At 61.0% G+C, this 57671-nt stretch carries 41 protein-coding genes, 1 tRNA gene and 3 pseudogenes (2 of these 45 running past the window's edge); 21 read left to right on the top strand and 24 right to left on the bottom strand.

All coding sequences use genetic code 11. The annotated features are described in order from the left end of the window. A protein-coding gene (locus ACIQY3_RS17350; protein ID WP_403021561.1) for a response regulator transcription factor crosses the window boundary here: on the bottom strand, window positions 1–145 show its 5' portion. The gene continues 491 nt to the left of window position 1, outside the view; 145 of the gene's 636 nt are visible here — the first part of the coding sequence; it begins with the start codon at window positions 143–145; the stop codon falls past the left edge of the window. A gap of 4 nt (window positions 146–149) precedes the next feature. Then, the gene (locus tag ACIQY3_RS17345; protein ID WP_403021559.1) at window positions 150–1598 is read right to left on the bottom strand and encodes a sensor histidine kinase; all 1449 of its coding nucleotides are present in this window, start codon (window positions 1596–1598) and stop codon (window positions 150–152) included. 228 nt (window positions 1599–1826) lie between these two features. On the opposite strand from ACIQY3_RS17345, the pseudogene ACIQY3_RS17340 reads away from it, so the two are divergent. From ACIQY3_RS17340 to phaR, 6 genes and pseudogenes are all read left to right on the top strand, one after another. Then, a pseudogene (locus ACIQY3_RS17340) lies at window positions 1827–3449 on the top strand (acyl-CoA synthetase). Window positions 3450–3576: 127 nt separating this feature from the next. Next, window positions 3577–3903, top strand: a complete 327-nt coding sequence (locus tag ACIQY3_RS17335) for a DUF485 domain-containing protein (RefSeq protein WP_403021557.1) — start codon at window positions 3577–3579, stop codon at window positions 3901–3903. After that, window positions 3903–5573, top strand: a complete 1671-nt coding sequence (locus ACIQY3_RS17330) for a cation acetate symporter (RefSeq protein WP_403021554.1) — start codon at window positions 3903–3905, stop codon at window positions 5571–5573. Before ACIQY3_RS17335 ends, ACIQY3_RS17330 begins: the two co-directional genes overlap by 1 nt. Window positions 5574–5633: 60 nt before the next feature. Continuing rightward, window positions 5634–7406: an acyl-CoA dehydrogenase C-terminal domain-containing protein gene (locus ACIQY3_RS17325; protein ID WP_403021551.1), complete on the top strand. Its 1773-nt coding sequence runs from the start codon at window positions 5634–5636 to the stop codon at window positions 7404–7406. A gap of 131 nt (window positions 7407–7537) precedes the next feature. Continuing rightward, window positions 7538–8806, top strand: coding sequence for an OprD family porin (locus tag ACIQY3_RS17320; protein WP_403021549.1), 1269 nt, complete (start codon window positions 7538–7540; stop codon window positions 8804–8806). A gap of 209 nt (window positions 8807–9015) precedes the next feature. Beyond that, the gene (gene phaR, locus ACIQY3_RS17315) at window positions 9016–9537 is read left to right on the top strand and encodes a polyhydroxyalkanoate synthesis repressor PhaR (RefSeq protein ID WP_403021546.1); all 522 of its coding nucleotides are present in this window, start codon (window positions 9016–9018) and stop codon (window positions 9535–9537) included. Between the two features lie 35 nt (window positions 9538–9572). On the opposite strand, the gene phaP is transcribed toward phaR, so the two are convergent. Then, window positions 9573–10142 (bottom strand): TIGR01841 family phasin, encoded by a 570-nt coding sequence (gene phaP, locus ACIQY3_RS17310; protein WP_403021544.1) that lies wholly within the window; start codon window positions 10140–10142, stop codon window positions 9573–9575. Window positions 10143–10386: 244 nt separating this feature from the next. Here phaP and ACIQY3_RS17305 point away from each other — a divergent pair, with 244 nt between their 5' ends. Beyond that, window positions 10387–12750 (top strand): DUF3141 domain-containing protein, encoded by a 2364-nt coding sequence (locus ACIQY3_RS17305; RefSeq protein ID WP_403021541.1) that lies wholly within the window; start codon window positions 10387–10389, stop codon window positions 12748–12750. Between the two features lie 220 nt (window positions 12751–12970). Here the strand turns inward: ACIQY3_RS17305 and ACIQY3_RS17300 are convergent, their stop codons facing one another. Beyond that, the gene (locus tag ACIQY3_RS17300) at window positions 12971–14008 is read right to left on the bottom strand and encodes an AraC family transcriptional regulator (RefSeq protein WP_403021538.1); all 1038 of its coding nucleotides are present in this window, start codon (window positions 14006–14008) and stop codon (window positions 12971–12973) included. 241 nt (window positions 14009–14249) lie between these two features. On the opposite strand from ACIQY3_RS17300, the gene phbB reads away from it, so the two are divergent. The 5 genes from phbB (at window position 14250) to ACIQY3_RS17275 (ending at window position 20182) form a co-directional block, all read left to right on the top strand. After that, a complete protein-coding gene (gene phbB / locus ACIQY3_RS17295; protein WP_403021536.1) occupies window positions 14250–14996 on the top strand; it encodes an acetoacetyl-CoA reductase in 747 nt (248 codons plus the stop codon). 57 nt (window positions 14997–15053) lie between these two features. Next, window positions 15054–16232, top strand: a complete 1179-nt coding sequence (locus ACIQY3_RS17290) for an acetyl-CoA C-acetyltransferase (RefSeq protein WP_403021533.1) — start codon at window positions 15054–15056, stop codon at window positions 16230–16232. Between the two features lie 94 nt (window positions 16233–16326). Further along, a complete protein-coding gene (gene phaC / locus ACIQY3_RS17285) occupies window positions 16327–18030 on the top strand; it encodes a class I poly(R)-hydroxyalkanoic acid synthase (RefSeq protein WP_403021530.1) in 1704 nt (567 codons plus the stop codon). A gap of 123 nt (window positions 18031–18153) precedes the next feature. Continuing rightward, window positions 18154–18807 carry a hydrolase gene (locus tag ACIQY3_RS17280; protein WP_213939542.1) on the top strand — a complete coding sequence of 218 codons (654 nt, stop codon included), beginning with the start codon at window positions 18154–18156 and terminating at the stop codon, window positions 18805–18807. A gap of 61 nt (window positions 18808–18868) precedes the next feature. After that, on the top strand, window positions 18869–20182 hold the full coding sequence (locus ACIQY3_RS17275; protein ID WP_403021527.1) for an OprD family porin: 1314 nt from the start codon (window positions 18869–18871) through the stop codon (window positions 20180–20182). A 483-nt stretch (window positions 20183–20665) separates the two neighbouring features. Here the strand turns inward: ACIQY3_RS17275 and ACIQY3_RS17270 are convergent, their stop codons facing one another. Next, a complete protein-coding gene (locus tag ACIQY3_RS17270; protein ID WP_403021524.1) occupies window positions 20666–21310 on the bottom strand; it encodes a hydrolase in 645 nt (214 codons plus the stop codon). Window positions 21311–21454: 144 nt separating this feature from the next. On the opposite strand from ACIQY3_RS17270, the gene ACIQY3_RS17265 reads away from it, so the two are divergent. Further along, a complete protein-coding gene (locus ACIQY3_RS17265) occupies window positions 21455–22342 on the top strand; it encodes a LysR substrate-binding domain-containing protein (protein WP_403021521.1) in 888 nt (295 codons plus the stop codon). A gap of 3 nt (window positions 22343–22345) precedes the next feature. Here ACIQY3_RS17265 and ACIQY3_RS17260 read toward each other — a convergent pair. The 7 genes from ACIQY3_RS17260 to fdnG form a co-directional block, all read right to left on the bottom strand. Then, window positions 22346–22441 (bottom strand) — tRNA-Sec (locus ACIQY3_RS17260). Next, window positions 22442–24346 (bottom strand): selenocysteine-specific translation elongation factor, encoded by a 1905-nt coding sequence (gene selB, locus ACIQY3_RS17255; protein WP_403021518.1) that lies wholly within the window; start codon window positions 24344–24346, stop codon window positions 22442–22444. Beyond that, window positions 24343–25749 (bottom strand): L-seryl-tRNA(Sec) selenium transferase, encoded by a 1407-nt coding sequence (selA, locus tag ACIQY3_RS17250; protein ID WP_403021516.1) that lies wholly within the window; start codon window positions 25747–25749, stop codon window positions 24343–24345. Before selA ends, selB begins: the two co-directional genes overlap by 4 nt. Before the next feature lie 51 nt (window positions 25750–25800). Further along, a complete protein-coding gene (gene fdhE / locus ACIQY3_RS17245; RefSeq protein ID WP_403021514.1) occupies window positions 25801–26727 on the bottom strand; it encodes a formate dehydrogenase accessory protein FdhE in 927 nt (308 codons plus the stop codon). Window positions 26728–26732: 5 nt separating this feature from the next. After that, a complete protein-coding gene (locus ACIQY3_RS17240) occupies window positions 26733–27386 on the bottom strand; it encodes a formate dehydrogenase subunit gamma (protein WP_403021511.1) in 654 nt (217 codons plus the stop codon). Continuing rightward, entirely contained in the window at window positions 27383–28318 is a 936-nt protein-coding gene (gene fdxH, locus ACIQY3_RS17235) for a formate dehydrogenase subunit beta (RefSeq protein WP_403021508.1), read from the bottom strand. The genes ACIQY3_RS17240 and fdxH overlap by 4 nt, the downstream gene beginning before the upstream one ends. Further along, window positions 28319–31384: a formate dehydrogenase-N subunit alpha gene (gene fdnG / locus ACIQY3_RS17230; protein WP_403021506.1), complete on the bottom strand. Its 3066-nt coding sequence runs from the start codon at window positions 31382–31384 to the stop codon at window positions 28319–28321. Window positions 31385–31672: 288 nt separating this feature from the next. On the opposite strand from fdnG, the gene ACIQY3_RS17225 reads away from it, so the two are divergent. The 6 genes and pseudogenes from ACIQY3_RS17225 to ACIQY3_RS17200 all read left to right on the top strand — a co-directional run bounded on the left by ACIQY3_RS17225 (window position 31673) and on the right by ACIQY3_RS17200 (window position 36782). Further along, on the top strand, window positions 31673–32821 hold the full coding sequence (locus tag ACIQY3_RS17225) for a MalY/PatB family protein (RefSeq protein ID WP_403021504.1): 1149 nt from the start codon (window positions 31673–31675) through the stop codon (window positions 32819–32821). Window positions 32822–33065: 244 nt separating this feature from the next. Continuing rightward, the gene (locus ACIQY3_RS17220; protein ID WP_403021501.1) at window positions 33066–33923 is read left to right on the top strand and encodes an SDR family oxidoreductase; all 858 of its coding nucleotides are present in this window, start codon (window positions 33066–33068) and stop codon (window positions 33921–33923) included. A 78-nt stretch (window positions 33924–34001) separates the two neighbouring features. After that, window positions 34002–34175: pseudogene (locus ACIQY3_RS17215) on the top strand (Yip1 family protein); the annotation flags it as partial. A 94-nt stretch (window positions 34176–34269) separates the two neighbouring features. Then, window positions 34270–35616: a cation:proton antiporter gene (locus tag ACIQY3_RS17210; protein ID WP_403021498.1), complete on the top strand. Its 1347-nt coding sequence runs from the start codon at window positions 34270–34272 to the stop codon at window positions 35614–35616. Between the two features lie 129 nt (window positions 35617–35745). Further along, on the top strand, window positions 35746–36045 hold the full coding sequence (locus ACIQY3_RS17205) for a hypothetical protein (RefSeq protein WP_403021496.1): 300 nt from the start codon (window positions 35746–35748) through the stop codon (window positions 36043–36045). A 260-nt stretch (window positions 36046–36305) separates the two neighbouring features. Beyond that, on the top strand, window positions 36306–36782 hold the full coding sequence (locus ACIQY3_RS17200) for a hemerythrin domain-containing protein (RefSeq protein WP_054614760.1): 477 nt from the start codon (window positions 36306–36308) through the stop codon (window positions 36780–36782). Window positions 36783–36889: 107 nt separating this feature from the next. Here the strand turns inward: ACIQY3_RS17200 and ACIQY3_RS17195 are convergent, their stop codons facing one another. Both ACIQY3_RS17195 and ACIQY3_RS17190 read right to left on the bottom strand, forming a co-directional pair. Next, the gene (locus ACIQY3_RS17195; RefSeq protein ID WP_163910447.1) at window positions 36890–37426 is read right to left on the bottom strand and encodes a hypothetical protein; all 537 of its coding nucleotides are present in this window, start codon (window positions 37424–37426) and stop codon (window positions 36890–36892) included. Window positions 37427–37499: 73 nt separating this feature from the next. Beyond that, a complete protein-coding gene (locus ACIQY3_RS17190) occupies window positions 37500–39422 on the bottom strand; it encodes a PAS domain S-box protein (protein ID WP_403021492.1) in 1923 nt (640 codons plus the stop codon). A 157-nt stretch (window positions 39423–39579) separates the two neighbouring features. Between ACIQY3_RS17190 and ACIQY3_RS17185 the strand changes: the two genes are divergently transcribed. Further along, window positions 39580–40332, top strand: a complete 753-nt coding sequence (locus ACIQY3_RS17185; RefSeq protein WP_403021489.1) for a type 1 glutamine amidotransferase domain-containing protein — start codon at window positions 39580–39582, stop codon at window positions 40330–40332. Here the strand turns inward: ACIQY3_RS17185 and ACIQY3_RS17180 are convergent. The 3 genes and pseudogenes from ACIQY3_RS17180 to ACIQY3_RS17170 form a co-directional block, all read right to left on the bottom strand. Further along, window positions 40313–40892 (bottom strand): annotated as a pseudogene (locus ACIQY3_RS17180) (zeta toxin family protein). The gene ACIQY3_RS17185 and the pseudogene ACIQY3_RS17180 overlap by 20 nt on opposite strands. Before the next feature lie 172 nt (window positions 40893–41064). After that, a complete protein-coding gene (locus ACIQY3_RS17175) occupies window positions 41065–43341 on the bottom strand; it encodes an ATP-dependent DNA helicase (RefSeq protein WP_403021487.1) in 2277 nt (758 codons plus the stop codon). Next, window positions 43338–45005: a VRR-NUC domain-containing protein gene (locus tag ACIQY3_RS17170; protein WP_403021484.1), complete on the bottom strand. Its 1668-nt coding sequence runs from the start codon at window positions 45003–45005 to the stop codon at window positions 43338–43340. The genes ACIQY3_RS17175 and ACIQY3_RS17170 overlap by 4 nt, the downstream gene beginning before the upstream one ends. A gap of 197 nt (window positions 45006–45202) precedes the next feature. Here ACIQY3_RS17170 and ACIQY3_RS17165 point away from each other — a divergent pair, with 197 nt between their 5' ends. Further along, complete coding sequence (locus ACIQY3_RS17165) at window positions 45203–45427, top strand: YgdI/YgdR family lipoprotein (RefSeq protein ID WP_054046026.1); 225 nt, start codon at window positions 45203–45205, stop codon at window positions 45425–45427. A 134-nt stretch (window positions 45428–45561) separates the two neighbouring features. Here the strand turns inward: ACIQY3_RS17165 and ACIQY3_RS17160 are convergent, their stop codons facing one another. From ACIQY3_RS17160 to ACIQY3_RS17130, 7 genes are all read right to left on the bottom strand, one after another. After that, the gene (locus tag ACIQY3_RS17160; RefSeq protein ID WP_403021480.1) at window positions 45562–45927 is read right to left on the bottom strand and encodes a hypothetical protein; all 366 of its coding nucleotides are present in this window, start codon (window positions 45925–45927) and stop codon (window positions 45562–45564) included. Window positions 45928–46190: 263 nt separating this feature from the next. Next, window positions 46191–48044: a polyurethanase gene (locus ACIQY3_RS17155; protein WP_403021477.1), complete on the bottom strand. Its 1854-nt coding sequence runs from the start codon at window positions 48042–48044 to the stop codon at window positions 46191–46193. Between the two features lie 106 nt (window positions 48045–48150). Further along, window positions 48151–49845, bottom strand: coding sequence for a polyurethanase (locus ACIQY3_RS17150; protein ID WP_403021475.1), 1695 nt, complete (start codon window positions 49843–49845; stop codon window positions 48151–48153). Between the two features lie 23 nt (window positions 49846–49868). Then, window positions 49869–52940: an autotransporter domain-containing protein gene (locus ACIQY3_RS17145; protein WP_403021472.1), complete on the bottom strand. Its 3072-nt coding sequence runs from the start codon at window positions 52938–52940 to the stop codon at window positions 49869–49871. Window positions 52941–53142: 202 nt separating this feature from the next. After that, complete coding sequence (locus tag ACIQY3_RS17140) at window positions 53143–56100, bottom strand: autotransporter domain-containing protein (protein WP_403021469.1); 2958 nt, start codon at window positions 56098–56100, stop codon at window positions 53143–53145. A 203-nt stretch (window positions 56101–56303) separates the two neighbouring features. Further along, window positions 56304–57668, bottom strand: a complete 1365-nt coding sequence (locus ACIQY3_RS17135; protein WP_403021467.1) for a TolC family outer membrane protein — start codon at window positions 57666–57668, stop codon at window positions 56304–56306. A 2-nt stretch (window positions 57669–57670) separates the two neighbouring features. Continuing rightward, window position 57671: a 1-nt sliver of an HlyD family type I secretion periplasmic adaptor subunit gene (locus tag ACIQY3_RS17130; protein WP_403021465.1), read on the bottom strand. 1349 nt of this gene lie beyond the right edge of the window; a 1-nt sliver of its 1350-nt coding sequence is all that appears in the window; the start codon falls outside the window, past its right edge; the stop codon is cut by the window's right edge — 1 of its three bases falls inside, at window position 57671.

Here is a 57671-nt window from a genome sequence, read left to right as displayed (position 1 = left end):
TTGCATCGCAGGCATCAAGAAACTCGACGCCACTGGTGAACGGCAAGGCTTTCAAACCGACCGACTCCAGCAGCCACACCGTCGAATCGAGCATGCCCTGATCATCGTCGACCACATACACCACGTGTTCCATCACTGCTGCCATTGGGTTATTCCTGTTGTTGTTTTGTTGGGCCGGCCAGCGGCAATCGGCAATACACCAGCAGCCCGACCGGTTGCCGACGGGCCTGCAATTCGCCACCGAAACCTTCGATGATGCTGCGACTCATGGACAAGCCAAGGCCCAGGCCATCGGGCTTGCTGGTATAGAACGGGGTGAAGATTTGCTCGAGTTGCGATTCGCTGACGCCCGGCCCCTGATCGTGCACGCTGATTTCCACCGTTGCGCCACCGACCTGCCCCGCCGCCATCACGATCAGTGACGGTCGGCCCGGATGTTGTTCCCGGTTGGCGTCGATGGCGTTGCGCAACAGATTGAGCAGCACTTGTTCCAGCTGTACCCGGTCGGCATAAACGGGCGGCAGATTATCCGGCAGCCGATCGTCGATTGTCACGTGGCACTGAGTCGCCTCCCAGGCACACAAGCGCACGGCGCCACGGGCGACATCGGCGACGTTCAGGGCCTGCATGCGCCGCTGGCCCTTGCGCAGAAAACCACGCAGGCGGCGGATGACTTCCGAAGCGTGAGTGGCGTGCAACGTGATGCGTTCCAGGCCCTGGGCCACCCGTTCGGCGGCTTGCGGATTGGTGCCCAGCGCCTGCAAATAGCGTTGGCTGGCGTTGGCATAATTGACCACCGCGGCCAATGGCTGGTTGATTTCGTGGGCGATGCCTGAGGCCAGTTCCCCCAGCGTTACCAGGCGCGCGGTGTGTGCCAGTTCATCTTCCAGGCGCCGCCGGTTTTCTTCGGATTGCACGCGGGCGGTGATGTCCCGGGAGACGCAGACCACTTCCACCACGGCCCCGGTGTAGGTTTCACGAATCGCCCGACTGGCGGTTTCGAACCACAGGTAATGCCCGTCGCGATGGCGGATGCGGTAGGTCATCGTGTGATAACCGTCCTGCTCCAAGGCGTCGCGGGCGGTTTGCACCAGGTTGGCCAAGTCCTGGCCGTGGAACAGGCCCTGGGCCATTTGCCCGCGCAACTGTTCGGGCCAATAACCGAGCAAGGTCCAGGACGCTGGCGACGCATCGAGAAAGCGCCCGTCCGGGGTATGCCGGGAAATCAGGTCGGTGGTGTTCTCGATGATCAGCCGATACAGGCGCCGCGCCGTGGCCGCTTCGCGCTCCGCCAATACTTGCGTGGTCGCCACATGGCAACGGCCGAGCACGCGGCTGTTCTGCGGGTCCGGGATAAACGTCCAGATCAGAATCTGCGCCTGGAACTCGGCCTCGACCCCTTCGATGGCGCGCTGCTGCTCCAGGCAGGCGCGCACCAGGTCCCGATGATTCCTCGGCAAAAAGCCCAGTACGTAGCTGTGCGGATGCTGCGCCAGCAAGGCCAGCAGCGCCGCATTCAACTCCAGCGGCTGACCTTGGGTGTCGAGCAGCACACTGGGCTGTGGGTCGAAGCTCAACAAGGGTGAGTCAGGCGTCATCACGGGTCCGCTGCGTGGGGGAAACCAAGGATATACCGGCCGTGAGCTTTGGCGGCACTCATTTAGTGCTCGAAGAATAAACTATAGTACATCTACTATACAACGTAGGTTGTACTTCCATATCTTAGGTGGGTTGTTATATAAAGCACACCGGACATAAAAGTTGACCTCAGCGGCTACGCTGAAAGGTCAGCCATAGAGCTAACAATCAGCCACCGAGTACCCGTCATGTCGATCTTCGAACAAGGGCTTAGCCCTACGGCTGTCAATCACATTGCCTTGTCGCCGCTCAGTTTCCTCGAGCGCACCGCCCACGTTTACCCCGACTATCCCGCCGTCATCCACGGTTCGATCCGCCGCACCTGGGCGCAAACCTACAGCCGCTGCCGACGCCTGGCTTCGGCCCTGGCCGGTCGTGGCATCGGCAAGGACGACACCGTTGCGGTGATGCTGCCCAACATCCCGGAGATGCTGGAAGTGCACTTCGGCGTGCCGATGATTGGTGCGGTGCTCAACCCGCTCAATGTGCGCCTGGACGCCGAAGCCATCGCGTTCATGCTGCAACATGGCGAAGCCAAGGTGCTGATCACCGACCGCGAGTTCCACAGCGTGATTCACGCGGCGATTGGCATGCTCGACCACCCGCCGCTGGTGATCGACGTCAACGACCCGGAATATGGCGAAGGTCAGGCCGTCAGCGACCTGGACTATGAAGCGCTGCTGGCCGAAGGCGATCCGACGTTCGCCTAGCAATGGCCGGACAACGAATGGCAAGCCATCTCGCTTAACTACACCTCCGGCACCACCGGCAATCCGAAAGGCGTGGTCTATCACCATCGCGGCGCCTACCTGAACGCACTGGGCAACCAGATGACCTGGGCCATGGGCAACCATCCGGTGTACCTCTGGACCCTGCCGATGTTCCATTGCAACGGTTGGTGCTACCCGTGGACCATCACCGCATTGGCCGGCGTGCATGTATTCCTGCGCCGGGTCGACCCGCAGAAAATCCTCACGCTGATCCGCGAGCACCAAGTGACGCACCTGTGTGGCGCGCCAATTGTGCTTAACGCGCTGGTCAACATGCCGGACTCGGCGAAGGCCGCCATCGATCACCCGGTGAATGCCATGGTCGCCGGTGCCGCGCCGCCAGCCAAGGTGATCGGCGCCGTGGAAGAAATGGGCATCAAAGTCACCCACGTCTATGGCCTGACCGAAACCTACGGCCCGGTGACGCTCTGTGCCTGGCACGCCGAGTGGGATGAATTGCCGCTCGATGAGCGCGCGCAGATCAAATCCCGCCAGGGCGTGCGTTACCCGACACTCGAAGGCGTGATGGTCGGCGACTCGACCACGCTGAAACCAACCCCGCGAGACGGCAAGACCATCGGCGAGATCTTCATGCGTGGCAACACCGTGATGAAGGGCTACCTGAAAAATCCGACTGCCACCGCCGAAGCCTTTGAAGGCGGCTGGTTTCACACCGGTGACCTGGCGGTGTGTCATCCCGACGGCTACGTCGAGATCAAGGATCGGCTCAAGGACATCATCATTTCCGGCGGCGAGAACATTTCCACCATCGAACTCGAAGGCGTGCTCTACCGCCATCCCGCCGTGATGGAAGCCGCCGTAGTCGCCCGGCCCGACGAAAAATGGGGTGAAACGCCCTGCGCCTTTATCACCTTGAAGGCCGATCACCCGGACGTGCGCGAGGCGGACATCATCAGTTTCTGCCGCGAACACCTGGCCGGGTTCAAAGTGCCGCGCACGGTGATCTTCACCCTGTTGCCGAAGACCTCCACGGGCAAGATCCAGAAGTACGTGTTGCGCGACCGGGCCCAGGCCCTCTAACCCTCACCGACGTTTAACGCTTCCAAGCGGCAGGTCCCGGACCTGCCGTTTCGGGCTCGTGCGCGCCCAATTCGGCTGCACGGCCCTGCCCCCACACACCGACAACAAAAACAATGTGGAGCTACCGATGATCGACATCCATTCAACCGACACCCAGCGCTGCGAACGGATTCGCACCAATCCGAAATTCCTTCAACTGGTCAACAGCCGCTCGCGCCTGGCCTGGTCGTTGAGTGCCACGGTGCTCGGCACCTATTACCTGTTCATGCTGGTGGTGGCGTTTGCCCCTAAATGGTTGCACGCACCGCTGGGCGAGAACCGGATGTTGACCCTGGGTATGCCGGTGGGCGCGGCGATCATCATTTTTTCCTGGCTGCTGACGGGCTGGTACGTCTACCGCGCCAATACCCGTTTCGACGCACTCGGCGCCGCGATTCTTGAGGAGAGCAAGTGATGACTCTTTTCAGAAAATTGTTCCTTGCGGGTGCAGGGTTGCTGTCGTCCTGCGTCGTACTCGCCGCGCCGCTGACGGGCGCGGCGGAGAAACAACCGCTCAACCTGAATGCGATCAGCATGTTCTTCGTGTTCGTGCTCGGCACGCTCTGCATCACCTGGTGGGCCGCGCGGCAAACCAAATCCACCTCGGATTTCTACACGGCGGGCGGCGGCATCACCGGGTTCCAGAACGGCCTGGCGATTGCCGGTGACTACATGTCCGCCGCCACGCTGCTGGGATTGTCGAGCCTGGTGTTTGCCAAGGGTTACGACGGATTCATCTACACCATCGGCTTCTTTGTCGGCTGGCCGATCATCACGTTCCTGATGGCCGAGCGCTTGCGCAACCTGGGGCGCTACACCTTCGCCGACATCGTCTCCTATCGGCTGGACCAGAACAAAGTGCGGATCTTCGCCGCGTTCGGTTCGCTGACGGTGGTGTGCTGCTACCTGATCGTGCAGATGGTCGGCGCCGGTCAGTTGATCAAATTACTGTTCGGCCTCGACTACCCCGTGGCCGTGGTGATCGTCGGCGCTTTGATGCTGGTGTACGTGATCTTCGGCGGCATGATCGCCACCACCTGGGTGCAGATCATCAAGGCTGTATTGCTGTTGGCCGGCGGTACGACCTTGGCAGTCATGGCCATGTCGCAATTCGGTTTCAGCTACGAAACCCTCGCCGCCAAAGCGGTTGAGGCCCACGCGAGTGGCTGGAACATCATGGGCCCCGGCGCAATGCTCGCCGACCCGATCAACACCGCGTCCATGTCCCTCGGGCTGGTATTCGGGATCGCCGGCCTGCCGCACATCCTGATGCGTTTCTTCACCGTGCCCAATGCCAAGGAAGCGCGTAAGTCGGTGTTCTATGCCACCGGTTTTATCGGGTTCTTCTTCCTCGTGGTCTGCACCCTGGGCTTCGCGGCGATGGTCATCATCGGCACCGACCCGCAGTACTACGTCAACGGTGAAGTCGGCGGCGCCTTGATCGGCGGCGGCAACATGGTCGCCATGCATTTGGCCAAAGCCGTGGGCGGCAACCTGTTCTTCGGTTTCCTTGCTGCGGTGGCGTTCGCCACCATTCTGGCAGTGGTCTCCGGGCTGGCCCTGGCCGGTGCGTCGGCGATCTCCCATGACCTCTACGCCACGGTATTCAAGCAAGGCAAGGCCCGCGAGAAGGAGGAAATGCGCGTCACGCGCATGGCCACCGTAGGCCTGGGCATCATCGCGATTCTGCTGGGCATTCTGTTCGAGAAGATGAACGTCGCGTTCCTGGTGGGCCTGACCTTCGGCATCGCCGCGTCGACCAATTTCCCGGTGCTGATCATGGCCATGTACTGGAAAGGCCTGACCACCAAAGGCGCGATCCTCGGCGGTTTCGCCGGACTGATCTGCGCGCTGGTGCTGGTGATTCTATCGCCGGCCGTGTGGGTCAACGTGCTCGGCCATGCCCACGCAATCTTCCCGTACGACCACCCTGCGCTGTTCTCCATGCCGCTGGCGTTTCTGGTGATTGTCGTCGTGTCCCGGCTCGACCGCAGCGTGCGCGCCGACAAGGAACGCGATGCCTATGCCGACCAGTTCGTTCGCGCCCAGACCGGCCTCGGCGCCGCCAGCGCTTCCAGTCACTGATTGAGCAAGCACGGCCCGCCGTTGCGGCGCTGTGCCCACCGTCCCAAAGAGGTTCACGTTATGCCCGAATTCAACGCTCCCCTGCGCGACATGCGCTTCGTGCTGCATGAAGTGTTCGACGCCCCGGCCCTGTGGGCGCGTCTGCCGGCCCTGGCCGATAGCGTCGATGCGGACACCGCCGACGCCATTCTTGAGGAAGCGGCCAAAGTCACCTCGCACCTGATTGCGCCACTCAATCGCAGTGGCGATGAAGAAGGCGCGCACTGGGTCTACGGCCAGGTCACAACGCCGATCGGTTTCAAACAGGCTTACACCACTTACATTGAAGGCGGCTGGGTCGGTTTGTCCGGCAACGCCGAGTTCGGCGGCATGGGCATGCCGAAGATGCTCGCGGTGCAGTTCGAAGAAATGCTCTACGGCGCCAACTCCAGCTTTGCGCTGTATTCGGCGTTGAGCTCCGGCGCGTGCCTGGCCCTGGATGCCCACGCCAGCGAAGAACTGAAACGCATCTACCTGCCGCCGATGTATGAAGGCCGCTGGGCCGGTTCCATGTGCCTGACCGAAGCCCACGCCGGCACCGACCTGGGGCTGATCCGCACCCGCGCCGAGCCTCAAGCCGATGGCAGCTTCAGCATCAGTGGCAGCAAGATCTTCATCACCGGTGGCGACCAGGACCTGACCGACAACATCATCCACCTGGTGCTGGCCAAACTGCCGGACGCGCCGGCCGGTCCCCGTGGCATTTCGCTGTTTGTGGTGCCCAAAGTGCTGGTCAATGCCGACGGTTCCCTCGGCCATGCCAACGCGGTGAGTTGCGGCTCGATCGAACACAAGATGGGCATCAAGGCCTCGGCCACTTGTGTGATGAATTTCGACGGCGCCAGCGGTTGGCTGGTGGGTGAAGCCAACAAAGGGTTGGCGGCGATGTTCACCATGATGAATTACGAACGCCTGTCCATCGGCATTCAGGGCATCGGCTGCGCAGAGGCGTCGTATCAGAGCGCGGTGAACTATGCGCGGGAACGGGTGCAGAGCCGTTCCCCGACCTGCGCCATGGCCCCGAACCAGATCGCCGACCCGATCATCGTTCACCCCGACGTGCGCCGCATGTTGCTCAGCATGAAAGCCATGACAGAGGGAGGCCGCGCGTTCGCCAGTTACGTCGGCCAGCAACTGGACCTGGCGAAGTTTTCCGATGACGCCCGGGAACGGGACAACGCGCAAACCCTGGTGGCGCTGCTGACCCCGGTGGCCAAGGCGTTTTTCACCGACACCGGCCTGGAAAGCTGCATCCATGGCCAGCAAGTGTTCGGCGGTCATGGCTACATCCGCGAATGGGGCCAGGAACAATTGGTGCGTGACGTGCGCATCGCGCAGATCTACGAAGGCACCAACGGCATTCAGGCGCTGGACCTGCTCGGGCGCAAAGTGCTGGCCGACAGCGGCGTTGCGCTGCGCCAGTTCACCGGCGAAATCCGCCACTTCGCCCATCAGCCCGACGCGCCCTACTCCGTTCAACTGTTCGACGCCGTGCAGCGCCTGGAAAACCTCAGCGACTGGCTGCAAGACCAGGCCGCGACCAACCGCAATGAAGTCGGCGCCGCGTCGGTGGAATACCTGCACCTGTTCGGCTACGTGGCCTACGCCTGGCTCTGGGCGCGCATGGCCCAGGTGGCGAAGAAAAAGCGCAGTGACGACCCGGCGTTTTATGGCGCGAAGATCGCCACCGCGGATTTCTATATCGAACGCCTGCTGCCACGCATCCTCAGCCTGGAGCAATCCATTCGCGCCGGCAGTGGCTCGTTGTATGGCCTGAGCGCCGAACAGTTCTAACGATTGAACCGCACGCGGCGCCCCCGCTCCTCTCTTCGGGCGTTCGCGTTTTTTACTGAATAAGCCCTCGCCTGTCGGGCGAGGGTGTGTGAATCGCTGTTCCAAAAAAATAAAAACAAAGGGGCTTCACCATGGACCGTCACACCCGCACGCTCGCTACCCGACTGTTATTGGCCGGTGGCGTCATCGGCCTCTCGGCCCCCGCTTCGGCGGACTTTATCAAGGACAGCAAGGCCAGCCTTGAGCTGCGCAACTTCTACTTCAATCGCGATTTTCGCCAGGACAACGCCGCGCAATCCAAACAAGAGGAATGGGCCCAGGGTTTTCTGCTGCGTTACGAATCCGGCTTCACTGACGGGTTGATCGGCTTCGGTGTCGATGCCATTGGTTTGGTCGGGGTCAAACTCGACTCCAGCCCGGATCGCGCCGGCTCCGGCTTGCTGCAACGCCATCGCACTACCAGCAAAGGCGCCCAGGATGAATATGGCGAGCTGGGCTTAACCGCCAAGGTCCGCGCCTCCAAAACCACGCTAAAGCTGGGCACTTTGCTGCCGAAATTGCCAACGGTGCTGGCCAACGATTCGCGGCTGTTGCCGCAGACGTTCGAGGGCGGTCAGTTGACCTCGCTGGAAGTGGAAGGCCTGACCATGGACGGTGGACGCCTGAAACAGGTCAACCAACGCGATTCCTCCGACTACGAAGACATGAGCATCACCAAGACCGGCGCCAAAGGCATCATCACGCCCCAGGCCACCAGCGATCAGTTCGACTTCGCCAGCCTCAACTACAAATGGACCGGCAACCTCGCCACGGGCTACAGCTATGGCCATCTCGACAATGCGTACAGCCAGCACCTGGTCAACCTGACCTACGTGTTGCCGGTGACCACCGGCCAGTCGTTCAAGAGTGATTTGCGCTTCGCCCGCTCCACCCACGATGGCGGCAGCAACGTCGATAACAAGGCGCTCGGCGCGATGTTCACCTACACCCTCGGCGGGCATGCGCTGGGTCTGGGTTATCAGGGCATGAGCGGTGACACCGGTTTCGCCTACATCAACGGCACCGATGCGTTCCTGGTGAACTTCGTGCAGATCGGCGACTTCGCCAGCAAGGACGAAAAGTCCTGGCAGGCGCGCTACGACTACAACTTCGCGGCCATCGGCGTGCCGGGGCTGACCTTCATGACCCGTTACCTCTCGGGCGACAACATTGACCTGGGCGGCAATCGCCCTGAGGGAAAGGAGTGGGAGCGCGATACCGATATCGGTTATGTCGTGCAGAGTGGCCCGCTGAAGAACGTTGGCGTGAAATGGCGCAATGCGACCGTGCGCTCGACTAACTTTGGCAGTGATCTGGATGAGAATCGGTTGATCGTCAGTTACAGCCTGCCGATCTGGTAAGCACCACATGATCGTTCCCACGCTCTGCGTGGGAACTATCGAAATCTTCGGTGTGCTGGCGGGCCTCTTCGCGAGCAAGCCCGCTCCCACAGGGGCTTGTGGGCGCTGCAGATCCAGTGTGGGAGCGGGCTTGCTCGCGAAGGCGGCCGCAAGGGCAACAAAGAAGGTTAAGATGCCTGCAAATCAGGCTCGCCCACGAGATGCCCCGCATGACAGATAACAGTCGGAACACACCCCGCCTGATCAAGAAATACCCCAATCGCCGCCTGTACGACACCCACACCAGCAGTCACTTGACCCTGGCCGACATTCGTCAATTGGTGGTCGATAAAGTCCCGTTCCAGGTGGTCGATGCCAAAAGTGGCGAGGACTTGACCCGCAGCATTCTGCTGCAAGTCATCCTGGAAGCCGAAAGCGGCGGCGAGCCGATCTTCAGCAGCGAAATGCTGATGGGCATCATCCAGTTCTACGGCCCGTACCAAGGCGTACTCGGCAGTTATCTGGATAAAAGCATCCAGACCGTGATCGACATCCAGTCCCAGACCGGCGCCCAGTCGACCGAGGCCTGGAGCACGTTCATGCACCAACAGGCGCCGGTGATGCAGGACTTGATGCGTCAATACGTTGATCAGTCCAAGGCCCTGTACCTCAATACCCAGAACATGTTCGGCCTGTTCGGCGCCAAGCCTGCCGCCGATAACGAGCCGAAAAAAAATGGCGATGGGGAATAACCCCATCGCCATCGGTGCCGCTGGCCTGATTTGACTTACTTGTTAGCGCTGGTCGCCTTGGCGGCCGCTTCTGGAGCGGCTTTGCCGGCGGCGGCCGTCGCTGCGTCGAAGCCGCTCTGCGCCACATCAGACGCCTGTTTCACGGCTTTCTGGGCGCTTTCGAACACGGTGCCGGCATTCGCCAAACCCGACTTGAACGCGGCAACCACAGGCTCGGAACCCGCCGGGGCGTTTTTGCTGATCGACTCAACGAACTCATTCACCTGCTGGGTGCCCGCCTCGACCTGACGCTCGGTCAGTTTGGCGATGTCCGATTGCGTGCCGACGATCAGTGCTTGTACCTGACGATTGAATTCGGCCAGGCGTTCGGTTTGCGCGCTCGGCTGGGTGAACGACGCCTGCAAATCGGCGAAGCCTTGTGGATCACGTACCGCCAACAGCTTACGAACACCTTCGAAGTGCTCTTCGGTGGAGTCGCGCAGTGCCTTGAACTGCAACTGGCTCAGCTGTTCAACACTGGCGAAGACTTTGCCGCTGATTTGCTGCAAAAGATCGAGGTTGGCTTTCTGAGTGGCTTGCAGTTTTTCCGAGTTGAAAAAAGACATGCTGAAATCTCCTGGTACTGGAAGGCCCATTCAGGCCTGAGGACGCGACAGCAATCCGGGCAGTCGTCGCGTTAGCCTTGATATTGCAGTGCACAAAACTGTTTGGCAACGGATATTTTGTGCACCGCAAAATAAACGGTACGCCTCGCGTGGTTATTCCCTATAGACTTGTGAAAATCCGATGATCGGCCTAGCCATTGCTAGTCTGGCTGACGGCTCCCCCGCACAGTGTCAGGAAATCACCATGGGCCAGGACGAAAATATTGCAGCGCAAGAAGAAGCGCTTTATTCAGCAGCCGGTTTGTTCGAACACCTGAATCACCTGCAACGCCTTAATGCTCGCAACGTGCTCGACGCCGTGCAGCAGCGCCAGGCCAAAACCTTCGCGCCGCTGAGCCTCGGTCAGCTCAAACAACCCACGGCGGCTGACTGGCAGGCCTACTTCACCGACCTCGGCCAACGCAGCCTGTTGTTCTGGGACACCTTGCGCCAACGCGGCGACAACACCCTGGCCCACGAACGGGCAGGCTTTCCGCTGCTGCTCAAGTTCGAGCATGAAACCCTGGTCAACGGCGCCGACCTGCCGCGCCCGGTCAACTACTCACTGTTGCGCATCCTCAGCCACGAGCCATCTATCGACGGGCAACCGCCGGTGATCATCATCGACCCGCGCGGCGGTCACGGTTCGGGCATCGGCGGTTTCAAGCAGGATTCGCTGATCGGTGAAAGCTTGCGTGCCGGCCATCCCACCTACTTCATCGCCTTCAGTCACTCGCCTGCCGCTGGACAAACCCTGGCGGACATCGTCGAGGCCCAGGCGCACTTCATCGAAACGGTCAGCGCCCGACATCCAGCCAGCGCCAAACCGGTGGTAATCGGCAACTGCCAGGCTGGTTGGGCGCTGATGGGACTGGCCGCGACAAGGCCCGAATTGCCTGGGCTAATCATCGTCAATGGCGCGCCGTTGTCTTACTGGGCCGGGGTCAACGGGCGCAATCCGATGCGCTACAGCGGCGGTTTGCTGGGTGGCGGCTGGATGGCGCGCCTGGGCAGTGACTTGGGTAACGACCGTTTCGACGGCACCTGGCTGGTGAGCAATTTCGAGAACGTCGACCCGGCCAATACCTACTGGGGCAAGTACTATCACCTGTTCAGCGAGGTCGACACGGAAGCCGCGCGGTTCCTCGATTTCGAACGCTGGTGGGGCAGCCCGACGCTGCTCAACAGCGAAGAAATCGAGATGATTGTCGATGACCTGTTTATCGGCAATCAGCTGTCCGGTGGCCTGGGGCGCAAGAGCAGCGGGCTCGACCTCAAGCGCATTGAAGTGCCGGTGGTGGTGTTCTGTTCCTATGGCGACAACATCACCTCGCCGCAACAGGCGCTGGACTGGATCGCGGATGTGTACCCCAGCGACCTGGCCTTGCAAAACGCCGGGCGCACCATTGTCTACCTGCGGCATGCCAGCATCGGTCACCTGGGGATTTTCGTCTCCGGCGAAGTCGCCCGGCGTGAACACCGCGAACTGCTGGGCGCGGTCGACAGCATCAACGCCCTGCCCGCCGGGCTCTATGAAATGCTGATCGACGATCTGCCCGATGCGCACTACGCCGTGCGTTTCGAACCCCGACGCATCGCCGACATTCATGGCGAAGCGCAGCCGCCCCGGGACGATGATCGCGAGTTCGCCCTGGTCGAGCGCGCCTCGGACATCAACAACAACCTGTACGACAGTTTTGTCCGTCCGTGGCTGCGCCCGTTGATCAACGAGCCGAGCGCCGAGCTGATGCGCAAGGCCCATCCGTTCCATCAACAGCAAGTACTCTGGAGCAGTTTGAATCCGGCGCTGTGGTGGCTGGCCGGCAGCGCGGCGCAGGTGCGCAATGATCGTCGCCCCGCCGCCACGGACAATCCTTTGCTGGCCTGGCAGGCGTTGTTTTCCAATCAGATCCAGGACGCGTTGAACGGTTACCGCGATCTGCGGGATGCCACTCAGGAACTGTGTTTCTACGGCGTGTATGGCGCGCTCAACAGCCTCACCGGCAACGTCGCCGGTCGCGATCTCCAAGCCCACGCCGAAAACCACGACAAAGTCCTGCTCGAGCGCCTGCAAACCGCCCTGCCCCTGGGCGGCCTGATGGAAGCCTTGGTCCGCATCCTGTTCCTGCTGGGCCGTGACAGCGATGCGACGGGCAAAGCCAACCTGGAAAAACTGCTTGAGCAACTGCAGGTGCTGCTGCAAGACCACAGTGCCGAACCGCTGGACCTGCGCGAAACCCTGCAAACCCAGAAAATGCTGGTGCTCACTCACCCACAAGAAAGCCTGCGCAGCTTGCCGCTGCTGCTGCCTGAAACCGAGGAACGCCAGCAGGTCTTGGCTGCCGTTGCCAATCTGTTGCCGGAGTTGCTGAACGAAACCGCAACCGGCCATGCCTTCTGGTGCGAACTGCATACCTTGCTTGAAGTGCCGCTGCCGGGGTTCAACCTGACTCAACCACCCGGTGAAACGAATGTGGCCGAAGAACCAACGCCCGTCGCCGAGGCTGTAACCTCAACACGCCCGACCGCCAAGCCGCGCAAAGGCGTAAAGAAATTGCCAAGAAAATGAATACACATCGCGGCGTCTTCCAGATCCACCCCTCACCCCAGCCCTCTCCCCATTGGGGAGAGGGGGAAAGGGAGCCGATCTTCATGCTGTTCAAACCTGAGTTCGACTCGATATTTCAGGTCGATGTAGCTCCAAGAACAACTCGGTCGGTCCCCTCTACCCCTTGGGGAGAGGGTTAGGGTGAGGGGTGGCTATAATTGACACCCCAAAAAACTCACACTCAAACCGGGGCGGTTTCCTCGATCTCCAGGGACTCATCCGCCCGGTACTGCCCCGGCGTCATGCCAAACCAGCGGGTGCACGCCTTGTTGAAGCTGCTGTGGTCATGAAAACCAAGGAGATAGGCGACATGCTTCATGTTGAAGTGAGAATGGCGCAGGTAAAAATCCGCCAGTTGCCGGCGCACGGCGTTCTGCACGTCCTTGAACTGCGTGCCGTCCTTTTCGAGGGAGCGTTGCAGCGTGCGCTTGCTGATGTTCAGCGCGGCAGCGATCGACTCCATGTCGTATTGCCCCTTGCCCTGGCTCAATCGCTCGCTGATCAACGCGCGAATCCGGCCGACGATCGAGAAGCCGAACAGCAGGTCCAGTTGCGCTTCGGCAAAACTGTCGTGCAGCACCGCCAGTGTTTCGTTGGCCATGCTCAACGGTCGCAGCACTTCCTGGCCGTCGAACAGAATGCTGTCGTAGGCCGCGTCAAATTGCAGGTTGTTGCCAAACAGGCGCCGATGTTCAGACGTGTCCGCCGGTTCCGGATAACTGAACTCCACGTTCAGCGGTTGCGGCGAGTTGCCGCCCGCCAGCCAACGGCAAAACCCCATCAACGACGCCAGTGCCGCATCGACGTATTGCCTGGGCTTGACCGAGCCGGCCTGCTGGTGATCGAGGGCGGCCAATCGATAGTTCTGCTGCTCGGCCATGAAAAACAGGCTGAACCCGGTGCCGATCAACGGGCTGAAACGCACCAGCCGTTCGAGGGCGCGCTTCAGGTTGAGGCTGGACATCATGGTGTAGCCGACAATCTGAAAACTGCCTGGATGGAAGTTGCCATAGGCTTTGAGGCCAATGTCCGGATCACCGCTGGCCTGAGCGGCCAGTGTCCACAATCGATAGATCGCCCTGCGCTCGCAAAACGCGCCTGGCAGGTTCGCGAGCGTGATGTCCAGTCCAGCCTCCCGACACAGACTGGCGACATCCAGTCCTTGAGCCGAGAGCGTATTCACCAGCACGCTGGCATAGCCTGAACTCATTCTGTACATGGCGTCCTCATTGACCTGTGGAACCGGACATCCTGTCCGGAGCCATTACCGATCTGCGTTGAATCAAAGAATAACGGGCCGCTCAATGTCGAGTGTTGATCCCAGTATAGGTATTCCTCGCTTTTAGCCACGTTTGGCACCGTTGGACACCACACCGTCACCTCACAACACTTCCGCAGGCCCCGGCAATACCGAACAATCCTCCCATCTTGCAGCGCAAAAGAAAAAAGGGAAGAAGTCTATGAAGTCGCTTGGTCGTATTGCATTGGTAACCGGTGGTATGGGCGGGATTGGTACGGCGATCAGTCAGCGTCTTTACAAGGAAGGCTTCAAGGTAGTGGTGGGTTGCAGCGCCAATTCCAGCCGCAAGGAAGAATGGGCTGCCAAACAGTCGGCAGCAGGGTTTGAGTTCGATTTTGTCTACGGTGACATCACCGACTGGGAGTCGACCCGCACCGCCTTCGAGTGGGTCAAGGAGACGTACGGCCCGGTCGATGTGCTGGTCAACAACGCCGGCATTACCCGGGATGCCTCGTTCCGCAAACTCACCCCCGAAGACTGGAACGCTGTGATCGGCACCAACCTCACCGGCATGTTCAACACCACCAAACAGGTGATTGAAGGCATGTTGGGCAAAGGCTGGGGACGCGTGATCAACATCTCGTCGATCAACGGTCAGCGCGGCCAGTTCGGCCAGACCAACTACAGCGCGGCCAAGGCCGGCATCCACGGCTTCACCATGGCGTTGGCGCGGGAAGTGTCGGGCAAGGGCGTGACCGTCAACACCGTGTCGCCGGGCTACATCCAGACCAGCATGACCGCCGCCATTCGCCCGGACATCCTCGACAGCATGATCGCCGCCACGCCGGTCGGTCGCCTCGGCCAACCCGAGGAAATCGCCTCTATCGTCGCCTGGCTGGCATCCGATGAATCGGCCTACAGCACCGGTGCCGACTTCTCGGTCAACGGCGGCATGAACATGCAGTAACCCGTGCGGGGCATGGAGGCCCTGCTGCCGTTCGACACATTCTTGATGAGGTCACGCATGAACGAAGTCGTAATCGTTGCCGCTACTCGTACCGCCATCGGCAGCTTCCAGGGTGCCCTGTCCGCGATTCCGGCCACCGAACTGGGCGCGGCGCTGATTCGCCGTTTGCTCGAACAGACCGGGATCAACGGCGAACAGATCGATGAAGTGATCCTCGGCCAGGTGCTCAGCGCCGGGTCGGGGCAAAACCCGGCACGCCAGACCGCAATCAAGGCCGGCCTGCCCTTCACCACGCCCGCCATGACGTTGAACAAGGTCTGTGGTTCCGGGCTCAAGGCTGTGCAACTGGCGGTCCAGGCGATCCGTTGTGGCGACGCCGAACTGGTGATTGCCGGCGGCCAGGAAAACATGAGCCTGGCGCCTTACGTCCTGCCCAAGGCCCGCACCGGTTTGCGCCTGGGCCATGCGCAATTGCAGGACAGCGTGATTCAGGACGGTTTGTGGGATGCCTTCAACGACTACCACATGGGCATCACCGCGGAGAATCTGGCGCAGAAGTACAGCCTCACTCGCGAGCAGCAAGATACCTTCGCCGCCGCCTCGCAACAGAAAGCCGCCGCGGCCATTGAAGCCGGTCACTTCAAGCGGGAAATCACCCCGATCCTGATTCCCCAACGCAAGGGTGAGCCGCTGGCCTTCGACACCGATGAACAGCCACGCCCGGACAGCAGCCTCGCGTCCCTGGGCAAACTCAAACCGGCGTTCCAGAAAGACGGCAGCGTCACCGCCGGCAACTCATCGACCCTCAACGATGGCGCCGCCGTGCTGTTGCTGGCCAGCGCCGCCAAGGCCGAGGCGCTGGGATTACCCGTCCTGGCGCGGATCAAGGCTTACGCCAGTGCCGGCGTGGACCCGTCGATCATGGGCATTGGCCCGGTGCCGGCCACCCGTCTGGTGCTGGAAAAGGCCGGCTGGAGCCTTGATGACCTGGACCTGATCGAAGCCAATGAAGCCTTCGCCGCGCAGTCACTGGCGGTTGGTAAAGAGTTGGGCTGGGACACCAGCAAAGTCAACGTCAACGGCGGTGCGATTGCCCTCGGCCATCCGATCGGTGCATCGGGTGCGCGGATTCTGGTGTCGCTGCTGTTTGAGCTGATCCGTCGCGATGGCCACAAAGGCCTGGCCACGTTGTGCATTGGTGGCGGTCAAGGCGTGAGCCTGGTCATCGAGCGCTAGTCACACCGAACTGCTTGCCTTAGCTGCTGACGCGGCACCGTACGCGGTGTCGCGCTTTTTTCTGCCCGGTTGACCTTTGTGGGCAAGGAGTTCCATGGATAACAACGCGCACACGTTCAACACCTACTGGTCTGGCCAGGTTCCGTTCATTGCTTCCTTTGCAGTGCAACAATTACGCCTGTGGGTCAGCACCAATCCGTGGTTCACAGGGCATGAATACAACGACTGGTTCGACCTGCCCCGTGGCACCCTCGACAGCCTGCAGTCCGACTATCAGCTGCAATGGGGCGACCTCGGCCAGCGCCTGATGACCGGCCAGCCGTTCAAGTTTGAGGATCGACGTTTCGCCAGCGGCGCCTGGAGCCAGCCGCTGTTTGGATCGCTGGCGGCGTTTTACCTGCTCAACGCCGGTTTCCTGCTGAAGCTGCTGGACAAGTTGCCGATCAAGGACAAGAAACCGCGCCAGCGCTTGTTGTACCTTGTGGAGCAAGCCATTGCCGCCGGGGCGCCGAGCAACTTCCTCGCCAGCAACCCGGATGCCTTGCAACGGGTGGTCGACACCCAGGGCGCCAGCCTGCTCACGGGGTTGCTGCACCTGGCCAGCGACCTGCAAGAAGGCAAGATGCGCCAGTGCGACAGCAATGCGTTCAAGGTCGGCGTGGATTTGGCCACCACCCCCGGCGAAGTGGTATTCGAGAACGAACTGTTCCAGCTGATCCAGTACTATCCGCAAACCGAAACCCAGTACCGGCGCCCGGTGTTCGTGGTGCCGCCGTCGATCAACAAGTACTACATCCTCGATTTGCGCCCTGACAACTCAATGATCGGTCACCTGTTGAAGCAAGGGCATCCGGTGTTCCTGATGTCCTGGCGCAACTTCGACCAGGCACACGCCGGCACAACCTGGGATGACCTGATCGAAACCGGCATCATCAAAGGTCTGCAAGTGACCCGGGAGATCAGCGGCGAGCAGCGACCCAACTGCGTCGGCTTTTGCATCGGCGGCACACTGTTGAGTACGGCGCTGGCGGTGTTGGCCGCGCGCGGCGACAAGGACATCGCCAGCGTCAGCCTGCTGACCACGTTCCTCGATTACCTCGATACCGGCCCCATCGACATCTTCGTCGACGAACAACTGGTGGCCTACCGCGAGCGCACCATCGGCGGACAGGACGGTCCGATCGGCCTGTTCAAGGGCGAGGACATGGGCAACACCTTCTCCCTGCTGCGGCCCAATGACTTGTGGTGGAACTACAACGTCGACAAATACCTCAAGGGCCTGAAGCCGACTGCCCTGGACCTGTTGTTCTGGAACAACGACAGCACCAACCTGCCCGGTCCGATGTATTGCTGGTATTTGCGTCACACCTACCTGCAAAACGACCTGAAATCCGGAGAGCTGGATTGCTGCGGCGTCAAACTGGACCTGCGGGCCATCGAGGCGCCGGCGTACATCCTCGCCACCCACGACGACCACATCGTGCCGTGGAGAAGCGCCTATGCCAGCACCGAACTGCTCGGCGGCACCAAGCGCTTCGTGCTCGGCGCCTCGGGGCACATCGCCGGGGTGATCAACCCGCCGGCCAATCAGAAACGTCATTACTGGACCAACAACCGCGTGACCAAAAAACCGGACACCTGGTTCATGAATGCCCAGCAACATCCCGGTAGCTGGTGGAACGACTGGTTTGTCTGGCTGGCCGAACACGCCGGCGAGCGCCAGCCTTCGGCGCTGCATACTGGCAACACCCAGTACCCGGCGCTGGAATCGGCACCGGGGCGTTATGTGATGCAATGACCCGCCGCCCTGCGCGATGGATGGCCGTCGCGCAGGGCGCGCACAACTCAGCACACCGACTCAAGATCCCCGCCCGAATCTGCGCAACCATGAGCCTTCACTCACTCCCGTAAGGACCTCGTGATGGCCATTGCAAAAGCAGTTCCCGGCAAAACCCTGCTGACCCCTACCGATCACACCCTGATCATGATCGATCACCAGTCGCAGATGTCCTTCGCGACCAAATCCATCGATGCCGTGACCCTACGCAACAACGCGGCGCTGGTGGCCAAGGCTGCGCGTGGCTTCAAGGTTTCGACCATCCTCACTACCGTGGCCGAGAAGAGTTTTTCCGGGCCGATCTTCGACGAAATCAAGTCGGTGTTCCCGGAACACAACGTGATCGACCGCACCAGCATGAACACCTGGGAAGACGAGCGCATCGCGGTTGAAGTCAACAAGTTCGGCAAGCAGAAAATCGTCCTCGCCGGCCTGTGGACGTCCGTGTGCATCGTTGGTCCGGCGCTGTCGGCGATTGACCAGGGTTTCGAGGTGTATTTCATCGCCGATGCGTGTGGCGATGTGTCGATTGAAGCCCATGACATGGCGATTCAACGCATGATCCAGCTCGGCGCCCGGCCGATGACTTCGTTGCAATACCTGCTGGAATTGCAACGTGACTGGGCTCGCAGCGAGACCTACGAAGAAACCGTGAAAACCTCCATCGCCAATGGCGGCTCGTATGGCTTGGGGCTGATCTACGCCAAAACCATGTTCGGCGCGTCCGAAGGCCATTAAGCAACACCGGCGACTGCGTGGGGTTTACCTGCGCAGTCGCTGCCCTCGTGGTGATCGATCCATGAAGTTTTCTTCGTTAAATCGCAGCCTGTGCTTGTCGATACTGTTCACCGGCACCGCCCTCGCGGATGAACCGGCACCCAGCGGGTTTCTGAATGGCGCAACGCTGGGGGTGCTGAGCTGCAACTTCTACCTCAACAGCGACTATCGAACGCCCTCGCCCTCTGGAAAAAGCTACAAAGCTGAATGGGCTCAAGGGTTTATCAGCACATTTGAATCCGGTTTCACCGAAGGCGTTCTGGGTTTTGGCCTGGACGCCCATGGGTTTTTCGGGCTCAAGCTGGATGGCGGCAAAGGGCATTCGGGCACCGGGTTGTTGCCGGTCGATAGTGACGGTCGCAGCGACAGCAATTATTCCAGTGGCGGTGGCGCGATCAAGATTAAGGCGTCCCGCACGACCCTGGCGTTAGGTGAAATGACCGTGGAAACCCCGGTGTTTGATACGTCAGACAAACGCCTGCAACCGGAGTACGCCACGGGTTTTCTCATGAACAGCCGGGAAATCGACGGCATGAACCTGGTGGCTGGGCACTTTACTGCGTTCAAGAATCAGGACAGTTCATCGGGCAAAGGCGATTTCTTTGGTTACGGTGCCAACACCGAGGCTGGCGGGATTTCCTTTCTGGGGGCTGACCTGTTCACTAACAGCCCGGTGGGCGGCGCGTTGTATGCCTCCGAACTGAGCGACACCTGGCATCAGTACTACGGCAACCTGCACCTGAAGCAATCGAATCTGTTCCTCGACGCGAATCTGTATCACACGCAAGACACCGGCCGTGCGCTGGCGGGTGCGATCGACAACACCGCCTACAGCTTGTCGGGCAAATACAGCCTTGGTGCCCATGGTTTTACCCTGGCCTATCAACAAATCAACGGTGACACGCCGTTCGATTTCGTCGGTGGCGACTCCATATACCTGGCCAACTCGATCAAGTACGCCGACTTCAACGGCGCCCATGAACGTTCCTGGCAAGCGCGCTATGACCTCGACCTGGGGGCGTTCGGCGTTCCGGGGCTGAAGTTCATGACCCGCTATGTGACCGGTCGCGACATCGACGGCACCCATGCGCCCAAGGGTGGCGCCTACAACCCGGTCGACGGAGAAAGCGGCGAGTACGTGCCGCAACAAGGGGACGGCGGAAAGCATTGGGAACGCGACATCGACTTGCACTACGTCGTGCAATCCGGGTCGGCCAAAGGCTTGTCCCTGCAACTGTCCCACGTCTCCCATCGAGGCAACACCGCACAGGCCGGCGACGACATCGACCGGGTCTACGTCGTCATCGAATACCCACTGACCTTCGGGCCTTTCTGAAATCCCTGTAGGAGCGAGGCTTGCCCGCTCCCACAGGGGAATGGCAGTGGTCACGGAATTGGGTTTCACGCAGATCAAAATGTGGGAGCGAGCCTGCTCGCGAAGGCGGTGGATCAGGCAACATCTCTGTCGACTGACACTCCCCCTTCGCGAGCAAGCCCGCTCCCACAAGGGGAATGGCGGTGGTCACAGGATTGGGTTTCACGCAGGACAAAATGTGGGAGCGAGCCTGCTCGCGAAGGCGGTGGATCAGGCAACATCTCTGTCGACTGACACTCCTCCTTCGCGAGCAGGCTCGCTCCCACAAGGGGAATGGCGGTGGTCACAGGATTGGGTTTCACTCAGATCAAAATGTGGGAGCGGGCTTGCTCGCGAAAGCGGTAGGTCAGACAACATCTCTGTCGACTGACACTCCCCCTTCGCGAGCAAGCCCGCTCCCACCTGTTTAGCCCTGTGTTGAGTTCAGGGCCAGTGACTGATCGCTTACTTGACCTGCCGCTGCGGTGCCTTGTGCACCATGGTGTAGGCGTAGTCCACGCCCATGCCGTAGGCGCCGCTGTGTTCGCGCACCAGTTCCATCACGGCGTCGTAGGTTTCCTTGTGGGCCCAGTCGCGTTGGTATTCGAGCAGGACTTGTTGCCAGGTCACCGGCACCGCGCCGGCCTGGATCATCCGTTGCACGGACATGTCGTGGGCTTCCTTGGTGGTGCCGCCGGAGGCGTCGGTGACGATGTACACCTCGTAACCTTCAGCCAGTGCTTCCAGCGCCGGGAAGTTCAGGCAGACCTCAGTCCACAGCGCGGCCATGATCAGCTTTTTGCGCCCGGTGGCCTTGACCGCCGCGACCAGCGCCTTGTCTTCCCAGGAGTTCATCGAGGTGCGCTCGATCGGCTGTTGATCCGGGAACACACCGAGCAATTCCGGCCAGATAAAACCGCTGAAGCTTTCGGTCTCCACCGAGGTCAGGATGGTCGGCACGTTGAAGATCTTGGCAGCCTTGGCCAATGCCACGGTGTTGTTCTTCAGGGTCTGGCGATCGATCGATTGCACACCGAAGGACATCTGCGGCTGGTGGTCGATCAGGATCAGGGTGGAGTTGGTTGGGTTGAGCAATTCACGGATGGACATGGCGAGTTCCTTTTGATGTCGATGAGTTGTGTTTAATGGGTTAGTCGCTGTTTGTTGGCGGCTTGGTTGCTAATTTAGGCGCTAGTCTTAAAAGGAACAATTCCCTAGAATCGGGAATCATTGATTCCAAATTAGGGACAATCCTTGGACCGTATCGAATGCATGCGCGCGTTTATCGTCACCGTCGGTGAAAACGGCTTCGCCGCCGCAGCCCGGGCGATGGACGTACCGCGCTCAAAAGTCAGCAAACAGATTCAAGCGCTGGAAGAAGCGATCGGCGTGCAGCTGCTGCAACGCACCACCCGCAGCCTGCACCTGACCGAGGCCGGCGCCGAGTATTACGATGCGGCGCGGGAACTGATCGCCTCGCTGGACGAAGCCGAACAACGGGCCCGGGATGGCGTCGGTGAATTGCGTGGCGTGCTGCGGATCAACGCACCGATGTCCTTCGGGCTGCGGCGTCTGGGGCCGCTGATCCCGGTGTTCCATGAGCTGCACCCGAACATCGAATTGCAACTGGTGCTCAGCGACCAACAAGTGGACCCGGTGCGCGGTGGTTTCGATGTGACCCTGCGAATCGCCAGCATGCCGGACTCATCCATGGTCGCCCGCCTGCTGGCCCCGGCACCGCGAATCATGGTCGCTTCGCCAGCCTATCTGGAACGCGCCGGCACGCCCCAGGTGCCGAAGGACCTGACCGCCCACCAGTGTTTGAACTACGGCTATCTGCAAAGCGGCGTCAGCCTGCAATTGAGCAACGGCAAGGACACGCAACGGGTCAACGTCACCGGCCCCTTGCACGCCAACAACGGCGATTTGCTCGCCCAGGCCGCCGAAGCCGGGATGGGCATCGCCCTGCTCCCGGATTTCATTGTCGAAGAGGCGCTGGCGGCGGGTCGGCTGGTGTCGGTGCTGTGCGAATGGCAGGCGCCGCCGATCACCATCAACGCGGTGTACCCGTCGGCGCGGCGAGTGCCGCAGAAGACCCGCACGTTCATTGATTTCCTGATCAAGGAATTGGCGCCACGGTGAAACTGGCGGAAGGCAGCCGGAGTCGAACCTGCCCGGGAACGGATGCCGTCCCCAACCGGGTTTGAAGCCCGGCCGCGCCACCGGGCGCGATTGCCTTCCTTATTCGTAGGTCTGGGCCAGTGCGCTGTTGAGGCGGACCTGGCGCCGGTCGCCGATGCGGCGGGTCAGGCCGATCCGGTCGAAGTACTCAAGAATCTGCACGCTGCGCTTGCGACCCAACCCCACCGCATCACGAAACGCCGCGACCTCGATCACCGGGTTTTCACCGGCCAGTTGCAACAGCATAGCCGCCAATCGGCGCAGCACCGCGTCGGTGTAGAACAGGTCGCGCACCACTTGATGCAGCAAGCCCAGCCGCGCCATTTTGCGCAGCAGCAGGCGCACCGCCGCCTCGTCATGCCCCAAGTCACGCACCCACGGCGGATTGAAACCGGCCTGCTCGAAGGTTGGCTGCAATTGTTGCCACAAGGCTTCGTCGTCGGCACTCAGTCGCACTTGATGATCGGGCAGGTGCAGCCATGGCCCGCTGCTGGCTATCGCTTCGCTGGTGAGCAATTCGTCGAGCAGACTGATGAACGTCGGGCGGTCCAGCGCCGAGCCCGAGAACCGGCGCAAGCGATCGCGGTCCGGGCCCATTTGATCCGGTTCCAGTTGATGGAAGCGTGCGAGGTGCTCCAGCAATGGCGCCTTCAACCCATCCCAACGGGCGGCGCTGAACAGTAGCGGACCTTGGCGGATGGCAATCAGGCGCACATCGGCGGGCAACACCCAACTATCCCGTGGACGATTGAATTGGCGCTCCAGGCGTTGCGGATCAAGTCCGGTGTCGCTGTGGGCCAGCAGCGCGGGCAGGACGGCTTCCAGGCTGTCGGTGCTGGCGAGGGCTTGTAACTGCGCCAAACGCTCGGGACTGCGACGCTGTCGGCTCGGCGCAAACGGATCGAGCACCCGTCCACCGCCAAGAGTGCGCTGGGCGCTTTGGTCGCGCAGGATCAGCGGATCGCCCTTCACCGCGTGCACCGGCGCATTCAACAGCAATTGCGCGAACATCCGCTCACCCGGCGCCAGGCTCGGGCCTTCCAGCAACGCCACGCGCCCGGTCACGTCCTGCGTGCCGAGGTGCACATGCACCGGGTGAAAGTGAGGAAACGCGGTGGCTTCGCTGGGCAACAGGCGCATGTCGATATCCAGCCGCTGGGTCGGCGCGTGCAGCCACTCGGCCAGTAACCATTGGCCACGGTGAATCTGTTCCAGGTTCAGGCGTTCGGCGCTCAGGTTCAGCGCCACCCGTTGCCCGGCGAAGGCCTTTTCAGACGCCTGGTTCTGCGCATGCAGGCCGCGTGCTCGCACCGGTTTACCCAACGGCCCGAGCAGTAACGTATCGCCCACGGCCACCGCACCCGACAACGCCGTGCCCGTCACCACAATGCCGGCGCCGGCGACGCTGAAGGCTCGGTCAATTGCCAGCCGAAACCCACCGCTTTTACTGCGTTGAAGAACCTGTTTTTGCGCAACGAGCAGCGCATCACGCAACGTCTCAACGCCCTCGCCGGTGACGCTCGACAACGGGATCAGCGACGCGTCGGCATACGGGCCGGACGCAAGCAACGCCTGGATCTGCACGCGGACTTCCTCGACGCGCGCAGGCTCAACCCGATCACACTTGGTAATCGCCACCAACGCCCGAGGAATCCCCAGCAACTCGACAATCGCCAGATGCTCGCGGGTCTGGGGCATCACGCCGTCATCCGCCGCGACCACCAACAGCACCAGGTCAATCCCTTGCGCCCCGGCGAGCATGTTGTGGGTGAAGCGCTCATGCCCCGGCACGTCGATAAACCCGGTCAGTACCGCCCCCGGTTCCAGCGCCGCGTAGAGATAACCGAGGTCGATGGTCATGCCCCGCTCACGCTCTTCACGACGCCGATCCCCCGCCTGACCGGTCAGCGCCTCCAGCAACAACGTCTTGCCATGGTCGATGTGCCCGGCGGTGCCGACGATCACCCTGCGCTTCCTTTCAACTGATCGAGTTGCGCCAGCCACGCCGCTTCGTCGTCCAGCTGCCGCAAGTCCAGCCACAAGGCGTCATCGTCAATGCGACCGAGCACCGGAATCGGCAAGCTCCGGAACGCCGCTTCCAGCCCATGCAAGGTTCGGCCGCGCAGGCGTTTGGAAGCCACCGGCCGCAGGCACAACGCCGCGCTCGGCAAACGTGCCACCGGTTGGCTGCCGCTGCCGATCATGCCCAGCGCCGGCACCGCGCTGACATTCCAGCCTTCGTCCAATACCAGCGCCAGTGACGGTTGCAGGCGTTCGGCCTGGGCGAGGATGTCGGCTTGTGATCGGGTCAGCAGGCGCAGGCTCGGCAAGCGTTCGGCGAGGCGATCAGGGTCGCGGTACAAACCCAGCACCGCTTCCAGCGCCGCCAACGTCAGTTTGTCGACCCGTAGCGCTCGTTTGAGCGGGTTCTTCTTGATCTTCGCGATCAGATCCTTGCGCCCGACAATCAACCCGGCTTGCGGACCGCCGAGCAACTTGTCGCCACTGAAGGTCACGATGTCCGCGCCATCCAGCAGCGCCTGCCGCACCGTCGGCTCCGCCGGCAAGCCCCAACGGGTCAAATCCAGCAAACTGCCGCTGCCCAGGTCTTCCAGTAACGGCAAGGCATGCTTGTGCGCCAACTCGGCCAGTTCCGCCGTCGGCACGCTGGTGGTGAAACCGGAGATCGCGTAGTTGCTCGCATGCACGCGCATGATCAAGCCACTGCGCAGGCCGATAACGGCTTCATAGTCCTTGGCGTGGGTGCGGTTGGTGGTGCCGACTTCCCGCAGACGAACCCCGGCCCGCGCCATGATGTCGGGGATACGAAACGCGCCGCCGATTTCAATCAGCTCACCCCGGGAAATGATGCCTTCCTTGCGCGCGCCGAGGCTGTTGAGGGTCAGCAACACCGCGGCGGCGTTATTGTTGACCACGGTGACCGCTTCGGCGCCGGTCAACTCGCGGATCAAGCCTTCGATCAGGTCATCCCGGTCGCCACGCTTGCCGCCGTGTAAATCGAATTCAAGATTGATCGGATAGCGTGCGGCCATTTGCACCGCTTCGATGGCCTCTTCGGGCAACAGCGCCCGGCCCAGATTGGTATGCAGAACCGTGCCGGTGAGGTTGAACACCCGGCGCACGTGGCTGCGATGTTGGGCAATCAGGCGTTCACCTGCGCGGCCCGCGAGCACTTCGGGCGCAATCTCGACTGCCGCCAGTTGTCCTGACAAAACCGGCTCGCGCAGGTCATCCAGCAACTGCCGCAGACTCGCCAGCAACGCCTCCCGCCCATAGCGCTCAGCCAGTGGCTGACACGCTGGATGGCGCAACAAACTGTCGATGGAAGGCAGACGCAGGTTGGACATCGGTAACTCCGCAAAGCAATGGACCGTCGCGCCTGAGTGTAGACGCTGGGTTCATTCGCCTCCGGGAGCCAACAACAGATTCGGCGCCAGGCGCTGATAGCCTTCCTGCTCCAGGCGCATGTCCAGCAACAGGCTGGTCAGGTCGGTCGACAACGGCTCGGCCTCGGCATCGTTTTCCAGATACAGCAGTTTCAGATAGCTGTTGCAGCCGGGACAGACTTCCGCGCGCAACGGCGCCTGATCCGCCGCGTATCGATCGTCATCGAGGCTAACGTATTCCAGGCCTTTGCTTTGCTCGCAATACACACATTTGACCCGCACCACATGCCATTCACAGGCACACAGCGAACACACCAGATAGCGCAAACCGTTGAACTTGCCACGATGGCGAATCACCCCGGCCATGGCCGGTGAACCGCAGGCCGGGCATTGGCTGAGGCTGTCACCGGGCTTGAGATCCAGGCTCAGAGTGTCCAGCAGCCAATGGCTCCACGCCACTTGCAGCGCCGCGCCAAGAAACGGCACCACCGCCGCCGGCAACAAGGTGAATTGGCCGCTGATCAAGGCAACCGCCCAAGCCTTGAGCTGTCCCGGGTTGGCACCCAGCAACGTGTTGATCGCGCTTTTGACTGCCGGCTGTGGCGGCGGCTTATAGCGCAGCAACAGCGCGTACAGAAACGGCAGCCAATCACCTTCGCGCACCAGACTGTCAGCGGCGAGCGGCGGCAAACCGTGCTGCTGGCAGGCTTTCAACCGTTCGGGGTCTGGCAGCTCATCAACCGGCAGGTCATCCAGCATTTCCTGTTGCAGATGACACAACCCGGCCACCAGCCGCAGGTAATCCGCCAGCGGATGACCCTCGGCCAGACGCTCCAGCCCCTGCGCGCGCAAGGTGAACAGGTTGCGCGGTGGCAGGTGCAGAAACGGCGGTGAACTGGCCGCCGCTTCAATCTGTCCAGGCTCAAGAATCGTCGCCAAGGTGTTTATCCTTTTTTGCTGATCGGCCGTTCGGGATGTTCGTCGCGGGTCACTACGCGATACCAGAGTTCATGGTGCTTCCTGGCCCAGGCGCGGCTGACCCAACCGTGCACCATCGCGCTGATCGAACCCTTGATCCAGATCCCGGCGTAGATGTGCACGATGATGCTCAACACCAGCACAAACCCCACCAGCGCATGCAACAGCATGGCCCAGCGAATGGTGGTGATGCCGAAATACACGCTGAAATACGCGCGCCAGATCACCAACCCCGTGAACAACAACCCTAACATGCATAACAGCAACGTCCAGAACAGCAGCTTCTGGCCGGGGTTGTACTTGCCGATCGGTGGCACGCCCTCTTCTTCGTTCTTGATCACCCGATTGATGCGCTTGAGCCATAGCCCATCGTTGGGAATGAAGAAGTTAGCCCGCCAGAAACGAATCACCAAGCCGAGGAACAGCACAAACATCAGCACGCCCATGAACGGATGCAAAATCCGCGTCCACGGCCCGCCGCCAAACAGGTTGCTCAGCCAGAACAGCGCCGGGTGAAACAGTGCCAGCCCGGACAGCGCGGCCATGAAAAACAGGATCGCCACCAACCAGTGATTGGTGCGCTGGTTGGCGGTGTAGCGCAGGATCTGCTTGCGGATCATGGTCTGTCCTCCCCGCGCGGATCAAAGGTGTGCACCGATGGATCGACTTCGTGCACCGCCGGATCTTTGTACGGTGGTAGTTCGTCTTCTTCCACGATTTGCGGTCCGATGCGCACGTAATGGAAGAACCCGGCCAGCACCGCCAAACCCATGGCCAGCAAGCCCAGGGGTTTGCTCACGCCTTTCCACAAGCCCACCAACGGGCTGATTTCCGGATCCTTCGCCAGTCCCGCGTAAAGCTGCGGCGTGTCGGCATGGTGCAGCACGTACATCACATGGGTGCCGCCAACCCCGGCCGGGTCATACAGACCGGCGTTTTCAAAGCCACGGCTCTTGAGATCGACGATGCGCTCGGCGGCGTGTTCCTTCATATCGTCCTTGGTGCCGAAGACGATGGCGCCGGTCGGGCAGGTTTTCACGCAGGCCGGTTCCAGCCCGACCGCGACCCGATCCGAACACAGCGTGCACTTGTAGGCCTTGTGGTCCTTTTGCGAGATGCGCGGGATGTTGAACGGGCACCCGGTGATGCAATAGCCGCAGCCGATGCAATGGTCCTGATCGAAATCGACGATGCCGTTGGCGTGCTTGATGATTGCCCCCGGGCTCGGGCACGCCGCCAGGCAACCGGGCTCGGCGCAGTGCATGCAGCCGTCCTTGCGGATCAGCCATTCGAGGTTGCCAGCGTCAGTTTCGTGCTCGGTGAAGCGCATCAGGGTCCAGGTTTCCGCCGTCAGGTCCTGGGGATTGTCGTAGGTGCCGAGGTTGTGGCCGACGTCGTCACGCAACTCGTTCCATTCCGAGCAGGCGACCTGGCAGGCCTTGCAGCCGATGCACTTGGTGGTGTCGATCAGCTTCGCCACTTCCTCCTGATTGCGCGCCGAGGGCGGCACAGTCGTGGTGGCCGAGCGAGCAATAATGTCTTGGCTGGCCATTTAGACTTTCTCCACGTTGACCAGGAATGACTTGGATTCCGGGGTCTGAGTGTTGCCATCGCCGAGGAACGGCACCAGGGTGTTAGTCAGGTAACCGTGACGCGTCTGCCCGGTGAATCCCCAGTGCAACGGGATACCTATCTGATGCACCACCTGGCCGTTGACCTGCAGCGGACGAATGCGCTTGGTCACCACCGCCACCGCTTCGATAAAGCCCCGCTTGCTGCTGACCCGCACCTTGTCACCGGCGACGATGCCCTTCTCTTTCGCCAGCACTTCGCCGATCTCGACGAACTGCTCCGGCTGGGCGATCGCGTTGAGCTTGCAGTGCTTGCTCCAGAAGTGGAAATGCTCGGTCAGCCGATAACTGGTGGCGGCGTACGGGTAATCCTTGGCCACGCCCAGGGTGTCCCACACCGAATCGAAGATCCGCGCCGCCGGGTTGCTGGTGGCCTTCTTGTTGTTCGGGTGCAGCGGGTTGATGCCGATCGGGGTTTCGAACGGCTCGTAGTGCTCGGGGAATGGTCCTTCGTTCATCTTGTCCACGGCGAAGAACCGGGCCACGCCTTCGGGGTTCATGATGAACGGGTTCATTCCGGCCTCCGGCGCCGAATCGACCTTGAAGTCCGGCACATCGGTGCCGCCCCAGGCCTTGCCGTTCCACCACACCAGGCGTTTTTTCTCGTCCCATGGCTTGCCTTGTGGGTCGGCGGAAGCGCGGTTGTAGAGAATCCGCCGGTTCGCCGGCCAGGCCCAGGCCCAGCCCAGGTGTTGCTTCATGCCATAGGGGTCGCTGTTGTCGCGGCGGGCCATCTGGTTACCGGATTCGGTCCAGCTGCCGCAGAAAATCCAGCAGCCGGACGCAGTGCTGCCGTCGTCCTTGAGCTGCGCAAACCCGGCCAGTTGTGCGTTGCCCTTGATCGCCGCGCCGGTGGCATCGGTGAAATCGGTGGTGGCAACGCCGTTGATTTCCCTGGCCAGTTCTTCCGGCGATGGTTCGTCGGGGATTTTGTACGGCCAGGTCAATTTCAGGATCGGCTCGGGATACGCCCCGCCATCCGCCAGATAACGCTTGCGCAGGCGCAGGAACAACTCGCCCATGATCTTGATGTCGGTCAGCGCTTCCCCCGGCCCGTCGGCGCCTTTCCAGTGCCATTGCAGCCAGCGGCTGCTGTTGACCAGCGAACCGTCCTCTTCGGCGAAACAGGTGGTCGGCAGGCGAATGACTTCGGTCTGGATGTTGGCGCTGCTCACGTCGTTGTACGGCCCGACGTTTTTCCAGAATTCCGAGGTTTCGGTGGACAGCGGGTCCATCACCACCAGCCATTTCAGCTTGGCGAGCGCCGCCATCACGCGGTTTTTGTCCGGCAACGCGGCAATCGGGTTGAAGCCCTGGCACATATAGCCGTTGACCTTGCCCTGGCCCATCAGGTCGAACATTTTCAGGATGTCGTAGTTGGGGATGTCGAGTTTCGGCAGGTAGTCGTAGGCCCAATGGTTCTCGGCGGTGGCGTTGTTGCCGTACCAGGACTTCATCAGGCTGACGTGGAACTTGCTGTAGTTCTGCCAGTACGACAGCTGCCCTGGCCGCAAGGGTTTTTGCGTGCGTTTGGTGATGTAGGCGTCGTAATCCTGCTCGGCGTCCAGGCCCAGGGTCAAATAACCGGGAAGCGAATTGGAGAGCAAGCCGAGATCGGTCAGGCCCTGAATGTTGGAGTGCCCACGCAACGCGTTGACCCCGCCGCCGGGCATGCCGACGTTGCCCAGCAGCAATTGCACCATCGCCGCGCTGCGGATGATCTGCGAGCCGATGGAATGCTGGGTCCAGCCCAGGGCGTAGAGAATCGTCATGGTCTTGCCCGGTTGCGAGCAGGTGGCGATTTCTTCCCAGATTTTCTTGATCGCCTCCACGGGCATGCCGCAGATCTGGCTGGCCAGGTCGATGTTGTAGCGGCTGTAGTGGGTTTTCATCAGTTGGTAGACGCAGTGTGGGTCTTGCAGGGTTGGATCGACTTTGGCAAAGCCGTCCTCGCCGATTTCATAGCCCCAGCCAGACTTGTCGGTGTACAGGCGTTTTTCCGCGTCGTAGCCACTGAAAATCCCGTCCTCGAAGCCGTACCCGGCTTTGACGATGAACGATACGTCGGTGTAATTGCGCACATATTCGTGCTGGATCTTGTCTTCGGTCAGCAGGTAATTGATCAGCCCGCCCATGAAGGCAATGTCGGTGCCAGTGCGGATCGGCGCGTAATAGTCGGCCACGGACGCGGTGCGGGTGAATCGCGGATCGACCACGATCAGTCGCGCCTTGTTATGCGCCTTGGCTTCGGTCACCCATTTGAAACCGCAAGGGTGCGCTTCTGCTGCGTTGCCGCCCATCACCAGGATCAGGTTCGCGTTGGCGATGTCGGTCCAGGTATTGGTCATGGCACCACGGCCGTACGTCGGGGCAAGACTTGCCACCGTCGGACCGTGTCAGACACGCGCCTGGTTATCGAACCCCAGCATGCCCAGACTGCGAATCACCTTGTGGGTGATGTAGCCCGCTTCGTTGGACGCCGCCGACGCCGCGAGGAACCCGGTGGTCAGCCAACGGTTTACCGTTTGGCCCTGGGCGTTCTTCTCGATGAAATTGGCGTCGCGGTCGGCCTTCATCAGATCGGCCACGCGGTCCAGGGCTTCGTCCCAGGAGATGCGCGTCCATTCGGTGCTACCCGGCTTGCGCACTTGCGGGTACTGCAAGCGGCTGGGGCTGTGAATGAAGTCCAGCAGGCCCGCGCCTTTCGGGCACAGAGTGCCGCGGTTGACCGGGTGATCGGCGTCGCCTTCGATGTGGATGATGCTCTGGGCGACGTTCTTGGCCTGGTCGCCCTGGCTGTACATGATCAAGCCGCAACCCACCGAGCAATACGGGCAGGTGTTGCGGGTTTCATGGGTGTGGGCGAGTTTGAAATGACGCACTTGCTCGGCAAAGGCCGGCGCCGGGAGCATGCCCAGCGCGCCGAGGCTCGAGCCTGCAAGGCCGATACCGGCGACCTTGAAGAACTGACGACGGTTGAGGTCCATCGTGCACTCCTTATATCTGGACAAATTCATTTCAAACTTTAGGCCAGTGAAACAGCGGCCCAGATGAAAACCGACCGTCGGCACAACCCCGATCGAAATGTGGGAGCGGGCTTGCTCGCGAAAGCGGTGGGTCAGTCAATGAGGATGTTGAATGTGCCGCCGCCTTCGCGAGCAAGCCCGCTCCCACAGGGGATGGTGTCCTGATTATTTTTGTGAGGTGTCACCAGAGATGAACGTTGGGGATTATCATGCCGCCATGATTCCTCCCCACCCTTTATGAGACTGAGCATGACCTTCGATTTCGATCAGGTGTTCGACCGCCACGCAACCGGCAGTACCAAATGGAGCCGGTACCCGGCCGACGTGTTGCCGATGTGGGTCGCGGACATGGATTTCGCCGCGCCGCCGGTGATCATCCAGGCCCTGCAAAAACGCCTGGAACACCCGTTGCTCGGCTACAGCGTGGCGCCGGAGAACCTGCGCGACGCCATCGTCGCCGACCTCTGGAACAAATACGCCTGGCACGTCCTGCCCCAGGAAATCGTGTTTCTGCCGGGGGTGGAATCGGGTTTCAACATGGCGCTGAATGCGCTGGTCGAGCCGCAGCAGAACGTCGTGGTGCAGACGCCCAACTACCCGCCCCTACGGCATGCGCCGGGGCATTGGGGCTTGAACAAGGTTGAGCTGGAATTTGTCGCCCAGGCCGACGGTTCCTACGCCACGCCGCTGGATGCGTTGCGCGAATCCCTGACCGGTGGCGGCGCATTGTTGCTGAGCAACCCGCACAACCCGCTGGGCAAGGTGTTCCCCCGGGAAGAACTGCAAGCCGTGGCGGATATCTGCCTGCAACAGAACGCCTGGATCATCTCCGACGAGATTCACGCCGAGTTGTGCTACGACGGGCGTGTACACATTCCTACCGCATCCCTGAGCCCGGAAGTTGCCAAACGCACGATCACCCTGATGTCGGCGAGCAAGGCGTACAACATCGCCGGTTTGAAGACCTCGTTCATGATCATTCAGGACCCGGCGCTGCTTTCGCGGGTCAACCATGCCCGTTGCGGTCTGGTGGACAGCGTCAATCCGCTGGGTCTGGAAGCTACGCGTGTGGCCTACACCGAGGGTGGGCCGTGGCTTGCTGAACTGATGACCTATCTGCACAGCAACCGTGATTATCTGGTGAACGCAGTGCGCACCCGACTGCCGGGCGTGACCATCAACGTGCCACAAGGCACTTACCTGGCGTGGCTCGATTGCACGGCGCTGGGGCTGGACGATCCGCAGCGGTTCTTCCTTGAACAGGCCAAAGTCGGCTTGAGCGCCGGCCTGGATTTCGGTGATCACAGCAAACAGTTCGTGCGCCTGAACTTCGGCTGTCCGCGGGCGCTGCTGGAAGAAGGGATTGCGCGGATGGAGCGCAGCTTGCTCAACAAGTGAAAATCCCCTCCCCCTGTGGGAGCGGGCTTGCTCGCGAAAGCGGTGTGTCAGTGGACATAAATGCTGACTGACACGACGCCTTCGCGAGCAAGCCCGCTCCCACAGGGGATTTGTGTGTTTTGTGATATTTGCGCTCCAAGATCCGCCATCCGAAATCCAACCGAACTCCACGCAAAAGCCCAGGGTCAACCCTCCAGGAGCGGCATCTGCCCTCGCCTTTGTGCCTTGAGACTGGAGATCGATGATGACTGACTACCCAAAACCGCCCTTCGCGAAACAACCGCAATCCGTGCCCGGCTCGCAAAAGAAAATGGACCCGTACCCCGACTGCGGCGAGCAGAGCTACAGGGGTTCCGGCCGACTGGCGGGCAAGATCGCCCTGATCACTGGCGGCGACAGTGGCATCGGGCGCGCCGTGGCGATTGCCTTCGCCCGGGAAGGCGCCGACGTGGCCATCGCCTACCTGAATGAACACGAAGACGCCGAGGAAACCGCTCGCTGGGTCGAACAGGCCGGGCGCCAATGCCTGCTGCTGCCGGGGGATCTGGCGCAAAAAGCTCAGTGCTATGACATCGTCAGCAAAACCGTCGAGCGCTTCGGGCATATCGACGTCCTGGTCAACAACGCCGCGTTCCAGATGACCCATCAGAATTTCGAAGACATCCCCGACGAAGAATGGGTGATGACCTTCGACGTCAACATCACCGCCATCTTCCGCATCTGCCAGGCCGCACTGAAGCACATGAAGGCCGGCGGCTCGATCATCAACACCAGTTCGGTCAACTCCGACATGCCCAAGCCGACCCTCCTCCCGTACGCCACGACCAAGGGCGCCATCGCCAATTTCACCGGCGGCCTGGCGCAGATGCTCGGGCCGAAAGGCATTCGGGTGAACAGCGTGGCACCCGGCCCGATCTGGACGCCGCTGATCGTCTCGACCATGACCGATGAAGAGGTGCAGAACTTTGGCGGCGAGACACCGCTCGGGCGGCCGGGCCAACCGGTGGAAGTCGCGCCGATCTATGTGCTGCTGGCATCGGACGAGGCCAGCTACATCACCGGCCAGCGCTATGGCGTGACGGGTGGCAAACCGATTCTTTAAATGGAACCCGCCACCGACTCCAGAACTCAACACTGTATAGGCCTGCCCATGGCGGGCCTTTGCTATCTGGAGGTCGTCATGTCCGCACCTATTATCAAGCTGTTTACCCAACCCAATTACGCCTGGACGGATATCCGTCACGAGGAAGAAGAGCATCCACGGCACTACCTCGCGCATCTGGTGCTGCTGGCCCTGATCCCCGCGGTGTGCCTGTATATCGGGACCACGTATCTGGTGACGATCCTGGTGGAAATGATCCTGCTGTGGACTAACGTCCTGGCCCCTGAATACCTGCGCGCGACCGTCGGTTGAGCCTGTCAATGCACCCACCCAGCGAGCGTCCGGCATGAGCTTCACGATATGGGTGGCGGTGTTGGGTGCGGTGCTGCTGACGCTGGCGCTGACTTCGTCGTTCCTGCGCTGGATGCCGGTGACCACCTCGGCGGTCTGCCTGGCGCTCGGGGTAGGCATCGGCCCGGCGGGCATGGGTTTGCTTAAACTGGACATCAAGGACGCGTCGAACTGGATGGAGCACCTGACGGAAGTCGCGGTGCTCTTTTCGCTGTTTGTCTGCGGGTTGAAGTTGCGTTTGCCGCTCAGGGATCGCAAGTGGCGAGTCGCGTTCGGTCTCGCCGGGCCGGTAATGCTGTTGAGCATTGCCGGCGTGTGCCTGTTGCTGCATTACGGCCTGGATCTGGCGTGGGGGCCATCGTTGCTGATCGGCGCGATCCTGGCGCCCACCGACCCGGTGCTGGCCTCGTTGGTGCAGGTCAATGACGCCAAGGATTACGATCCGGTGCGTTTCGGGCTCTCGGGTGAAGCCGGGCTGAACGATGGGGTCGCGTTTCCGTTCGTCATCCTCGGTTTGCTGTTTTTGCAGCAGAGTGGAAATTCCAGCGCCTGGCTCGATGACTGGGCCTTGAAAAGCCTGTTATGGGCGGTGCCTGCCGGGTTGCTGACCGGCTACTGGATGGGCCACGGCATCGGTCGCGTGACGTTGTCGATGCGTATCCGCAATGCCGACAGCACCTTCTCCCCCAACGATTACCTGACTCTGGCCCTGATTGCCCTGGCCTATGTGGCGGCCGAGTCGATTCATGGCTACGGTTTTCTGTCGGTGTTCGCTGCGGGTTTGGGGCTACGGCAAGCCGAGGTCAAATCCACCGGTGACACCCAGACCCCGGCCGAGCATCTGGTGCAGCCGGTGGTCGGTCACCAGAACGTCGAGCCTGAGTTGGCAGTACACGGCGACGTCGAGAATCTGGAAGACACCCAAGTCGCGGCCGGCATCATGATGGGCGACATGCTCGCCTTCGGCAGCCTGGTGGAACGGGCCATGGAAGTGTTCCTGGTGACGTTGCTCGGGGTGGTGCTGGTGGCGCATTGGGACTGGCGCGCGCTGGTGATTGCGGCGGTGTTGTTCTGTGTGATTCGGCCCTTGAGCGTGTGGCTTATTCCCTGGGGAGGATTGCTTGACCGGCGCCAGCGTTCATTGATCGGCTGGTTTGGCATTCGCGGCATCGGTAGTTTTTATTACCTGTTCTACGTGTTGAACCACGATCTTCCGCCTTCCGTGGCGACTCTGTGTACCGACCTGACGCTGTCGGTGGTGGCGTTGAGCATTCTGATTCATGGCATCAGCACCCAACCGATGCTGGCCCGTTATGAACGACTGAATAATCAAAAATCCTGATTGCTTTTACGATAGCAAGCTATGTATCCATCCATTTTTCCGCCCGAAAATAATGAAATTTCCGCCAAATGCCAACAGTCACACCTTTATCCAGCCCTCGTGGCTCCCCCCAGAATTAAGGTGAACGCTATGCAGTACTACTCGGCCCCGGTGCATCCACAGGCTTGCCGCGACTTCGCACTTGAATGCAATCGTCAATTGTTCGAAGACGCGCATCGATTGAGCCAGGAAGCATTTGAACTGCTGGAAAAAGTCGAGCTGGATGCTGAATTGTTCACGCAATATCAGGCACTGCGGCACAAGGCGGATGCGAAATTTCAGGAAGCGATCGATCATCTGCGCCTGATTGAAGAAGAGTTTCCGTCGACCCAGGCCCTGGCGTTGCTGCATGCCCGATCCACTGGCGAGGGTTTTGATTCACGCATTTGAAGCCGTCAAAAAAGATCGCCGCCCTTGGCAGGAATGACTGAAGGCGGCGATCTTTTTTTGAGACCGCGATTTGCATTGGGCAACAGCGTCAATTCATGCATCTTGCATGGCAAAAATACCTTACAGCCATCTCAACTGATTGTTTTAAATGGTTTTTTATCAATCAATAAATGAGGCACGAGAAATGCTCTTGCACTGTAAGCGACTGACGGCAACCCGATCGTCTGCGCTGCCCAGTGATTAAACCAAGAGGTTCGACCATGAACGCCATTGACCTGTTGAAAGCCGACCACGAACGCGTAAAAGGCATCCTCGGCCAGTTGAGTGAGTCCACGGAACGCGCGGTGAAAAAACGCACGGAGTTGATCGCCAAGCTGGAAATGGAGATCACCATCCACACCCGTCTGGAAGAAGAAGTGCTCTACCCCGCCTACAAAAAGGCCGGTGGCAAAGAGCAGGAAGTCATGTACTACGAAGCCAAGGAAGAACACCGGACCGTGGATTCCCTGGTGCTGCCAGACCTGAAAACTACCGACCCTTCGACCCCCGAGTTCTCGGGCCGGGTGAAAGTGGTCAAGGAACTGCTGGAACACCACATCGAGGAGGAAGAAACCGAGATGTTCCCGCAAGCCAAGAAGCTGCTGGGCAAAGCCACGCTTGAAGAGCTGGGGCAGCAGATGGAAATGCTCAAGGTTCAGTACAAGAAGGAAATGACGGCGGCTAATCTGGCGGCGTGATGCTTGCAACACTCAACCATGGCAAGGGAGATAGCTGTGGTGAAGGGGCTTGCTGTGGCGAGGGAGCTTGCTCCCTCGCCACAACAGCGCTTGCAACTCAAATTCAATCAAGCCCCCGGATTCGTGACCTGGATGTAGAACGAGTAACTACCCAACAACATCCAGAACGTCGCAAAAATCCAAGGTGTGCGCACCGAGAACAGCAGCGACTTGCGATAGCCCTTGTGGCTCGACTCTGTTTCGGCGAACAGCGGCGATTCATCGTAGGCCAATCCCATCAGCGGTTCGCTGTCCAGCAACTGGCTTTGCTTGAAGTGCCAGTGGTCGATGATGTCGTACGCCGCCCGAATGCCCGGCCAGGCGTTCAACGAGCTGAGCACGCCCAGCAACGCCAAAAACGGTGGCACCACCAGGGTGAACAGCTTGCCCCACTCTGGATTGAGGTTGGACATGCAGGACGCAAAGGCAATCACCAGAAACGATTGCGCCGCCAGATAAGCATCGGTGCGGTTGGCCAGGATGCTGGTTTCGTACTGGATTTCCCGGCGATAGAAATCCAGGCGTTCCTTGGGCGAGCCGAACATCTTGGCGTTGTGTTCGTTCAGCGCTTCTTCGGCAAGGGTGTCGGTCAGTATTCTTGGCACGGCGCTCACACACAGAGTGGAAAGCGTTTAGAAGAAACCTGCGTTGGCAAAGTTCAGCCCGATTTCCCCCCGGTCATTTCATCGCTTGGGCAATGATCTCCACCAGGTGCAATTGGGTGAACGGTTTGGACAGGCGCGGAAGCTCAGTCACGAAGCCTTCCAGGCGCTCGGCGTAGCCAGTGGCCAAGATAATCGGCAGGTCCGGTTTGCGGTTGCGGATCGCCTGCGCCAGTTGCGCGCCATTCATGTGCGGCATGGCCATGTCAGTGATAACCAGGTCAATGGCCTGGCCAGTTTCGAATGCTTCCAGGGCCTGCACACCGGAGGCCGCACTGATCACCCGATGCCCCAGGTCTTCGAGCAACAAACTGGTGCTGGTCAGCACCAGGCTGTCGTCATCCACCACCAGAACGCTGAGCCCCGGTATGGTCGACATGGCCGGCGCCTCAATCACCGGTGCGGTCATCGAGCCGGGGGTGGCGACAGGCAACCAGAGTTCGGCCGTGGTGCCGGCATCCTTCTGGCTCTTGAGAATGAAACGTCCGCCCAGTTGCGCAATAAAGCCGTGAACCATCGACAAGCCCAGGCCGGTGCCTTTGCCCACGCCTTTGGTGGTGAAGAAAGGATCCGTCGCCGACGCCAGCGTGGTCTGGTCCATGCCTTCCCCGGTATCGGTGACACTCAGGCACACATATCGACCGATCGGCAAGGATGAGCGGGCCGGGTCGCTGACCTCCTCGTTCCTCGCGCTGATGACAATCTTTCCGCCGTCGGGCATGGCATCACGGGCGTTGGTCGCCAGATTCAGCAAAGCCAGTTCAAGTTGATTAATGTCGGCCGCTGCCGGTTCGAGGTCGGGGGCGAAGCGGGTTTCGAGATTCACTGCCGGCCCCAGGGAGCTGCGCAACAGGCCGGTGATCCCTTGAATCAGGGCCGGGATTTCGACCGGTTCGGTCTTGAGTTCCTGACGCCGGGCGAAGGCCAGCATTCGCTGGGTCAGGGAAACGCCACGCAAGGCACCCTGAGTGGCGTTGTCCAGCAAACGCAGGATTTTCGGATCGTCCGACACCCGTTTGCGCACGATTTCCAGGTTGCCGAGGATCACCGTCAGCAGGTTATTGAAGTCGTGGGCAATCCCACCGCTGAGTTGGCCGATGGCCTGCATCTTTTGCGCCTGGAACAGCGCTTCCCGGGTTTGCTCAAGGGCCTGCTGGGCTTGCGTCACTTCGGTGATATCACGGGTGATCTTGGCGAAACCGAGCAGCGTCCCCGTCTCGCCCCAGATCGGGTCCACCACGACATGGGCCAGGAACTGTGTCCCGTCCTTGCGCAGGCGCCAGGCCTTGTTTTCGAACCGCCCTTCCCGCTCCGCGGTTGCCAGCGCCCGTTGCGGTTCGCCGGCTTCGCGGTCCGCGGGGGTGTAGAACATCGAAAAATGCTTGCCGATCACTTCTTCCGGCCGGTAACCCTTGATGCGCTGGGCACCGAGGTTCCAGTTGGTCAGGTGCCCGTCCGGGGAGAGCATGTAGATTGCGTAGTCGGTGACGCTCTGAACCAGCAATCGAAACTGCTGTTCGCTCTGCTTAAGGGTTTCTTCGGCCATTTTGCGGTCGGTGAGGTCGCGGGTGATCTTGGCGAAACCCACCAGCGTGCCTGACGGGTCGATAATCGGATCGATCACCACATGGGACCAGAACAGCGTGCCGTCCTTGCGCACCCGCCAGCCTTCGCCCTCGAAACGACCTTCCGTCCTTGCCGTATCCAGCGCGCGCTGGGGCAGCCCGGCAAGACGATCCGCTTCGGTATAGAACCGCGAGAAATGCTGGCCGAGAATCTCCGCCTCTTCGTAGCCCTTGAAACGCCGGGCGCCGGCATTCCAGCTAGTGATGATGCCATCGGGGTCGATCATGTAGATCGCATAATCCACCACGGAATCGATCAACTGACGAAAACGGCTGTCCTCGACAGCCTTGGTTTTTGTCCGGTCACCGCTCATTGGTCCCTCCCGACGTTATTGTTCTGTGGAGTATGCGACAAACCACAGGATAGGACAGCCGTAATACCCAAGCCTCGGAATGTTGTAGTGGAGTGGCGGTTACAGAACACCTATTCTCGATGCCACCTGCCCCTTCAGGCCAAGGAAACTGCCCTCGATGATTCTGATTCTGTTGCCGACCCGCGATTACGATCCGACTGAAAGCAGCGTGCCCTGGCAGGCCATGCGCCAGGCCGGGATCGAGGTGCGTTTCGCAACACCCGAGGGCGCGCCCGCCTACGCTGACCCGCGTCTGGTAGACCGCGGTTTCGGCCTGTTGAACCCGCTCCTGATGACGCGCAAACCGGATCTTGTCAGTTACGCCCGAATGATCGAGGACGAAGCGTTCCGCCAGCCTTTGGCCTACGCCGATGTCGACCCGGCGCAATTCAGCGGGCTGCTGATTCCCGGCGGCCACGCCCAAGGCATGCGCAGCCTGTTGGAGTCCGGCCAGGCCCGGCGCATTGCCCGGCACTTTTTCCAGACCGACAAACCCGTGGCCGCGATTTGTCACGGCGTGCTGTTGCTGGCCCGCACCCTTGCCCCTGACACCGGGCGCCCGGTCATCGATGGGTACAAGGTCACGGCCCTGGTGGCCAGCACTATGGAAGTCCCGGCCTGGATCCTCACCGCGCTGTGGCTGGGGCGCTATTACCGGACATACCGGCAAACCGTCGAAGCCGAAGTGCGCGCCGCCCTGGGCAAACCTGCGGATTTCCAGCGCGGCCCGTTGATGTCCAAACGCGATTCGGCGGACAAGCCACAACACGGCTTCGTGGTCCGCGACCGGCAGTTGCTGACGGCCCGTTGGCCCGGAGACTGTCATCGCTTTGCCGACGAATGGCTGAACCTTATCGGTACACGTACTTGACGACGTAGGCATACAGATCGTTGTAGACGAAGTCCGGGACATGCTCGGCATAAGTCCCGGTCTTGAGTAGCGCCAGGTGGCATTCCTTGACCATCTCGTCGCGATCCGCCATGGAAAACACGTGGTTATTGATGATCGTGCCATAGGCACTGTAGGCATACGGTGCGGTCACGGCAGTGACCGTCAGCGCACCGCCGGCGGCTTTGGTGTAGGTGCTATGGACACGCAAGGTCCGTTCCTTGAGTGTGCCGAACCAGCTCCCGGACAAACGCGTCGGTATGTTCATAGGCGTGCAAGACACCGAGTTTGATCATGTCCGCGTATTGCGGGTGTTTCTTCCGGTAATCGGGCAGGTACAGGCGCACATAGTTGGTGTAGCGGTTGGAAGGCAGCAGTGACTTTTCCAGCAGCCAGGTTTTACCCGAGCCTTGCAGCCCGGCGACGACCAGTATCTTGGGAATGGTCTCGGCAGTGATGTTGGTCAACAGCGTTGCCATGATCTCAGTGAAAGCCGCAGTGACCTGCGCAGGGGTGTACGTGTAGCTCGGTGCTTGGGACATATCTTGATTTCCTTATCAAAGATTCGGCTGAAAGTGATTGCTGCACCTTCAATAAAGCAGGTATCGCCGATTGTTCAAAAGGGCTTGTTTATCAGGATATATATTTGTTTTTTAAAGAAACTCTTCCTACAAAAAACTCAGAAAAAACCACCATTCCAGCGACATCTATCGCCTACACCGATACGCCCTGACCTACACCCACCGACCACCAGCGCGGCAACAGTTGCTTGACCTTGCTGTCGCCAAACCGGTCATCGATCAGCATCACCACGCCCCGATCCTGCTGGGTGCGAATCACCCGTCCGGCGGCCTGCACCACTTTCTGCACGCCGGGATACAGGTAGGTGTAGTCATAACCGGCGCCGAAAATCGCCGCCATGCGGTGTTTCATTTGTTCGTTGACCGGGTTCAGTTGCGCCAGCCCCAACGTGGCGATAAAGGCGCCGATCAGCCGTGCGCCGGGCAAGTCGATGCCTTCGCCGAACGCCCCGCCCAGCACGGCGAAGCCAACGCCCTGGCTGTGCGCGGTGAATTGGTCGAGAAAGTCCTGACGCTGATGCTCAGCCATGCCCCGGGACTGTGACCACAGCGTGATGTGCGGATGCCGCTCGGCCAGCAACTGCGCCACTTGCTGCAAATAATCGAAACTGCTGAAAAACGCCAGGTAGTTGCCGGGGCGCTCGGTGAACTGCCGCGAGATCAGCTCGACAATCGGCTCAAGGGACGCCTGACGGTGGACGAACCGCGTCGAGATCTGGCTGATGATGCTGACCTGCAACTGATCCGCGTGAAACGGCGACTCCACGTCGATGCACACGGTATTCGCCGGGGTCCCGAGCAGGTCGGCGTAGTAATGCCGAGGGCTCAGGGTCGCGGAAAACAGCACGGTACTGCGCGCCGCCGTCAGGCGTGGGCGGATGAACCCGGCGGGCACCACGTTGCGCAGGCACAGTTGCGACAGGTTGCGTTTGCGTTCGAGGTCGCGCTTGCTGATGTCGAACAGGAACTGCTCATCGAACAGCTCCGCCACCCGGCCAAACTGCAACATGTCGAAGTAGAAATTCTGTAAGGCGCTGTCCAGCCCTTGCGGGTGATCGTTCAGGTAGTCGCCGATGCTCGCGCTGTACGATGACAAGGCCTGGAGCAGTTTTTCCGGGGCCTTGTCGTAGGCTTGATAGGGACTGAGTTGCTGGTCATGCAGGGCGTTCCATTCGCGATTGACCCGCTGCAGGGACTTCTTCAGCGGTTCAGGCGCGGTTTTACGCACGGCGTTGAGGGTCGCCTGGTCAAGACTGGCGCTGTACATCTGCCGCCCGCGTTCCACCAGGTTGTGGGCTTCGTCCACCAACACCGCGACCCGCCAGTTGTTGGCTTGGGCCAGACCGAACAACAAGGCACTGAAGTCGAAGTAATAGTTGTAGTCAGCGACCACCACGTCCGCCCAGCGCGCCATTTCCTGGCTCAGGTAATACGGGCAAACGCTGTGTTCCAGAGCCACGTCACGCAAGGCGCTCTGGTTCAACAGGCTCAACAGGCTGGCGGCCTGGCGCGCGGCGGGCAAGCGGTCGTAGAAACCCTGGGCCAACGGGCAGGATTCGCCGTGGCAGGCCTTGTTCGGGTGTTCGCAAGCCTTGTCCCGGGCGATCATCTCCAGAACCCGCAACGGCGGTGCATCGGCGCTGTCGAGGATCACCTGCGCCGCGTCCAGTGCCAGTTTGCGCCCCGGGGTTTTCGCCGTGAGGAAGAACACCTTGTCCAGTTGCTGCGGCGCCAACGCCTTAAGCATCGGGAACAGCGTGCCGACGGTCTTGCCAATACCCGTGGGCGCCTGCGCCATCAGGCAGCGACCGGTGCTGACCGCTTTGAACACCGATTCGGCCAGGTGTCGCTGACCCGGACGAAACCCGGCATGGGGAAACGCCAAGCCTTGCGCCGCTTGGTTGCGCGCTTCGCGGTGAGCCATTTCCTGCTCGGCCCAATGCAGGAACAACCGGCAGTGGTGCTCAAAGAATGCCTCCAGTTCAGTGGCACGGAAAGCCTCGACCAGACAGGTTTCCTTTTCGCTGACGATATCGAAATACACCAGCGCCACGTTGATTTCGGCCAGTTGCAGCTTCTGGCACATCAGCCAGCCGTAGACCTTGGCCTGGGCCCAATGCAACTGGCGATGGTTGGTCGGTTGCTTGCTCAGGTCGCCGCGGTAGGTTTTGACTTCTTCCATGCAGTTTTGCGTCGGGTCGTAGCCGTCCGCCCTGCCCCTGACCTTCAGCGTATTAAACTGCCCTTCCAGCGCCACTTCGCTCTGGTAACTGTCGTTGCGGCGTGACGCGACGGTGCGATGGCCGACGATGCCTTCCAGCGCGGTGGGTGACGGGGTGAAGCGCAGGTCCAGGTCACCGACCTTGGCGGTGAATTCACACAGCGCCCGCACCGCAATGCTGTAGCTCAAGCGCTCTGCTCCGCCCATTGCACGTAGCACACGGCAATCGGCATCTGGTGTTCGTGGCAGAACTCCAGCCAGCGCAGTTGATTGTCTTGCAGGCGATCGCCGGGGCCTTTGACTTCGATCATGCGGTAGGTCTTGTCCTGCGGCCAGAACTGGATCAGGTCCGGCATGCCGGCGCGATTGGCCTTGATGTCCAGCAACAAGCGGTTGAACCAGTGTTTGAGGTGTTCGGCCGGCAGGCAGTCCAGGGCCTGATCGAGCAATTCTTCGCTCAGCGCCCCCCAGAACACGAACGGCGACTGCACGCCCCACTTGGCCAGGTAGCGCTCGCGGATCGTCTGGCGATAGCGCCCGTCATCCAGTTCGGCAAGGCAGGCCCGGAACAACTCGGCCCGGCGTTCGTGGAAGTCTTCGTTGAGCAAGTCCACCGGCCCGCGCTGGAACGGGTGGAAAAACGCTCCCGGCAACGGCGCGAAAATCGCCGGCCAGCAGAGCAAGCCGAACAGTGAATTGATCAGGCTGTTCTCGACGTAATGCACCGGCGCCGCGTCTTCGGCCAAATGCGCCTGCACGTAATACTCCACCGACAGCGCCAGATCGGTTCGGGGCAACTGCAAGTCCAGGCGCTCCATGGCCCGAGGGGCCGCGCGTTTCATCGGTGGCCCGCCCAACTTGCGCCGCAGCCGTGGCAGCACCCGCAGCAATTTTTGCTGTTCAGTGGCGCTTTCCGGCGACTGCTCGGCGAAAGACGCAAGCTCCAGCGCCAGCGCGTATTCACCGCAACGTTCCAGCACCCGGATCAGCCGCAATCGTGCGCCGGGATAGGCGCATTCGCGGTAGATGCCCAGGGCATTGGCGAAATCCGCGATGCGTTCGCAGTACTGGCCAATCTGGAACAACAACTTGCCCCGCCGCCGTTGCAGCCAGGGATTGCCCAGCGCCAATGCGTTGATCTGCTCGACAACCTCCGCCACCGCTTCACCGGCCTCGAACCGCTGCTGACAGTCATGCAGGAACACACAGGCGTCCACGTCTTCACGGCTGCGCAAGCCTCGGGATTCGGCGCAGAACTCGACTTTTTCATAGGTGTAGATGCCGAGGTCAGCCAGCACGAACTCCGACCAGTCCTGGTAAAGGTTGCCGAAGAACATCAGGCGCAACCGATCGCACAGGCCCATGATGGTCAGGCTGAACAAGCGGTCATCCAGTGTCGGGCACCACTGCGCGAAGCTGCCGGATTCGGGAAACTGCTCGCTCAGCAGCGGCAGCCAATCGGTCTTCTTGCCCTTGGGTTGGTCAATGGCATGGCCCAGGCAGTGAAGGATCTCGGCCTTGAGCAATACGTCGAACACGTCCTCTATAAACAGTGGCGACTGCTCATCGATCCAGCCCAGTTCCAGCAGCGGACCGGCAGCGCTGGCGATATCGCCAATCTCGACATAATGCAGCTTGCCGGCCCGGAAATGCAGGCCCTTGCGCATCACCATCCGCACCAGCAGTGCCCGGGATTCACGGGGCAGCCGATTGAACTCAAGAATGAAATGCTGCTCTTCCGGGCTCAACACGTCGGCATAGCGATGCTCAAGCCAATCAAGCACTTGCATGAAGTTGTTCAAGTAATAGAACGGATCGTCGAGCGGGTTTGCAGTCACAGGAAATTGGGCCATGGCGAGCGAGTACTGGTTATGCGTACAGATACCAGCACGACCGGTGCGGTGCAAATGGAAAAGGATGGGCGGCGCGGCTAATCGAGCATTTTTCAGGTGACCATCGAACTTTCTGCCGATCCACGGCACCAACCGCCATAGAGCGACAGTGATGACAGAAACCGTCACACTGATTTTTTGAGCATCATGGAGGTGTTATGAATATCAAGACCCTGGGCCTGCCCCTGGCCGTTGCAGCTTTTTTGGCCCTGGCCGGTTGCTCCACGCCAACCGTGGTGACCCTGCAGAACGGCACCCAGTATTTGACCAAGGACATGCCGAAAACCAAGACCAAGGATGGATTCTATGAATTCGAAGATATCTCCGGGGCGAAAGTGAAGGTCAATGCCAATGATGTGGCGACGGTTCGCAAGGAGGACTGAAGACCGCGTTATCGTTCTTCGCGAGCAAGCCCGCTCCCACAGGGGACCGCGTCCAGTCACACATTTTGTGCACGGCGCAGATCCCATGTGGGAGCGGGCTTGCTCGCGAAGAGGCCAGTCAAATCAACACAAAATCAAGGCATCCCCGGAACACTGGTATCGCAGACAACATAGCGATCCCCGCGCTTGATCATCTCCGCCCGCAGCTTCTGGCACCGGTCATATTCCTGCTGCACCGAATTATCGATGCTGATGTTGCCGGTCACTTCCGGCTTCTTCCCGTCACCGATCCGGATCGTCGCCCAAGGCTGCTCCGGTTCGATATGAAAGCGGCTTTTCTCTTCGACAGGTGTTTTGGTTTCGATCGCTGCCGGTTTCGGCAACTCGTCTGGCGTCATGCCATAACGGCTCAAAATCGAGTTGTGAGGCAATTCTGCGACGGCGTTCGCCGATAACACGGCCAAGGCCAACCCCAAGACAACTCTCTTGCTGTTACTCACGTTGCTGAATCTCCTGTACTCAATGGCGGCATACCGCTGTGCGTTTAGACATAACGCAGAAGTGGGCGGATGCTTTAGTGCCGTTTCCTGTTGGTGCAGGTGTTTGAGTCCAGGAATGACCTTCGAGTCACGGTGACTGGCAGGTTTACCGCGTTATCGTTCTTCGCGAGCAAGCCCGCTCCCACATTGGATCTGCGTCGTGCACAAAATCTGCTGCACATGCAGTCCCCTGTGGGAGCGGGCTTGCCCGCGAAGAGGCCCTATCAGGCGATGACGATGCCGGAGCCAGACAAACTCTCCAACCCAACCCCCACCAACGTCACCGAGTCCCCACCAAACGTCAGCACCGTGTCATGCCCGACCGCCGAGGCATGCGCCCGGTAATCATCGTTCGGCGCCACGCCTTGAACCCCGAGGAATACCAGTTTGTCGCTGGCCTGATAGCCAATCACTTTGTCCTGGCCAAACCCGCCGGTGAACAGGAACGTATTGATCCCGCCCCCCGACTCCATCAGGTCATTGCCCGCGCCGCCGACAAACACGTCATTACCCTTGCCGCCGATCAAATGGTCGTTGCCGTCCAGGCCAAACAACCAGTCGCCGCTGGCGTGGGCCGTGAGCGTGTCAGCCCCCGCGCCGCCCTTCACCGTCGAGGCGTACTGGGTCAGGTTGTTGCCGACTTTCAAGCCATCCGCCGTGACGCTGTGGGTCACGTCGTCCTTGAACACGCCCCACAGGAACGCCGGTTCCTTGGTGATGATGTTGCCGATGTCGCGGGTGATGCTAATCCCGCCGTTGGCGTCCTTCACGTAGAGGTTGCCGACGCCGTCATTGGCGAACACGAAGTTCTTCACCGACTGCTGCAAATCCAGCACGTTGCTGCCCTTGCCGCCCAGCACGATGTTGTAGCCGCCGCCGTCGCGGAAGGTGTCGTTGCCATCCCGGCCTTCGAGGTAGTCGTTGCCCTTCCCGCCCTGGATCAGGTCATTGCCGTCGCTGCCGATGATGAAGGTGCTGCCCTTGTGGGTTTCGGCATTGCGGTTCAAGTCCTGGACCCAGGTATTGGCCTTCGCCGGGTCCGAGAGGTTGGCGACGATGATGGTCGAGTCTTTGCTGGTGAGGTCGTAGAACTTCGACTCGATCACCCGGTTCATTCCGTCGCCATACGCGGTCGGCAAGTGGGAGATCCAGGTCGGGATGTTGAGGATGGAAAACGGCAGCACGTTCCACGCCGTCGAGGCGTAGTGATCGTTGAAGCTGACGATGTTGTCGGTGGTCGAGGCCTTGGCGCCGTCGTGCACGCCCACGGACGCGAGGTTGAAGGTCGAGCCGTCGAGGGCGCGGAATACCGGGTCGTTTTCGTAGCCAACGTTGAGCACTTTGTCGTTGCTGCTTTGGGTTGGCGAGGCGTAGGCGATGTAGTTCGAGTCCTTGTAGAACCCCGACCACTTGTCCGTGCTCAGATCCGCCAGGCTGTTGACCGCCAGACCACCGAGGCTGTGACCGCTGACCAGTACGTCCTTGCCCGACAGGCCATGGGCACTGGCAAACGCCGCCACATTGCCGAACAATTTGCCAAAGGCTTCACCGGCGTAGTTCTTCGCATAATCCTTTGGCCCGAGTGCGGCCAGCAGATCGTTGATCGCGTCGCCGATGGAGTCACCGATGAGGATTTCCCGCGGGCCGCTGGTGCCACGAAAGGCGATACCAAGCTCCGTAAGATGACCTTGAGCGTCGTACTTGCCGAGGATTTCGACCTGCGCGCTGGTGTAGCCGGCCTTCTCGCCGTAGAAGGTTCCCCGTGCGTCAGTCTTGCCGTCATAGCCCAGTTGCGAGGCGGTGATCGGCGTCCAACCGGCCTTTTTCACGGCGTCCAGTGCGAGTTTTTCGGAGTCAGGGTTCCACGGCACGCCGGGGATGACGCCCTGGGAATCGGTGCCACCGATCAGCGCGGTGACCAGTGTTGCCGGCAGCCCGAGGCCGAAGCCGTTGTGCTGGTAACCGGCGGCAAAGCCGTTATCCAGGTTGTGGTAGGAGTACAGCGTGATGGCCATGGCGTCGCTGAACAACGCCTTGGATTCTGCTGTGCTGAAGTTTTTGTAGTCATACACACCCATTGAAATTGCCTCTCTCTTTATTGGAATTGTCAGAGATAGCTCACAACCAGGACGCCTCACTGACGAGGCGCCCCGGAGCATTCAGTGCATGCAGCTTTTGTTACGGTTACGCGAAAGTGATGGTTGAAGCCGACAGATTATCCAGTCCGACGCCGACCAGGGTGACGGCAAAATCGCCAATCTTGAGCAGCGTGTCGTGGCCGGACTGGGTCGCGTGTTGCTTGTAGTCATAGCCCTGCCCCGCGCCCTGGACGCCCATGAACACCAGTTTGTCGCTGCCCTGGTAGCCATTGATCGCGTCGTAACCGAAGGCACCGCTGAACAGGAAGGTGTTGTTGCCGCCACTGGCATGCATCACGTCATTGCCCGCGCCACCGACGAAGGTGACGTGGCTTTTGTCGCTGCGCAGCAAGTCATCGCCGGCATTGCCGAACAACCAGTCGCCATCGAGGGTGGCCGCCAGGGTGTTGCCGTAGGCATCGCCATTGAGCGAATGGTTGTAGTGGGTCAGCTCGCTGCCGTTGAGCAAGCCGTTGGCCGTGACGGTGTAACTGACGTCCTTGGTGCCCAACCACGAGCCAGGCTCCTTGCTCACCAGCGCGCCGATGTCCCGGGTCAGGCTGATGCCGCCGTAGGCGTCGCGCACATACAACGTGCCGTCGCCGTCGTTGGCAAAACTGAAGTTCTGCAACGGTTTTTGCAGCTCGAAGGTGTTGCTGCCCTTGCCGCCGAGCAGGATGTTGTAGCCGCCGTCATCGCGGAAACGGTCATTACCGTCCCGGCCCTCGATGAAGTCATTGCCGGCGCCGCCCTTGAGCAAATCGTTGCTGTCGGTGCCGATAATGAAGGTGCTGCCGGTGTGCGGCTCGCCGCTGCGGCCCAAATCCTCGACCCAGGTTTTACCCCGGGAATCGACCGCCAGGTTGGAGACGATCAGCGTCGAATCCTTGCTGGTCAGGTCGTAGAACTTCGAGTCGATCACCCGGTTCAAGCCATCGGCATAACCCAGCGAACCGTGGGCCGACCAGCTCATCGGGTTGAGGATGCTGAACGGCACCAGGTTCTGCGCGGTGGAGGCGTAATGATCATTGAAGTTGACGATGTTGTTGGTCGCCGACGCCTGATAACCATCGTGCTTGCCCACCGAACCACTGCTGAACGTGGTGCCGTCCAACGCGCGGAATACCGGATCGTTTTCGTAACCGATGTTGAGCACGCTAGTGGAGACGCTTTGGGTCGGCGAAGCGAAGGCCACGTAATTCGCGCCCTTGAAGAAGCCGCCCCAGTTATCACCGCTCAACTCCGCAACGCTGTTGACCCCCAGGCCGCCGAGGCTGTGCCCGCTGATCAACACGTCCTTGGCGCCCACACCATGGGCGATGGCGAACGCGGCGACGTCCTTGAGCAAGGTGTCGAACGCGTTTTTCGCGTAGTTCTTCGCGTAATCCACCGGGCCGATGGCGGCCAGCAGGTTGTTCTTGATGTCGCCGAAGGTGTCGCTGTAGCCCAGGCCACCAGTGCCGCGAAACGCCACGCCGATGCCGATCAACTTGCCGGCCGCGTCGTACTTGCCGAGCACTTCGGCTTCGGCGCTGGTGAAGCCGTCCTTCTCGCCAAAGAACGAACCTTGCGCACTGACCTTGCCTTGATAACCCAGCGCGGTCGCGCCAATCGGCGCCCAGGCAGTGGCGGGCAATGGCTTGCCCGTCGGCGTGTAGGCGTAAAGCGTCAGGGCGATGGCATCGCTGTACAACGCCTTGCCGGCTGCACCGCCGGCAGTTTTGTAATCAAACAGTCCCATGTGTTGGCTTCCTTAGCGTCAAATCAGAACTGCCAGTCCAGGGTCAGGCCCACGCCGTGGTCCTTCTCGTTGGAGCCGATCAGCCCGTTGTAATCCAGGTTTACGCGGGTCGCTTTGTTCAACGCCAACCCGGCACGCAGGCCGACCACGGCGGCGTTGCGATCCATCGACACACTCTGCACGTTGAACCCGGTGTTGCCGTTGGCAAAGGCCAGGTGTTGATCCGTATCGACACTGCTCGGGTTGTGCTGCCAGCCGAGGCTGCCAGACAGTTCGAGGCTTTTCTGGTCGGACAGCGCGATGGATTTGCTCGCCCGCAGACCGAGGGTCGAGAGCACCGCGTCGCGATTGTCTTCACCACCTTTCAGCGCGGCGGCATCACCCTTTTCGGTGAAGCTGTCGCTGTTCAAATGCACGTAGGCCAGTTTGGCGAACGGCTCCAGGGCCAGGGGTTGCAGGTCCAAACGATAAGCCGCTTCGGTGAACACCTGCGCGGTGGTCGCATCGTGTTTGGTCTTCTGCTTGCCGCTGACATCGGCGAATTGCAGGTCACGTTTCGCATCAATGCGATGCCAGCTGTAGGCACCGCCGACGCTCAGGCGCAGGGCATCGATTTCATGCCCCAGGTACGCACCCAAGTGGTAGCTGTCGACATCGGCCGACGAATGCGTGCCATCGCCCATGTTCAACGAGCTGTTGCTATAACCGGTGACGAAACCGAGACGGGTATCTTTAGCGATCAAGCCATCGCCACCCACCAGCAAACCGCCGATGGAGCTGTTGGAACTGGCGTTGTCGTTGCCGCCATCACTCTTGCCCCAGGCGCCCAGGACTTTGACCCAGAGGTTGCTTTTCTCGTCGGTCGGCGCGCCGGCGTCGAACAGATCCCGTTCGCGCAGACGATCGCTGACTGCATCACGCAGGTAACGGCTGTCGTTGATCAGCATCGTGCCAACGGCCGGATGAATCTCGCCGGACAGTTGCTGGAACGCTTGCTGGGCCACCGCCGCAGTCGGCGCCAACAGCAGGGTTTCGTACAACGCATTGCCCGCGCCCAATTGCTCGGCGGCTGCCGCCACGGCGCGTTGGTTCGGGGTCTGGGCGACATCGCTGAAAGCCGTCGCGTTACGCTCTACTGCCAGTTGAATGCCGGTGGCCGAGTAATCCAGGGCACCGCCGATAAACAGGTAGTTCGGCAGCACCGCCGCGAATTGGCCCTGAATGCCACCCGCCGCTTGCAGGATGTTGTACTGATGGCCAAGCAGGCTTTGCGTCTCGGCGGTGGTCAGCAAGGTCGGGCTGTTTTCCAGGGACAGGCTCACAGTAGCGCCATCAATCACGGCTTTGCCGCCGGCGATGATCTGGTCGCTGCTGGTCGGCGACAGTTCCACGGCGTAGGTCGAGCCAGGCTCGAAGACCACGTCGCCGGCCACTTGCAAGGTGCCGATGGAATTGCCCGGCGCCACGGTACCGCCGCTTTTCGCGGTGAGTGCGCCGATGCGGCCGTTACCGCCGAGGATACCGCTGTTGTTGACGGTGACCGCCGACGCCAGGGAACCGTTGATCGCCAGGCGCCCCTGATTGACCAGGGTCGGGCCGGTGTAAGTGCTGGCGCCGGTCAGCACCAGGGTGCCGATACCTTGCTTGGTCAGGCCGCCATGGCCGGAAATGTCGTTGCGCCAGGTGTCGAGCCCGCAGTGCACGTCGTTGCAGACACGCTCGGTGGGTTTGCCGGCGTCGATGATCCCGCCGATACCCGGCAGGTCCGCGACAAACTGGCTGGAGCCGTAGGCGCCTTCGATGCGGAATTCTTCAGGAATGTCCTGCTCGGTGACGAACATCGCCGGGCCATCGATGCCTTTGCCCAGGTTGATCATGCCCCAGCCGTACAACGCATCGACGCCAGGGGCACCGAGGTCGGTGGCGGTGGTGCGCAATACATTGGCGACCTGAGCGCCGGTCATGTACGGGAAGCGTTCCATCAGCACCGCCATGGAACCGGCCACATGGGGCGCGGCCATCGAGGTGCCGTTGTAGTTGGCGTAACTGGTGCCGAGGGTGTCGGCGCTGTTGCCGGTGATGATCGAGCTGTAGATCTTGCTGCCCGGCGCCGACACGCAATAACTCGCGGTGTAGCCGCAGCGCGACGAGAAGGTGCTGATGTTGTAGAGGTCGGCGCTGGTCAGGTCCGGGTTCTTTTGCAACGCCGCCACGGTGATCCAGTTGGGCGCGATGTCCGGCACGAAATACGCGAGGCCGGCGATGGCATCCGGGTTGTTGAGGTTGTAGTCGTTGCCGGCGGCGAAGATCGTGACGATGCCGCTGCGGGCCGCCGCGATGGCGCCGTCATAGGCGCCGCCGGGTTTGGTGCCGAGCAAAGGCTGGATCTCGTTGAACTGCAACTGCGCGTCCTGCACGGTGAAGTGCGGGTACGCCGGGTTGCGCCCGCCGAGGTCAAAGCGATCAGTGATGCCGATGCCCCAGCTGTTGTTGATGATCCGCGCGCCGCTGGCGATCAGGGCATCCCAACCGGCCTTGTAGACCGCGCCGTCGTTGCCGCGAATGATCCCGTCTTCCGGGCCTGGGTCGCCGTTGTCGGCACTGATGATTTGCGCGCCGAACGCCACGCCGTGCATCTGCCCACCATCGCGGCTGCCGGCGGCAATCCCGCCAACGTGGGTGCCGTGGGCTCCGAGCTTGCCGTCGGAACCGACCGAGGGTGCGCCGTCATAGAGGAACGCGTCCCCGGCTTTGACCGGGATGTACGGGTCGGTGTATTCGCGGATGCCACTGGTGACCAGGTTGATCACCTTGTTGGTGCCGGAAAATTCCGGGTGCTGGGCGTAGACCGGCTGGTCGAAGATCCCCAGTTTCACGCCTTTACCGGTGTAACCGGCGGCGTAGGCTTGCTGCGCATTGATCGCGCCCACGCCCCAATCGGCGTTGAACTCGGCGCTGCGCCAACTGTTGGGATCACCGAGTTTGCCGTTTTCCACGTACGGCGCGGCATGGGCGGTGCCCAGGCTGGCCAGGGCGCAGAGCACCGCAAGGTAGAGGGTTTTCAAAGCAAATTTGTTGTTATTTACAACAGTCATCCAGCTACCTTCCTTAGTTGTGTTGCCAAAATCCGTATGGCTGTGCGCCTGGTTTTACCTGTGGGAGCGGGCTTGCTCGCGAAGGCGGTGTGTCAGCCAACGGAGATGTTGGATGTAAAACCGCCTTCGCGAGCAAGCCCGCTCCCACAGGGGGATCTATACAGCCGGGCGATCCAGTCCGGCGCAGCCACTGTTTAATGTTTTAAAACTGCCAATTGAGGCTCAGCCCCACGCCATGGCTTTTCTCGCGGCTGGCCAGTTGGCCGGTGTAATCGAGGTTCAGGCGGATGTCACGGCTCAGGGCCAGGCTGGCATGGGCGCCCACCAGCGCGGCATCGCGTACCAACGGCGAACTTTCCACCGCGAACGCCGTGCCACCGCTGGCAAACGCCAGGTGTTGCTGGGAATCAACGCTGCTCAGGTTGTGCTGCCAGCCGAGGCTGCCGCTCAAATCCAGTTGCTGCTGGCCGGGCAGGTTCACGGTTTTCAGCGCACGCAGGCCCAACGTGCTGAGCACCGCGTCCCGGGTGTCGCCATGGCTTTTCAGCGCGGCGGCATCACCTTTCTCGGTGAAACCTTCGGTGTCGAGGTGCACGTAGGCCAGGTTGGCGAACGGTTCCAGCGCCAACGGTTGCAAGTTCAAGCGATACGCCGCTTCGCCGAACACCTGGGTGGTAGCGGCATCGACCTTGGCTTTCTGCTTGGCGCTGACGTCGCCGTATTGCAGGTCACGTTTCACATCGGCGCGATGCCAGCTGTAGGCACCACCCGCGCTCAGGCGCCAGGCGCCCAGTTCGTGGCCGGCATAGGCGCCCAGGTGATAGCTGTCGACCTGCGCCGAGGAATGGGTGCCCGAACCCATGTTCACCGAGCTGTCGCTGTAACCGGCCACCAGGCCGATCTGGGTTTGCTCATCAACGGCGCCATCGACACCGGCCAGCAAACCGCCAATCGAGGTGGTGTAGCCCGCCGTGTCGTGGCGATCATCGGTCTTGCCCCAGGCGCCGAGGGCCTTGATCCAGCCGTTGTTTTGCGCGCCTTTGGCGTCGTTGAGGCGTTCACCCACGGCATCACGCAGGTAACGGCTGTCGTTGATCAACACTGAACCCAGCGCGGGGTAGATTTCCCCCGACAACTGCTGGAACGCTTGTTGCGCCGTACTCGCTGTCGCTGACAACAGCAGGCTTTCGTACACCGGATTGCCCGCGCCCAAGCCTTCCACGGCGCTGGCCACGGAGCGTTGGTTCGGGGTTTGGCCGACGCTGGCGAAACTCGTAGCGTTGCGTTCAATACTCAACCCAATGCCGGTGGCGGAGTAATCGAGGCTGCCGCCGATAAACAGGTAGGTAGGCAACACTGCACCGAACTGCCCCTGGACACCGCCCGCCGCTTGCAGAATGTCGTACTGGTGACCGAGCAGGCTTTGCACTTGTTGAGCGCTGAGCAAGGTCGGGCTGTTTTCCAGGGACAAGCTCACGGTGGCGCCGCTGACCGTGGCGGTGCCGCCGGCGACAATCCGGTCGCTGGTGGTCGGTGACAGTTCCACGGCGTAGGTCGAACCCGGTGCGAACGTCACGTCGCCGCTGACCTGCAAGGTGCCGATGGAATTGCCCGGCGCAACCGTCGCGCCTGAGTTGGCGGTCAATGCGCCGATGCGACCGGAGCCGCCCAAGGTGCCGCTGTCATTCACGGTCACTGCTGAAGTCAGTGAGCCGTTCACCGCCAGCAATCCGCCGTTGACCGTGGTCGGCCCGCGATAGGTGCTGTCGCCGGTGAGCATCAAGCGACCGGCGCCGGATTTGATCAGGCTGCCTTCATACACGCGGGTGGCTGCTGCGGCATCCCGCGCCGTGCCCACCGCGTAGTCGGTCTGGTCCTGTTGACTGGCACCAGCCGCCACGCCGTTTTCCCAGCCTTTGTCCTTGAGCGTTTGTTGCCAGGCGCTGTGTTCGGCGGCGTCTTCAGCCTGGCGCTGAATCAGTGCCTTGTCGCTGATGCCGTTGCTCCAGACATCGCTCTGCCCTGCCCCCAGATTGGCGTCGAACGCGCCGAGCAGTTGCCCCGGCCCGTGCAGCGCCCGGTCGAGGTTGGCGACACCCCAGCCGACCTGGGCGTTCGGCCCCTCGGTGATCGAACCGTCGAGCTGGGTCGCGGTGGTCAGCAGCACTTGCAGCGCTTGCTGGTTGTTCATGTAGGGGTAGCGTTCCATCACCAGCGCCAGGGCGCCCGTGGCGTGGGGTGCGGACATGGAGGTGCCGGACTTGATCGCGTAGCCGCCATCGGGAATGGTGCTGTCGATCTTCGCGCCGGGGGTGGTGATGCACCAATACTTGGCGATTCCGCACTGGTTGTACTTTTGCAGGTTGCCTTGATCCAGCCCCGACACCGCCAGCCAATGCCCTTCCAGGTCCGGTTGGAAGTACGGCAGCGCCGAGCGCACGCTGGCGTTGGGGTAGCCGCTGTTGCCGGCGCTGAACACGTTGACCACACCGCGACGGGACACGTCGGCGGCGGCATCCAGCCAGGTGCCTTTGTTGAAGTGCTGGGCGTAGGCCGCGTGCAAATCGTCGAGGGTTCGATAGCTGACGTCCGGCGGCTGACTGCCCCAGCTGTTGTTGATCGCGCGCACGCCGGCATCCGCCAGGGCGTCATACGCCGCTTTGAAATAGCGCGGATCGGGATTGGGGCCGAACAGGAAGCTGTCGGTCTTGTTGGTGTTGGCCACGTAGAGCTGCGCGTTGTACGCCACGCCGTGCATGCCGGTGCCATCGCGGGAGGCGCCGATGGTGCCGGCGACGTGGGTGCCGTGGGAGTCGTTGTTGGGGTTGAGCGTGCCGTTGACGTTGAACGGCGTGCCATCGACGTAGCTGCCGCTGGCCGTGACCCCGTGATAGCGGTCGGTGGCGAATTCGGGGTGGGCGGAATCGAAGCCTGAGTCCAGTTCGCCGATGATCACGCCTTTGCCGGTGATACCGGCGGCGTAGGCTTGATCGGCCTGCATGCGCGCCAGGCCCCAATCGCGCTGGAACTCGGTCGAACGCCAACTCGCGGCGTCGCCGGGTTTGCCGGTTTCAAGGTATTGGGCCTGGGCGGCTGCGGGGATCGCAGAAACCAGGAGCAATAGCGTGCCGACCGAAATCGGCTTGATCTGTACGTCCATGTCTTCTCGCTTTTTTGGCGTTTTTAGAGTTTTAGCCCCCTGTCCGCGGGGGTGGTCGTGCGGTATTTCAGGTTGTCGCTGTCGTGATTCCTGTGGCGAGGGAGCTTGCTCCCGCTGGGCTGCGAAGCGGCCCCCGAAAGCGGTTGCTGGGCAACCGGACGGGAGCAAGCTCCCTCGCCACAAGTTGATGTTTCTTCAGAAAGTTATCGGGATTTCGGGCCCTGCCCAAACGCCTCGTCAACCTTCGCCAGATCCTGCTCGTTCAACGTCCCGGCGTAGTAATGCAGCTTGGTCCACGCCATCAGGTAGTCGTAGCGTGCCTGAGCCAAATCCCGGCGGGTGGTAAATAGTTGTTGTTCGGCGTTGAGTGCATCGAGGTTGACCCGCTCGCCACCGAGGATGCTTTGCTTGGTCGACACCACCAGCGCTTCGGCGGACACCAGGGCTTTCTGATAGGCCCGCAGTTTGTTTACCCCCGACAGACAGGCGCTGAACTGGCGACGCAGTTCGATCAGGGTTTCCCGGGTCTTGCCGTCGAGGTCGTACTCGGCCTGTTCCATGGAGCGGCTGGCCTGACGGGTCATGGCCGACACTCCGCCGCCGGCATACAACGGCACGCTGACTTCAATACCGATGGTGTTGGTGTCGTAACGCTGGTTGTAGGTGTTGCCGCTTTCCGATTCGTTCTGGCGCATGGTGGCGTAGGCGTTGACTTTCGGCAGGTGCCCGGCGCGGTTGCGTTCGACTTCGTAGCGCGCCACTTCCACCGCTTGGCGCTGGGAGGCCAGGTTCGGGTTGTTGGCCACGGCCATTTCGTGCCAAGTGTCGTAATTGGCCGGTGTCAGGACGAAGGTCTGGAAGTTCTGGTCCAGTGGCGACAGGTCACCGATGTTAAGCGCCGGCACGCCGATCAGCGCGCCCAACTCGCGCAACGACGCGTCCTGCTCATCCCGGGCTTCGATTTCCTCGGCGGTGGCCAATTCATAGCGAGACTCGGCTTCCAGAATATCGGTGCGGGTGCCCTCGCCCTGGCGGAACATCTGTTCGTTCTGCTGGAACTGTTGTTCGAAAGCCTTTTTCTTCGCCAGGGCGATGTCGATCTGATCCTGGGCGAACAATGCCTTGGTGTAGTTCTCCAGCACCCGCACCAGCAATTCCTGGCTCTTGCCGCGAAAGGTTTCATCGGCGAACAGCGACTGCGCCACGCCTTTGCGGTACGACGCGTAGGCCTCGTAGTCGAGCAATGGTTGTTGCAGGCTCAGGGTCGAGCCGTAACTGCTGTAATTGCGGTCATCGGTCTGGTTCTGCCCGCGCTGATCCAGGGCGGTGGCCTTGGACGAGTTACGACCCTTGTTGTAGTTGTAACCGATCCGGGGCAGTAGCCCGGCGCGGCCAATGATGCGGTTTTCGAGACCGGCATCCCGTTCCTTGATGGCGCCCAAGAACACCGGATCATTGCGCAACGCCTGTTCGTAGATCTCAAACGGCCCCAGGGCCATCGCACTGTTGCAGGTCAGCAACGCCAGGGCTGCCCCGAGTATGGAAAGCTTATTCATACAACCGAACATCCT

This window comes from Pseudomonas sp. NPDC096950, assembly GCF_044762525.1.
Classification (GTDB): Bacteria; Pseudomonadota; Gammaproteobacteria; order Pseudomonadales; family Pseudomonadaceae; genus Aquipseudomonas.
The sequence above is the reverse complement of the archived record's forward strand: the minus strand, read 5'-3'. Positions and strand labels throughout refer to the sequence as shown.

What these genes read in the sequence shown, in the direction of transcription:
- ACIQY3_RS17165 (WP_054046026.1), top strand. Translation starts at nt 45,203, where the DNA reads ATGAATATCAAGACCCTGGGCCTGCCCCTGGCCGTTGCAGCTTTTTTG.
- phaR (WP_403021546.1), top strand. Translation starts at nt 9,016, where the DNA reads ATGACAGATAACAGTCGGAACACACCCCGCCTGATCAAGAAATACCCC.
- ACIQY3_RS17330 (WP_403021554.1), top strand. Translation starts at nt 3,903, where the DNA reads ATGACTCTTTTCAGAAAATTGTTCCTTGCGGGTGCAGGGTTGCTGTCG.
- ACIQY3_RS17170 (WP_403021484.1), bottom strand. Translation starts at nt 45,005, where the DNA reads ATGGCCCAATTTCCTGTGACTGCAAACCCGCTCGACGATCCGTTCTAT.
- ACIQY3_RS17185 (WP_403021489.1), top strand. Translation starts at nt 39,580, where the DNA reads ATGATTCTGATTCTGTTGCCGACCCGCGATTACGATCCGACTGAAAGC.
- ACIQY3_RS17270 (WP_403021524.1), bottom strand. Translation starts at nt 21,310, where the DNA reads ATGTCCATCCGTGAATTGCTCAACCCAACCAACTCCACCCTGATCCTG.
- phaP (WP_403021544.1), bottom strand. Translation starts at nt 10,142, where the DNA reads ATGTCTTTTTTCAACTCGGAAAAACTGCAAGCCACTCAGAAAGCCAAC.
- ACIQY3_RS17135 (WP_403021467.1), bottom strand. Translation starts at nt 57,668, where the DNA reads ATGTTCGGTTGTATGAATAAGCTTTCCATACTCGGGGCAGCCCTGGCG.
- ACIQY3_RS17300 (WP_403021538.1), bottom strand. Translation starts at nt 14,008, where the DNA reads ATGTACAGAATGAGTTCAGGCTATGCCAGCGTGCTGGTGAATACGCTC.
- phaC (WP_403021530.1), top strand. Translation starts at nt 16,327, where the DNA reads ATGGATAACAACGCGCACACGTTCAACACCTACTGGTCTGGCCAGGTT.
- ACIQY3_RS17205 (WP_403021496.1), top strand. Translation starts at nt 35,746, where the DNA reads ATGCAGTACTACTCGGCCCCGGTGCATCCACAGGCTTGCCGCGACTTC.
- ACIQY3_RS17325 (WP_403021551.1), top strand. Translation starts at nt 5,634, where the DNA reads ATGCCCGAATTCAACGCTCCCCTGCGCGACATGCGCTTCGTGCTGCAT.
- phbB (WP_403021536.1), top strand. Translation starts at nt 14,250, where the DNA reads ATGAAGTCGCTTGGTCGTATTGCATTGGTAACCGGTGGTATGGGCGGG.
- ACIQY3_RS17140 (WP_403021469.1), bottom strand. Translation starts at nt 56,100, where the DNA reads ATGGACGTACAGATCAAGCCGATTTCGGTCGGCACGCTATTGCTCCTG.
- ACIQY3_RS17240 (WP_403021511.1), bottom strand. Translation starts at nt 27,386, where the DNA reads ATGATCCGCAAGCAGATCCTGCGCTACACCGCCAACCAGCGCACCAAT.
- ACIQY3_RS17305 (WP_403021541.1), top strand. Translation starts at nt 10,387, where the DNA reads ATGGGCCAGGACGAAAATATTGCAGCGCAAGAAGAAGCGCTTTATTCA.
- ACIQY3_RS17210 (WP_403021498.1), top strand. Translation starts at nt 34,270, where the DNA reads ATGAGCTTCACGATATGGGTGGCGGTGTTGGGTGCGGTGCTGCTGACG.
- fdxH (WP_403021508.1), bottom strand. Translation starts at nt 28,318, where the DNA reads ATGGCCAGCCAAGACATTATTGCTCGCTCGGCCACCACGACTGTGCCG.
- ACIQY3_RS17155 (WP_403021477.1), bottom strand. Translation starts at nt 48,044, where the DNA reads ATGGGTGTGTATGACTACAAAAACTTCAGCACAGCAGAATCCAAGGCG.
- ACIQY3_RS17335 (WP_403021557.1), top strand. Translation starts at nt 3,577, where the DNA reads ATGATCGACATCCATTCAACCGACACCCAGCGCTGCGAACGGATTCGC.
- ACIQY3_RS17190 (WP_403021492.1), bottom strand. Translation starts at nt 39,422, where the DNA reads ATGAGCGGTGACCGGACAAAAACCAAGGCTGTCGAGGACAGCCGTTTT.
- ACIQY3_RS17345 (WP_403021559.1), bottom strand. Translation starts at nt 1,598, where the DNA reads ATGACGCCTGACTCACCCTTGTTGAGCTTCGACCCACAGCCCAGTGTG.
- selA (WP_403021516.1), bottom strand. Translation starts at nt 25,749, where the DNA reads ATGTCCAACCTGCGTCTGCCTTCCATCGACAGTTTGTTGCGCCATCCA.
- ACIQY3_RS17320 (WP_403021549.1), top strand. Translation starts at nt 7,538, where the DNA reads ATGGACCGTCACACCCGCACGCTCGCTACCCGACTGTTATTGGCCGGT.
- ACIQY3_RS17145 (WP_403021472.1), bottom strand. Translation starts at nt 52,940, where the DNA reads ATGACTGTTGTAAATAACAACAAATTTGCTTTGAAAACCCTCTACCTT.
- ACIQY3_RS17220 (WP_403021501.1), top strand. Translation starts at nt 33,066, where the DNA reads ATGACTGACTACCCAAAACCGCCCTTCGCGAAACAACCGCAATCCGTG.
- ACIQY3_RS17225 (WP_403021504.1), top strand. Translation starts at nt 31,673, where the DNA reads ATGACCTTCGATTTCGATCAGGTGTTCGACCGCCACGCAACCGGCAGT.
- ACIQY3_RS17280 (WP_213939542.1), top strand. Translation starts at nt 18,154, where the DNA reads ATGGCCATTGCAAAAGCAGTTCCCGGCAAAACCCTGCTGACCCCTACC.
- ACIQY3_RS17275 (WP_403021527.1), top strand. Translation starts at nt 18,869, where the DNA reads ATGAAGTTTTCTTCGTTAAATCGCAGCCTGTGCTTGTCGATACTGTTC.
- ACIQY3_RS17200 (WP_054614760.1), top strand. Translation starts at nt 36,306, where the DNA reads ATGAACGCCATTGACCTGTTGAAAGCCGACCACGAACGCGTAAAAGGC.
- ACIQY3_RS17290 (WP_403021533.1), top strand. Translation starts at nt 15,054, where the DNA reads ATGAACGAAGTCGTAATCGTTGCCGCTACTCGTACCGCCATCGGCAGC.
- ACIQY3_RS17150 (WP_403021475.1), bottom strand. Translation starts at nt 49,845, where the DNA reads ATGGGACTGTTTGATTACAAAACTGCCGGCGGTGCAGCCGGCAAGGCG.